At 66.2% G+C, this 57671-nt stretch carries 41 protein-coding genes and 1 tRNA gene (2 of these 42 running past the window's edge); 22 read left to right on the plus strand and 20 right to left on the minus strand.

Features of this window, described 5'->3' with window-relative positions; translation table 11 throughout:
• Positions 1–91, minus strand: partial view of a VCBS repeat-containing protein gene (locus KF745_03705; protein MBX3357513.1) — the 5' end (the start) only. 2318 nt of this gene lie to the left of the window's left edge; 91 of the gene's 2409 nt are visible here — the first part of the coding sequence; it begins with the start codon at positions 89–91; its stop codon lies off the left edge, out of view.
• Between the two features lie 114 nt (positions 92–205).
• Between KF745_03705 and KF745_03710 the strand changes: the two genes are divergently transcribed.
• The 8 genes from KF745_03710 to KF745_03745 all read left to right on the plus strand — a co-directional run bounded on the left by KF745_03710 (position 206) and on the right by KF745_03745 (position 13445).
• On the plus strand, positions 206–1255 hold the full coding sequence (locus KF745_03710; GenBank protein MBX3357514.1) for a trypsin-like peptidase domain-containing protein: 1050 nt from the start codon (positions 206–208) through the stop codon (positions 1253–1255).
• A gap of 85 nt (positions 1256–1340) precedes the next feature.
• A complete protein-coding gene (locus KF745_03715) occupies positions 1341–3233 on the plus strand; it encodes a hypothetical protein (GenBank protein MBX3357515.1) in 1893 nt (630 codons plus the stop codon).
• Positions 3234–3296: 63 nt separating this feature from the next.
• A complete protein-coding gene (locus KF745_03720; GenBank protein ID MBX3357516.1) occupies positions 3297–4316 on the plus strand; it encodes a sugar phosphate isomerase/epimerase in 1020 nt (339 codons plus the stop codon).
• Positions 4317–4347: 31 nt separating this feature from the next.
• Positions 4348–5538, plus strand: coding sequence for a Gfo/Idh/MocA family oxidoreductase (locus tag KF745_03725; GenBank protein ID MBX3357517.1), 1191 nt, complete (start codon positions 4348–4350; stop codon positions 5536–5538).
• Between the two features lie 103 nt (positions 5539–5641).
• Positions 5642–7636 (plus strand): DUF1080 domain-containing protein, encoded by a 1995-nt coding sequence (locus tag KF745_03730; GenBank protein MBX3357518.1) that lies wholly within the window; start codon positions 5642–5644, stop codon positions 7634–7636.
• Positions 7633–10488: a c-type cytochrome gene (locus tag KF745_03735; protein ID MBX3357519.1), complete on the plus strand. Its 2856-nt coding sequence runs from the start codon at positions 7633–7635 to the stop codon at positions 10486–10488. Before KF745_03730 ends, KF745_03735 begins: the two co-directional genes overlap by 4 nt.
• Positions 10485–12596 carry a hypothetical protein gene (locus tag KF745_03740; protein ID MBX3357520.1) on the plus strand — a complete coding sequence of 704 codons (2112 nt, stop codon included), beginning with the start codon at positions 10485–10487 and terminating at the stop codon, positions 12594–12596. Before KF745_03735 ends, KF745_03740 begins: the two co-directional genes overlap by 4 nt.
• A 96-nt stretch (positions 12597–12692) precedes the next feature.
• Complete coding sequence (locus KF745_03745; GenBank protein MBX3357521.1) at positions 12693–13445, plus strand: glucose 1-dehydrogenase; 753 nt, start codon at positions 12693–12695, stop codon at positions 13443–13445.
• Positions 13446–13475: 30 nt separating this feature from the next.
• On the opposite strand, the gene KF745_03750 is transcribed toward KF745_03745, so the two are convergent.
• From KF745_03750 to KF745_03760, 3 genes are all read right to left on the minus strand, one after another.
• Positions 13476–14210 (minus strand): hypothetical protein, encoded by a 735-nt coding sequence (locus KF745_03750; protein ID MBX3357522.1) that lies wholly within the window; start codon positions 14208–14210, stop codon positions 13476–13478.
• 101 nt (positions 14211–14311) lie between these two features.
• Positions 14312–14818, minus strand: coding sequence for an SRPBCC domain-containing protein (locus KF745_03755; GenBank protein ID MBX3357523.1), 507 nt, complete (start codon positions 14816–14818; stop codon positions 14312–14314).
• 43 nt (positions 14819–14861) lie between these two features.
• Entirely contained in the window at positions 14862–15230 is a 369-nt protein-coding gene (locus tag KF745_03760) for a helix-turn-helix transcriptional regulator (GenBank protein MBX3357524.1), read from the minus strand.
• Positions 15231–15501: 271 nt separating this feature from the next.
• Here KF745_03760 and KF745_03765 point away from each other — a divergent pair, with 271 nt between their 5' ends.
• Positions 15502–16044 (plus strand): DUF1801 domain-containing protein, encoded by a 543-nt coding sequence (locus KF745_03765; protein MBX3357525.1) that lies wholly within the window; start codon positions 15502–15504, stop codon positions 16042–16044.
• Positions 16045–16251: 207 nt separating this feature from the next.
• Here KF745_03765 and KF745_03770 read toward each other — a convergent pair whose 3' ends face one another.
• Positions 16252–17085 carry a formylglycine-generating enzyme family protein gene (locus KF745_03770; GenBank protein ID MBX3357526.1) on the minus strand — a complete coding sequence of 278 codons (834 nt, stop codon included), beginning with the start codon at positions 17083–17085 and terminating at the stop codon, positions 16252–16254.
• Between the two features lie 239 nt (positions 17086–17324).
• On the opposite strand from KF745_03770, the gene KF745_03775 reads away from it, so the two are divergent.
• Together KF745_03775 and KF745_03780 are read left to right on the plus strand one after the other, a co-directional pair.
• Positions 17325–17702 (plus strand): VOC family protein, encoded by a 378-nt coding sequence (locus KF745_03775; protein MBX3357527.1) that lies wholly within the window; start codon positions 17325–17327, stop codon positions 17700–17702.
• Between the two features lie 297 nt (positions 17703–17999).
• Complete coding sequence (locus KF745_03780; GenBank protein ID MBX3357528.1) at positions 18000–18566, plus strand: hypothetical protein; 567 nt, start codon at positions 18000–18002, stop codon at positions 18564–18566.
• A 76-nt stretch (positions 18567–18642) separates the two neighbouring features.
• On the opposite strand, the gene KF745_03785 is transcribed toward KF745_03780, so the two are convergent.
• From KF745_03785 to tadA (KF745_03830), 10 genes are all read right to left on the minus strand, one after another.
• Positions 18643–18716 (minus strand) — tRNA-Pro (locus KF745_03785).
• 129 nt (positions 18717–18845) lie between these two features.
• Complete coding sequence (locus tag KF745_03790) at positions 18846–23903, minus strand: hypothetical protein (protein ID MBX3357529.1); 5058 nt, start codon at positions 23901–23903, stop codon at positions 18846–18848.
• A 118-nt stretch (positions 23904–24021) separates the two neighbouring features.
• Complete coding sequence (locus tag KF745_03795; protein MBX3357530.1) at positions 24022–25779, minus strand: prepilin-type N-terminal cleavage/methylation domain-containing protein; 1758 nt, start codon at positions 25777–25779, stop codon at positions 24022–24024.
• A gap of 64 nt (positions 25780–25843) precedes the next feature.
• Complete coding sequence (locus KF745_03800) at positions 25844–26962, minus strand: prepilin-type N-terminal cleavage/methylation domain-containing protein (GenBank protein ID MBX3357531.1); 1119 nt, start codon at positions 26960–26962, stop codon at positions 25844–25846.
• The gene (locus KF745_03805) at positions 26959–28176 is read right to left on the minus strand and encodes a prepilin-type N-terminal cleavage/methylation domain-containing protein (protein ID MBX3357532.1); all 1218 of its coding nucleotides are present in this window, start codon (positions 28174–28176) and stop codon (positions 26959–26961) included. The genes KF745_03800 and KF745_03805 overlap by 4 nt, the downstream gene beginning before the upstream one ends.
• On the minus strand, positions 28173–29072 hold the full coding sequence (locus tag KF745_03810; protein MBX3357533.1) for a type II secretion system protein: 900 nt from the start codon (positions 29070–29072) through the stop codon (positions 28173–28175). Before KF745_03810 ends, KF745_03805 begins: the two co-directional genes overlap by 4 nt.
• A gap of 35 nt (positions 29073–29107) precedes the next feature.
• Positions 29108–30403, minus strand: coding sequence for a type II secretion system F family protein (locus KF745_03815; GenBank protein MBX3357534.1), 1296 nt, complete (start codon positions 30401–30403; stop codon positions 29108–29110).
• Positions 30404–30495: 92 nt separating this feature from the next.
• A complete protein-coding gene (gene tadA / locus KF745_03820) occupies positions 30496–32238 on the minus strand; it encodes a Flp pilus assembly complex ATPase component TadA (protein ID MBX3357535.1) in 1743 nt (580 codons plus the stop codon).
• Positions 32239–32407: 169 nt separating this feature from the next.
• Entirely contained in the window at positions 32408–33544 is a 1137-nt protein-coding gene (locus tag KF745_03825; GenBank protein ID MBX3357536.1) for a type IV pilus twitching motility protein PilT, read from the minus strand.
• Between the two features lie 57 nt (positions 33545–33601).
• A complete protein-coding gene (tadA, locus tag KF745_03830; GenBank protein ID MBX3357537.1) occupies positions 33602–35344 on the minus strand; it encodes a Flp pilus assembly complex ATPase component TadA in 1743 nt (580 codons plus the stop codon).
• 167 nt (positions 35345–35511) lie between these two features.
• On the opposite strand from tadA (KF745_03830), the gene KF745_03835 reads away from it, so the two are divergent.
• Positions 35512–36219 carry a phosphopantothenoylcysteine decarboxylase gene (locus KF745_03835; GenBank protein MBX3357538.1) on the plus strand — a complete coding sequence of 236 codons (708 nt, stop codon included), beginning with the start codon at positions 35512–35514 and terminating at the stop codon, positions 36217–36219.
• Between the two features lie 331 nt (positions 36220–36550).
• The gene (locus KF745_03840; protein MBX3357539.1) at positions 36551–38251 is read left to right on the plus strand and encodes a methyltransferase domain-containing protein; all 1701 of its coding nucleotides are present in this window, start codon (positions 36551–36553) and stop codon (positions 38249–38251) included.
• 65 nt (positions 38252–38316) lie between these two features.
• Here KF745_03840 and KF745_03845 read toward each other — a convergent pair whose 3' ends face one another.
• Together KF745_03845 and KF745_03850 are read right to left on the minus strand one after the other, a co-directional pair.
• Positions 38317–40269 (minus strand): hypothetical protein, encoded by a 1953-nt coding sequence (locus KF745_03845; protein MBX3357540.1) that lies wholly within the window; start codon positions 40267–40269, stop codon positions 38317–38319.
• 307 nt (positions 40270–40576) lie between these two features.
• Positions 40577–41539 (minus strand): ABC transporter substrate-binding protein, encoded by a 963-nt coding sequence (locus tag KF745_03850; protein ID MBX3357541.1) that lies wholly within the window; start codon positions 41537–41539, stop codon positions 40577–40579.
• 211 nt (positions 41540–41750) lie between these two features.
• On the opposite strand from KF745_03850, the gene KF745_03855 reads away from it, so the two are divergent.
• Complete coding sequence (locus KF745_03855; protein MBX3357542.1) at positions 41751–42806, plus strand: prepilin-type N-terminal cleavage/methylation domain-containing protein; 1056 nt, start codon at positions 41751–41753, stop codon at positions 42804–42806.
• Positions 42807–43012: 206 nt separating this feature from the next.
• Positions 43013–45979, plus strand: a complete 2967-nt coding sequence (locus KF745_03860) for a hypothetical protein (GenBank protein ID MBX3357543.1) — start codon at positions 43013–43015, stop codon at positions 45977–45979.
• Positions 45980–46080: 101 nt separating this feature from the next.
• Here the strand turns inward: KF745_03860 and purF are convergent, their stop codons facing one another.
• Positions 46081–47601: an amidophosphoribosyltransferase gene (gene purF / locus KF745_03865; protein ID MBX3357544.1), complete on the minus strand. Its 1521-nt coding sequence runs from the start codon at positions 47599–47601 to the stop codon at positions 46081–46083.
• Positions 47602–47649: 48 nt separating this feature from the next.
• Positions 47650–49143, minus strand: a complete 1494-nt coding sequence (locus KF745_03870; protein ID MBX3357545.1) for a CPBP family intramembrane metalloprotease — start codon at positions 49141–49143, stop codon at positions 47650–47652.
• A gap of 253 nt (positions 49144–49396) precedes the next feature.
• Between KF745_03870 and rplM the strand changes: the two genes are divergently transcribed.
• The 4 genes from rplM to prmC all read left to right on the plus strand — a co-directional run bounded on the left by rplM (position 49397) and on the right by prmC (position 52110).
• Positions 49397–49846, plus strand: coding sequence for a 50S ribosomal protein L13 (gene rplM, locus KF745_03875; GenBank protein MBX3357546.1), 450 nt, complete (start codon positions 49397–49399; stop codon positions 49844–49846).
• A gap of 83 nt (positions 49847–49929) precedes the next feature.
• Positions 49930–50457 carry a 30S ribosomal protein S9 gene (gene rpsI, locus KF745_03880; GenBank protein MBX3357547.1) on the plus strand — a complete coding sequence of 176 codons (528 nt, stop codon included), beginning with the start codon at positions 49930–49932 and terminating at the stop codon, positions 50455–50457.
• Positions 50458–50628: 171 nt separating this feature from the next.
• On the plus strand, positions 50629–51135 hold the full coding sequence (locus KF745_03885) for a hypothetical protein (protein ID MBX3357548.1): 507 nt from the start codon (positions 50629–50631) through the stop codon (positions 51133–51135).
• A 51-nt stretch (positions 51136–51186) separates the two neighbouring features.
• Positions 51187–52110, plus strand: a complete 924-nt coding sequence (gene prmC / locus KF745_03890) for a peptide chain release factor N(5)-glutamine methyltransferase (GenBank protein MBX3357549.1) — start codon at positions 51187–51189, stop codon at positions 52108–52110.
• 6 nt (positions 52111–52116) lie between these two features.
• Here prmC and KF745_03895 read toward each other — a convergent pair whose 3' ends face one another.
• Positions 52117–53868 carry a response regulator gene (locus tag KF745_03895; protein MBX3357550.1) on the minus strand — a complete coding sequence of 584 codons (1752 nt, stop codon included), beginning with the start codon at positions 53866–53868 and terminating at the stop codon, positions 52117–52119.
• A gap of 138 nt (positions 53869–54006) precedes the next feature.
• On the opposite strand from KF745_03895, the gene KF745_03900 reads away from it, so the two are divergent.
• The 3 genes in view from KF745_03900 to KF745_03910 are tightly spaced (each overlapping or abutting the next) and all read left to right on the plus strand, a layout consistent with a single transcriptional unit that may run on beyond the window.
• Positions 54007–55017 carry an ABC transporter ATP-binding protein gene (locus KF745_03900; GenBank protein MBX3357551.1) on the plus strand — a complete coding sequence of 337 codons (1011 nt, stop codon included), beginning with the start codon at positions 54007–54009 and terminating at the stop codon, positions 55015–55017.
• Positions 55014–55727, plus strand: coding sequence for an ABC transporter permease subunit (locus KF745_03905; GenBank protein MBX3357552.1), 714 nt, complete (start codon positions 55014–55016; stop codon positions 55725–55727). Before KF745_03900 ends, KF745_03905 begins: the two co-directional genes overlap by 4 nt.
• Positions 55724–57671, plus strand: partial view of a hypothetical protein gene (locus KF745_03910; GenBank protein ID MBX3357553.1) — the 5' portion only. It continues 230 nt past the right edge of the window; only the first 1948 of its 2178 coding nucleotides appear in the window; it begins with the start codon at positions 55724–55726; its stop codon lies off the right edge, out of view. Before KF745_03905 ends, KF745_03910 begins: the two co-directional genes overlap by 4 nt.

Below are 57671 nucleotides of genomic sequence, written 5' to 3' on the forward strand. Positions count from 1 at the left end.
CAAGGCCCTCGGCGGGCTGAGCGGCGGCCGAGCCGGCCCCGGTTGCAACAAGCACGGAGCACGCCACAACGCACATCGGACCGTTCCGCATGATCTTCGCCTCCAAATCGGCCGACCCCAAAGCCCCGGGAGTCGCGTCCCGGCTCCTGCTAGACTGTAGCGGCGAGGGCGCGGGGAACGCACCTTTGACGGACAGGAGTTCATCGTGACACGACGGTTACGGGAATGTTCCACGCGGCTGGTCGTGCTCGCCGCGTGCCTTGTTGCCGCGCCCGTCGCGGCGGGCCAGACCGAACCGGCGTCTGGCGGGGGGGCACCGTCGCCGGGTTCGGAGTCGGCGACAGCGGCCCCGCCCAAGGGCGACACGATCGTTCTGACCGACGGCTCGACCCTGGTCGCTCCCATTCTCAAGGAAACCGCGGACGCCCTCTGGATTGATCTTGGATACGAGGTCATCATGGTTCCGCGGGCACGGATCACGCTGATCGACCGGGCGGAGCCCGATCAGACCAAGGCACAGGTGGCCTCTGACGGGCTGTTCCAGACCGCGTCCGACCTTCCTGAGAAGTCGCCGCAGGAGCTGGCCCAGGAGTTCGGCGAGGCGGTGATCATGGTCCAGACTCCGTCTGGGCTGGGGTCTGGCTTCATCATCCAGCGCGATGGGTACGCGATCACCAACGCGCACGTCGTGCAGGGCGAACGCAAGATCAAGTGCACGGTGTACCAGAAGGTCGGCAAGGACTTCCGGCGCAAGCTCGTGGAGGACGTCGAGTTGATCGCGGTGAACAACCACCTCGACATGGCGCTGATCAAGATGAAAGACCCCGAGGGCAAGCCATTTCCCACGGTCTACCTGCAGGGGCGTGAGGATCTGGCGTCGGGGCAGGATGTCTTCGCCATCGGGGCCCCGCTGGGCCTGGAGCGGACGCTCTCCCGTGGGGTGATCTCGACGACGCAGCGGAACTTCGAGGGGATCACGTACATCCAGACGGATACGCAGATCAACCCGGGGAACTCCGGCGGTCCGCTGTTCAACCTCCAGGGCGAGGTCATCGGCGTGACGAACATGAAGATACCCCTCGGGGAGGGGCTGAACTTCGCGATTCCTGTCCGGTACCTGCGGGACTTTATCCGCAACCGGGAAGCGTTTGCCTACGACAAGGACAACCCGAACTCCGGCTACAACTACAACGAGCCGCCGGTCCGGACCAACTTCGATCGTCCGGCGATTCTTGATGACTCCTCGGGCGGGTGATCATCCCGCCGTCCGCGTGCCGGGCCGCTTCCCGGCCTCGACTCGTCACCCGATAGACTGATCGAACCTCCCGTTTGGAGCCGTTATGCACCGTCTCAGCCGCTTCGCCCCCGTTGTCGTTGCTCTTGCCACGGTGCTGGCCGTCGCACGCGGGTTGGTCGCCGAGCCCCCGGCGTGGACCGGCATCGCCGAGTTGGCGCCGAGGTCGACGTTTGTGGTGGTGTCGGTCGAGGACTGGAGCGCCGCGAGGGCCGCGTTCGACCGGTCGTCGCCGGGGCGCCTGTGGGCCGAGCCCGAGTTCAGGACGTTCGTCCATCTGTTCGCCAAGGACACGATCACCGGGATGGCGGACTCCCAGGGCGAGGACTGGCTGGCCGAGAGCCTGAAGGAGGTCGGTATCGACCCGGACGACCTTGCCGAGCCGACGGGCCCGGCGGGGTTCGCCGTGTTCCTGGAGCCGAGCGCCGCGCCCAACGACGGAAAGAAGTCCAAGCTCACTCACGAGGTTCACTTTCTCGGTGTGGCCGAGTTCGGCGACAAGGCCGAGTCCATGGAGCGAGTGGTTGACCAGCTCATCAAGGAATCCGTCAAGAACGGCGCGAAGGAGACTGAAGAGTTCTACGAAGGGAAGGTCATCCGGGTGATCACCCGGACCACCGTCGATAGCGACGCCGCGGCCCCGGACGGCATGAACGACGACGAGGGGTTTGATGCCGATGGCGGGAGCGGGCCGTGGAGCATGGATTCGCTGCGATCGGTCCGTTTCTGCCGTGTGGGCGGGACGCTCTGCCTTGGCACCAGCAAGGCAGCCATGGAATCGACGATCGGCCGGCTGGCGGGCGAGGCGACCCGCGAGGGCCGATCGCTGGCATCATCGCCCCTGTACACGGCGGCCATTGACCAGCACCCCGCCGGGAGCCACGCGATCGCGGCGCTGCTGGTGACCGACGAGGTCCGCACGTCGTTCACCTCGCTGGCGACGTCGGGCTTGCCGCTGCTGGGCGATGAGAACCAGATCCGGGCGGTGCTCGACTCCCTGGGGCTCGGAGCACTCGACTCGGTCAGTCTCGGTCTGCGATTCGACGCGGACCAGGCGGCGGTCGAGCAGACCGTAGGGGTCGCGATTAAGGAGAAGTCGGGCCTCTTTTCGCTGCTCGACGCGGTCGGCACGTTCACCGCTCCCCCCTTTATCGGGCGCGAAGTGGCCTCGCTCCGCAGCGTCGGCGTCAGGTTCGATCGGGTCATCCCCCTTGCTCGTTCGGTTTTCCAGTCGCTCCCCAAGTCGATCCAGCAGGATGGCGCGGGTTACCTGGCGGCGTTTGAAGCATCGGCGGCACCGTTCCTGGGCGCCCTGTCGAACGAGGTCTGCGTCGTGACCCACGTGAAGAGGCCCTACGGCCCGGACAGCGATCGCACGCTCCTCGCGATCAAGACGAAGGATGTGCTGGCGCTGGCGAATCAGCTCAACGCGCTTTCGGCAGGGTTCGGCATGGAGCCCCGGGACTTCCAGGGCGGACAGATCTTTGAAAGTGGCGACGGCGATGGGCCATCGATCGGGCTCGGTCTCGGCTATGCCTTCGTCGGCAGGAGCGAGGACATCGAGAACGCGATGCGACTCGCGTCCGATGCGGCTCTGCCGCGGCTGGCCGATTCCGATCGGTTCAAGGCCGGCGCTTCGCTCCTGCCCGATGGCGCGGTCGTGTACTCCTACGAGAACTTCGCGGAGGCGATAGGATTTGCTTATTGGTCCATCGAGAACGCGGAGACCATCTACAAGGCCCAACTGGCCGAGTGGGGCATGGACGCGGCCTCGATCGACGAGGAAGTGGCCGATTTCCGCGAGCACATGCCGGAATGGCACAAGCACCTGCCGCCGGTGAGGCTCATCCTCGAACACCTCGGTGACAACGTGTCCAGCCTCAGCCCAACGCCCGATGGCTTCCGCGGCCGCTCGCTCATGCTCAAGCCTCAGAAGTAGCGGGAGGCCGTCCGGCGGATCGGGTAGACTGCGTTCCGACGACCCCTCCCGGGAGACGGAACCGTGCCGCGCCCTGTCACCTTGTTTACCGGCCAATGGGCTGATTTACCCCTCGCAACGCTCGCGCCCAAGGCAGCCTTGTGGGGTTACGACGGCCTGGAACTGGCCTGCTGGGGCGACCACTTCGACGTTGGAGCGGCCCTGCGTGACGCGGGGTACGCCCGCCGCCAGCGGGACCTGCTCGCCGGGCATGGCCTGAAGTGCTGGGCGATCTCGAACCATCTCGCGGGGCAGGCCGTCTGCGACCGGATTGATGAGCGCCACAAGGCCATCCTCCCGCCGCATGTGTGGGGCGATGGCGACCCCGAGGGCGTTCGCCGGCGCGCGGCGGAGGAACTCAAGAACACGGCGAGGGCGGCGGCACGACTTGGAGTGGCCGTGGTCAATGGGTTCACCGGCAGCGCCGTGTGGGACAAGCTCTACTTCTTCCCCCCCACTCCACCGGACATGATCGAAGCGGGCTATCGCGACTTTGCCGAGCGATGGGGGCCGATCCTGGACGTGTTCGAACGGGAGGGCGTGCGGTTTGCGCTGGAGGTGCACCCGGGGGAGATCGCGTACGACACGCACACGGCCGTCGCCGCGCTCGCGGCGGTGGGCGGCCACGCGGCGTTCGGGTTCAACTTTGATCCGAGCCACCTCCATTGGCAGTCGGTCTGCCCGGCGAGGTTCATCGACCGGTTCCGCGATCGCATCTTCCACGTCCACATCAAAGATTGCGCTAGGACGCTCGACGGCGATTCGGGCATCCTCGGCTCGCACCTCGGTTTCGGAGACCCGCGTCGAGGGTGGGACTTCCGGTCCCCGGGGCGGGGCCAGGTGAACTTCGAGGAGATCATCCGTTCGCTCAACCGTGCCGCGTACACGGGCCCCTTGAGCGTGGAATGGGAGGACGGCGCGATGGACCGCGAGCACGGCGCGAAGGAGTCATGCGAGTTTGTGCGGAGGCTGGATTTCTCCCCTGCGGGATCGGCGTTCGATGCGGCGTTTGATCGCGGATCGCAAGCGGGTGGGCAGGCATGAGCCACTCGAGCACACCAACCGGAGCCCGCGAGTGACCCCCCCGCTCCGCATCGGCATGGTCGGCGGCGGCAAGGACTCCTTCATCGGCGGTGTCCACCGCATGGCCATGCGACTCGACGACACCGCATCCGTAGTGGCCGGCGCCCTGTCCTCTTCGCCGGAGCGATCGAGGGCCTCCGGCCTTGGAATCGGCCTCGATCCGGATCGGGCGTACGGCTCGTGGCAGGAGATGCTGGATGGTGAACTCTCGCGGGACCCCGCTGATCGCATTGAGGCGGTTTCCATTGTCACGCCCAACAACGCGCACCACGCGCCCGCCACCGCCTTTGCTCGGGCGGGCTTCCATGTCATCGTCGACAAGCCGCTGACGAGCACGCTTGATGATGCAATCGACCTTGTTCGGGTAATCGACCACTCCGGCGTAGTCTGCTGCGTCACGTACAACTACTCCGGGTATCCGATGGTTCGGTTGGCGAGAGAGATGGTCGCCGCGGGCGATCTGGGCGACATCCGCAAGGTGGTTGTCGAGTACCACCAGGGGTGGCTCGCGGCGGATCTGGAGGGCTCCGGGCAGAAGCAGGCCTCGTGGCGCACGGATCCGGCGCGCTCCGGGCGCGGCGGCGCAATCGGTGACATCGGCTCCCACGCCGAGCACCTGGCCCGGTTCATCACAGGGCTCGATATCGAGGCCGTGTCCGCCGACCTCTCCACCTTCGTCGCCAGCCGGCGTCTGGACGACGATGCGAGCGTGCTTCTGCGGTTCGCGGCCCGGGGCGGCGTCGCGGCCCGCGGGGTGCTCACGGCGTCACAGGTGTGCGTGGGCCAGGAGAACGACCTGAGCATCCGCATCTGGGGCACGAGGGCCGGGCTGATGTGGCGGCAGGAAGAGCCCAATCACCTCGTCCTCCGGCCAGACGCCGCGCCGGAACGGGTCTATCGGCGTGGCAACGAGTCCCTCGGTGCGGCGGCAGCGTGGGCATCGCGGCTCCCGGCGGGCCACCCGGAGGCGTTCATCGAAGCGTTTGCGAACCTCTACCGTGCCGCCGCGGGGGAGATCAGGAGCCGCACCACGGGCGGCCGATTGTCGGGACAGGCGAGCATCGAGCGGCAGTTCCCGACAGCTGTGGAGGGCGCCCGGGGCGTCGAGTTCATCGATCGCGTTGTTGAGAGCAGTCAGCGCGGGGGCGGGTGGACGCCGCTGCGGCCGGTGACAGGCGGATGACACGTCGAGATCCATCCATGGCGGGGCTTGTCCGCGGGGAGGCCCTCGTGGTATTCTGCCGTAAGTTCCTGATTTCGTGGGATGTTGCGACCGGAGGCGAGGCGTGGCGACCGGCCTGATTCGCGTGTGCGGCGTGCTTCTCGCCACGGCAGTTCTGGTGGCCACCGGTGGTACGACGGCCGTGGACAACGAGCCCGAGGGCGTGCTCTCGGCGGCCGAGCGTGCGGCGGGATGGGCCCCCTTGTTCAACGGCTCGGACCTCTCAGGATGGACCACGTCCGGGCATGCTGGCGTGTGGGGTGTTGAGGATGGCCAGATTGTGACGCGGCCCGGCGAAGGAGACGGGTGGTGGCTCCGCACAACGCGGCAGTACCGTGATTTCGAACTCAAGCTCGACTTCCAACTTACCCCGGGCGCCAACTCGGGAATCGGCCTGCGCGGTTCCTCCATGGGGGATCCTGCGTTCACCGGGCTTGAGGTGCAGGTTCTCGACTCGGCGGGCGAGGCGCCGAGCATCACGAACTGCGGGGCTGTCTATGACGCGATCGCGCCGACCGCTATGGCGGTCAGGCCCGCGGGAGAATGGAACACCTACCGGATCCACCTTGTCGGTGACACGCTCAACATCTGGCTGAACGGCGAGCAGATTCACAAGGACCAGCGGCTGGACGGCCGCGGCTTTGTCCACAGCCCGGATCACCCGAGCCCGCTTCAGGATCGCCTGACCACGGGATTCATCTCGCTGCAGTGCCACGGCGACGTTGTGCGTTTCCGTAATCTCAAGGTCCTTGATCTCTCTCCCGATCCAGATCCCGGCGACTTCGCGCCGATGTTCAACGGGAAGGATCTCACGGGCTGGCAGGGCAAGGGGAACGCGACGTGGACCGTCGAGGACGGCGTCGTCGTCGGGCAGAACGGGCCCGGGCACCTGTACGGTGACCCGGTCTTCACGGATCTGGAACTGCGTGCCCAGGTGCGGATCAACAGCGGCGGCAACTCGGGGCTGTACTTTCGCGCCGTCCCCCGGGGGGATGAGCCCGATGGCTGGCCGCTCGGGTTCGAGGCGCAGATCGACAACCACGATCCGAAGAACTTTACCGGATGCATCTACGCCAAAGCGTGGCCGGCCACCCGGAGCAGCCCGGTCTCGCGCGACGGCGCGTGGTTCGATCTTCGGGTACGGGCGACAGGCGGCCGAATCCAGACCTGGGTCAACGGCGAACCCATGGCCGATGCGAGCCTGCTCGACTTTGACATCGGCCGCGTCGCGCTCCAGAGCCACCATATGGGAAACAGAGTTGAATGGAAGGACCTCCAGGTGCGGGACCTCTCGGCCGGTTCCCACCCTGCCGGTCGGCAGAGTACACCCCTGCGAGTCTTCTACTGCACCCATTCCGCGGGCTATCGGCACGAGGTGCTCCCGGAGACGCGGCAGATCCTGAACGACCTTGGGCGCAGACTGGATTGGCTGAGCGTGACGGTTTCCGATGACGTTCGTGACCTGACGCCCGAGCGCCTGGCCCAAACTGACGTGGTCATGTTCTATACGACGGGCTCGCTGCCGATGGGGCGGATGCGCGCGATACTGCTCGAATGGGTGGTCGCCGGCGGGGCGCTCGTCGGCGTTCATTCAGCGACGGATACCTTCGCCGATGAGCCGGAGTATGTGCGCACGATCGGCGGCACGTTCGACGGTCACCCGTGGAACGAGCAGGTGACCATGATCGCCCTTGAGCCGGACGACCCGATCGTCAGGCCGTTCCTCCTCACGGGCGGGTCGCGCGGCGGCGTCTCCCTGAGCCGCACGTTCACCATCGCGGACGAGATCTACCAGTTCAAGTCGCTCACCAACGATCGCCGCGTGCTGATCGCGCTCGACCCCGCGACGCCCGGAGCGGAGCCGGGCCGTGAGTACCCGATCGCGTGGACGCGGGAGGTTGGTCGCGGCAGGGTCTTCTACACCGCCCTTGGGCACCGGCCCGAGGCCTGGCGTGATGATCGCTTCATGCAGCACCTGCTCGCCGGCCTCCGGTGGGCTGGCGGTCTCGATCCATCTCATGCCGGCGGAGCTCCCCCGAAGCCACAGGAACATCGATGAACAGACCGAACCCCGGCCGCCGCCAAGCCGCCGCGACCGTTCGCCGTCCGCGAGGAGCGGCGGCCCTCTCCGCCGTCCTGATCGTTGCCGCCGGCGCGGCACTTGTTGCGGTCGCGTCGCACGCCGCACGCTCGGCCGCCCTCGCTCCCGCCGCGGCCGAGTCGCTGCCGCCGGGCTGGTACGGCAGGTTCAGTGCCCTCGACGCCAAGGGAACGCCCGGAGAACCGGTCGCGGCATTCTCCCCGGTGCCCGCGTTCGCGCTGGAGGCCGGCGATTCGGTCCACCCGTTGCTCCCTGCGTCAGGGTTCGAGGCGACGTTTGATGCGCAAGTCAACGTCCCCGACTCGGGGCGGTATCGCTTCGGCGCCGAGTTGGATGGGTGCCGCGTCGAGATTCGGCTCTTTGGCAACGCGCTGAAAGACCAGGTTGTCGCGAGCACCAGCCGTCCGAGCACGGGGTCGGCGCCGTCGCTGCTCACGCCATGGCTCACGCTCAAGCCCGGGCCGCTCAATGTTCAATACACCATCACACGGTCGGGATCCGGCCAGGCCCGGTTCCGCGCCGTGTGGGAGATGCAGCGGGCGGGGCTGAAGGGATTCGGCCTCGAGCCGATCCCTGCCTTGGTGACCGCGGTCTCTCCCTATGGCGAGAAGGAGACCGCCGCCGCGTTCGTGCGGCAGCACGGCGAGGTCCTGCTCGACACGCTTGGATGCCTCAACTGCCACGGTGATGGCGGCGGGTTCAAGGGCCCCGACCTCGCCGGAGTCGGCTCTCGACTCGGCCCGTCCTGGCTCGGCGAGTGGGTGCTCTCGCCTCAGCACGTCAAGCCCGGATCTGGAATGCCGGCCGTGCTCGGCGATACGGCGAAGGACAAGGCCGATGCCGCGGCGATCACGCAGTTCCTGCTCGGACTGGGGCGTGTGGGTGAGCCTGTAGCGGAGAGCGTTGCCACCGAGCCACAGACGGTCACACAAGGACGCGATCTGTACCTGTCCATCGGGTGCGTGGCGTGCCATGGCGCCGCAAACAAGTCGGGCGCCGAGGCCCCGGCGCCCTTCGGGGCGTTGAAGGGGAAGTGGCGCCCATCGTCCTTGGCCGAGTTTCTTGTTGACCCCGCGAAGACCCGCCCGCACGGGCGCATGCCCGGGATGAACCTCACCAAGGCCGAGGCGGACCTGCTGGCAACGTACCTGATCACAGAGTGGGGCGCCCCCGCGGCGGACTCGGTTGCATTCGATCCGTCGCTCGCCGAAACGGGCAAGGCTGCGTTTGCGGCCCGCGGCTGCGCCGCCTGCCACGAGGCGCCGGACGCGGCCACGGGAAGACCGATCACGCGAGCGGACACGTCCCGCCCGCTGACGTCGCTCCGGCCTGGCAAGGGCTGCCTCGATCCCGCCGATCACGCTTCGCCGCGCTACACGCTCTCCGCTGGCGACAGGACGGCAATGGAGGCAGCGATCGACGCCCGCCAGAAGCACGCGAACGGCGCGGGGCTCGCCGGATCGCCCGCGTTTGATGCGCTGCACCGGTTAGCGGCCCTCAACTGCTCCGCCTGCCACGAGTACAACGAGACAGGCGGTGTGGCCGAGCCGTACCGTGCTTCCTTCACCACGCTGACCGAGGCGGACCTTGGCGATGAAGGCCGCATCCCGCCCCGGCTCACCGGAGTTGGCGGCAAGTTGAACACCGTGTGGATGAAGGCCGTCCTGCACGACGCGGGGAGGGCAAGACCGTACATGGCCGCCCGGATGCCGCAGTTCCCACGGGCATCGCTCGGCGATCTGGCGGAGGAGCTCTCGAGCGTGGACGGCGTCTTCGCCGATTCGGCGCCGACAGAACCGGCCTCCTCCCAGGAACTGATCCGCTCGGGCGTCCTGCTTGCGGGGGAGACCGGGCTCAACTGCATCTCGTGCCACGTCTTCGGAGACTCGCCCTCAACAGGCACGCCTGGTCCATCGATCACCGCGTTCGCCGAGCGGCTCCGCTACGACTGGTTCAGCCGCTACATGAAGGACCCCGGGCGCGTGAAGCAGGGCACCCGGATGACCAACTTCTTCCAGACTGGTCAGAGCACGATCACCGAGGTCTACGGCGGCAACACCCAGCAGCAGATCGACGCACTCTGGTCGTACTTCAACCTCTCCGATTTCATGCCCCCGCCGCAGGGGATCGAGCAGGCCCAGGGGTTCAAGCTCCGCGTCGGCGACCGCCCCAAGGTCGTCCGCACATTCCTCAAACGCGCCGGCAGCCGCGGAATAGCGGTCGGCTACCCGGTTGAGCGGGGTGGCATTCACTTCGCGTTCGATGCCGGCGCCGTGAGACTCGTCGAGGCGTGGGAGGGCGATTTCCTCGATGCCTCCGGCGCCTGGGCGGGCCGCGGCGGAACGGTGGCGGGCGGCCAGGGATCGCGTGTGTGGACCGCTCCGGCGGGTCCTCCGATTCTCATCGACGCGGGGCCGAACGGCGGTGACGAGGCCGGGACAACGGCCGGCTACCACTTCCGCGGCTATTCGTTCGACGACCGGGGAACGCCGACGTTCGAGTACGACATCGACTGGAAACCCGGCGAGCCCCCGGTACACGTTCGCGAGACCTTTGAGCCGATGGTGACCGCGGGGAAGGCCGAGAATGCGGCCACGATTCGCCGGCACTTCGAACTCTCGGGCCTCCCGACGGGTACGAACGGAACGCCCACGATCTGGTTGAACCCGGGCCCCGAGGCTGTGTGTACCGCATCCGAGCCCGGGCTGGCGAAGGTCGCCGGTCCCGACGGCGCCGCGTGGTTCTCTATCACCCCCGGTGCATCTCTGCAGGGTCGCCCTATGACGGTCACGATGGAAGTCACACCATGAATCGCACAACGCTTCAGGCTGCCACGGTGATCGGAGGAGTGCTTGTTCTCGCTGTCGCTTCCGTCGGGCAGGTGAGAATCTCCGGCATCGAGTACGAGAAGAAGGCGGACCGGGCGCAGACCGAAGCGGCGTTCATGGCGCGGGCGTCCGGGACCGGCGACATCACGTGGGGTCGCTACTGGCTGCTCACACCGTTCCCGGGAGCCGAGAAGAACACGCTCGGAAAGTCGCTGCCGCCCGAGCGGGACCTGTCGAACATGGCGGTCAATGGCACGGGACCCGACCTCAAGGCACACTACAAGGGCAAGGGCGGCGCCGAGGTCTCCTGGCGGGAACTGAGCGACGCCGAGGGCCCGGACAACGCGCCGATTGAACTCCGCGTGAACAATAGCAACTCGATCGACACCAACGCGACATGCTACCTCTACCGCCGCATCACCGCGGCCAAGCCGGCATCGATCGAAGTGACGATGGGGTCGGACGACGGCCTGCGCTGCTGGCTGAACGGGGCGCTGCTGGTCGATGCCGACGTCCCGCGCGGACTCGACCCGACCGACCACAAGGTGCGGCTCGACCTCAAAGAGGGGGTCAACCACCTGTTCGCCAAGGTTTCCCAGGGCGGGGGCTCCTGGCAGTACCAGCTCAACAACAGAGTGAGCCTTGATTCCGCCGCGGACGCCGCGCTGCAGTGGCAGCTCAACCAGGATTTCCCGACCCCGGAACAGGAGTTCTACAAGGTCACGACGGTGCCGATCCCGGACACGATGGTGCTGGAGGTCGGCGGGCTTGACGTGCTGCCGGACGGCAGGGCCGTGGTCTCCACCCGGCGCGGCGACGTGCTGATCGTCTCGAACTTCGCCGATCAGCCGCCCATCAATGCGACGTTCAAGCCCTTTGCGACCGGCCTGCACGAGGCGCTCGGGCTGGCGGTGCGGGAGGAGAAGAGTGCCGGCAAATCCGGCTTTGCCGTCTACTGCGTGCAGCGCGGCGAGCTAACTCGCCTTGTCGATCTCGACGGTGACGACCGAGCCGACCGCTACGAGACATTCTGCGACGCATGGGGCCTCTCGGGCAACTACCACGAGTTCGCGTTCGGGCCCAAGTTCGACCGCGAGGGCAACGCGTGGGTAACGCTGAACGTCGGGTTCTGCGGCTCGCTCGGCAAGGCGATCGCCCCCTACCGCGGCTGGGCCGTGAAGATCTCGCCCGAAGGCCGGATGATCCCGGTGTGTGACGGCCTCCGCTCGCCCAACGGGATCGGGATGTGGATGGACGGGAGCATGTTCTACGCCGACAACCAGGGGGACTACGTCGGCACCAACCGGATCAGCCTCCTGGCGCCGGGCATCTACGCCGGGCACCCGGCGGGGCTCGTATGGCGCGAGGGATGGAGCGAGGGGGACGCGCCGCCGGCGCGAGAGAAGGCCACGATCTGGTTCCCGTACCGGAAAATGGGCCAGTCCACCGCGGACTTCCTGGTGGACTCCACCGGCGGCCGCTTCGGCCCCTTCTCCGACCAGGTCTTCGTGGGCGACCAGACGAACGCCACGGTGATGCGGGTGGACATCGAGAAGGTCGACGGCGTCTACCAGGGAGCGTGTTTTCCCTTCTTCTCCGGGCTTGATTGCGGCGTCAACAGGCTCTGCTTCGCCAAGGACGGGGCCATGCTCATCGGTGAAACGGACCGCGGCTGGGCGTCGGTCGGCCGCCGCCGATTCGGGATCCAGCGGCTGGAGTGGACGGGCAAGGTCCCCTTCGAGCCTCTCACCATGCGGGCGGCGCCCGATGGATTTGTCCTGACCTTCACTCACGACGTCGACCCGAAGACCGCCGGCGATCCCGGCTCCTACAGCATGAGTTCGTACACGTACGAGTACCACGCCGACTACGGCTCGCCGGAGATCGATCACAAGACACCGACGATCACTCGCGCCACGGTGACCTCGCCGCGGACCGTCCGCTTGACAGTCGATGGTCTGCGGGACGGTGGCGAGGGGTACGTGCACGAGTTGAGCATGCCAGGAGTTACCAACAAGGAAGGACGTGGTCTGCTGCATACCGAGGCGTATTACACGCTGCAGCGGCTGCCCGCGGCCTCGACGCCCTAATTCATCTCCGGTCCGTGGTGCTTGCAACTCAGCACGTGGCTATAGATCAGTCCGACTGGCCGCGCCAAGCGCGGAGGTCACCACTGGAGATCGAACATGTCGAAGCGACTTGAAGGCAAGGTTGCGGTCGTGACCGGGGCATCAAAGGGCATCGGCGCCGAGATCGCGCGGCACATGGGCCGCGAGGGGGCCGCGGTCATCGTCAACTATGCATCGAGCAAGGAGGGAGCCGACCGAGTGGTCGCGGACATCGTCAAGGGCGGCGGCCGCGCCGTGGCGGTGAAGGCCAATGTCGCCGATCCGGCCGACATCGAGCGACTCTTCGCGGAGACCCGGAAGGCGTTCGGGCGGCTGGACGTGCTGGTCAACAACGCGGGCGTGTACGAGTTCCTCCCGCTTGAGGACGTGACGCCCGAGCACTTCCACCGGATGTACGACCTGAACGTCTTGGGGCTCGTCCTGACCACCCAACACGCCGTCAAGCACTTCGGCCCCGAGGGCGGGAGCATCGTGAACATCAGTTCGGTCGCCTCCACCGCGGCGCCGGCGACGGGCTCGCTGTACAGCGGGACCAAGGCCGCCGTGGACGCGATCACGAAGTCGCTGGCCAAGGAACTCGGGCCCCGGAAGATCCGCGTGAATGCCGTCAATCCGGGAATGGTCGAGACCGAGGGAACGCACACTACAGGAATCACCTCGAGCGACTTCCGCACGCAGATCGAGGCAATGACCCCGCTCGGCCGGATCGGTCAGCCCGCCGACATCTCACCCGCGGTCATCTTCTTCGCCTCATCGGACTCCGGGTGGTTGACGGGCGAGACGCTGTTCATCGCCGGCGGCTACCGATAGGCGTTGCGGCGCTCGGCGTGCACACACGGGTTATCTCGCGGACGGCACGCCGAGCGTTTCCCGATACACCTGGTCAAGGTCAAGGAGGGCCTTCTCGCAGTCGCCGGCGAATGAACTCCCGTGCATGGTCGCCAGGACACGGGGCTTGAGCGCTGCGAGGCCCTCCAGGAGCGGCCGGGTGTTACGCGTGTACGGTGTATAGTCCATCAACGGCCCCTGCTGGAAGTCGACGATCGCCTGGCGAGCGCGGCCGAGGATGTCCGACTCGGTCAGGGCCTCTACGTCGCCGTTGTGGGTGAACAGGTCGGAACAGAAGAGGATCCGCTGCGTCTCTTCGAAGAGCACGCCGGCGTCCCAGCCGTGCGGCAGGTGCGGCGTCGGGCGGTAGCGGAAGCTCAGGGCGCCGGTGCTGAACGATTCCTCGGCGTTCAGGGCTCTGGGCGGGCGGTCGGCGAAGTCGGTCAGGTTCACGAGCGAACCGACGACCCCCGAGACCGCCTGAGCGCGGGGGGCGACCCTGAGCCAGTCGTTGAGCGACCCGCACTCGTCCACCTCGAAATGGCTGAAGCCGATCCAGCGGAGCGTGGCCGGATCGATGACCCGCTTCACCGCCTCCAGCACCTCGGGGAACATGCGCCGCATGCCGGTGTGGTAGAGCAGCGGCTCATCGTCAACCACCAGGAAGTGGTTGAACTGCAGGTTGATCTCCGGCCAGAGGATGCTGATGCGATGAACGTTGGACGATATCTCGGTGATCACGGCCATGTGGACTCCTCGACTCGGCCGACATCAGGATGGTTGAGCCAGCACCCGGAACGGTAGGCCTCGCCGTGCCCAGATCGGGTGGCATATGAAGCCAACGTGTCCTACGCAGGCTGAGCGAGCACCGCATCGAGCTGCTGGTACCCGGCCTCCATCCCCTCATCCATGCCGGAAGCGAGGGCGCTGTCGCGGGCGTCCTTTGAGTCGTATGTCTGCGTGATGCGCATCATGGTGACCCCGCCCCCACTCACCTCCGCAAACTCGTGCGTCTCTACCAGCCTGCCGATTGTCTCGCCGGAGGCCAGCACCATCTCTTCGGTGTGCACGATCCGCTCGTGCGGGGCCACCTCGGTGAAGACCCCCCGGAGCGTCATGACCGGATCAGTGTCAGTGCTCTTCCACAACAGCCTCAGCGTGCCGCCCACACGGGCCTCGACCTCGCAGACCGTCAACGTCCACCCCGGGGGAGGCAGCATCCAGCGGCGCATCCGATCCGGTGTGAACATGGCCTCCCACACGAGCCGGCGCGGGGCGTTGAACGTACGGGTCAGGACAATGGTGGTGTCGGTCGGCGTGGAGACGTGCAGGCCCTGTGGAGTGCTCGGGTGCATAAGCCGGTCCTTGTCATGGCACGGAGGTGCGGGGGGGAGGGGGTCAGCGGCGGCGGGAGCGGGATTGCTCCTCAGACTTCATCTCATCCAGCAGCCCATCAAGGGCTTGAAAGCGAGCCTCCCAGTTCCGGCGGAACTGCTCGGTCCAGATCATCGCATCTCGGAGCGGCTCCGCACGCAGGCGGCACAGGTGCTGCCGCCCTGCGACGCGGCGGCGCACAAGCCGGGCCCGCTCCAGCACACGCACGTGCTTGGTCGCGGCGGGAAAGGTCATCCTCAGGGGCGAGGCGAGCTCGGTGAGGTTTCGCTCCCCGCCCCCACCACCGGCGAGCTGCCGGATGATCGCGCGCCGGGCCGGGTGGGCCAGGGCGTGGAAAACGAGGTCGAGCCTGGGAGACCGATCTGATACCATATGGATTACTATACCAAGTGGTATGACGACGTCTACCCCCCTCTTCTCCCCACAACCCACCTTCGTGCCGGATTGATCTGGCGTCGAGCTCACGCAGTGTGGAAGGGGCTGTCGCTGAACCGCGGCCGACTTTGCTCTCCAGGGATGGAGGTACCGAAGGAAGGGCTTCCTTCCTCTGGCATTAGTGCTCTCTCCCCCGCTCGATCCTCCCTCGTAATTGCTTTGTGCTTCTGTCGTTCTCACCATACACTTGTTCGTCACAACCCCTATCATGAAGAGCACAGCCACCACCGTTGCGGCATACCTGGATTCGCTCCCGCCTGATCGCCGGGAGGCGCTTCTGGCGGTGCGCCGGGTGATCCTCGACAACCTCGACGACGACCTCCAGGAGTGCGTGCGGTACGGTGTGATCGGCTATTGCGTGCCGCACCGCATCTACCCGCCCGGCCACCACACCCGCCCGGAACTCCCGCTGATGTACATGGGCCTGTCGTCGCAGAAGAACGACATGGTTGTCTACGTGCTGTTCCTGCTCCACAACACGCCTATGCGGGAGTGGTTCGACAAGGCGTGGAAGAAGGCAGGGGTGGGGAAGAAGCTCCACTTGGAGGTGAGCGGAGCCGGGTGCTGCCTGCGGTTCAAGAAAGTCAAAGACCTCTCGCTCGACGTAATCGGCGAAGCGATGCGCCACATGCCCGTGAAGAAATACCTTGAGGACCACGCCGCCATGCTGACGCGGCTGCGGCGGAAGCCGTCCGCAAAGGGCAAAAAGACGGGGGCCGGAAGGGCCGCGAAGGCGAAGAAATCAAGGTGAGAGGATTGCACTTCGAAGAGTCATCTCACCATCGCTTCGCGATGTGCCGGACCGATGACGTCCGGCGCCGCTCTGCTTTGCAATCAGGGTGGTAGTACGCCAAGAGAGTTCTTTCTGACGGACTGAGGGCATGGAAGCCTGAAATCCGCGCTTTGCTCGCCCGAGACGCCTCGAAGACTGCGTGAAAGAACACAGCATGAAGCGTGGTCACCGCTGAACGGCTACAACACGAAAACCGATATGATCATAACCTCGTTCAGGTTCGTAACGCAACCGAAGCGCCGAGCGGCAGAACATGCCGTCATCGTTCCAGGCGCCGCCGCGGCGCACACGGGAGAAGGTGCCGTCACGGTTCTTCGTGGCTGTCGCTTTCGCGTCATACAGGTCCGGGTCGGCTCCACCAGGAAGCTTGGTGTGATACCAGTCGCGGCACCACTCGAACGTGTTGCCGTGCATGTCGCAAAGCCCCCACGGATTGGCGGGGTATTGGCCGACTCTCGCAGCCTTGCCCAGCGACGGCCCACGCTCGGCGCCGTTATATGGCTTGCCCTTGAAGTTCGCCTGCTTGTTGCTCAACGAGTTGCCAAACGCGGTGGCCGTCGTCGTGCCCGCCCGGCAGGCGTATTCCCACTGCGCTTCGGTCGGCAGACGAAACTCCCACTCGCTTGGCAGATCTCCTGACTTGTGCCCAAGATCGGTGAGTTTCTGACAGAACGCCCCCGCCTCCGCAAAGTTGACATTCCCCACGGGAAGGTTGTCGTCCTCCGGCAGTTCTGCCGTGAACCTGCCCGGCAGCTTGCCGACGATGTGTTTCCACTGACCTTGCGTCGTCTCGCATTTCGCAGTCCAGAACCCTTTGCTGAGCGTGACCTCGACATGATCCTCGTCGGAGCGCCGTTCCGGTTCGCTTGCGGGACTCCCCATCATGAACTTGCCGGGAGGACACCAGCACAGTTTGATTCCCGCAATCTCGCGCTGGTCTCCTGCCGTTGCGCCGTGGAAGGACGAAGAAATCGCCTCTTTGGGCGAATCGTCAGCCACTGCCACCGTCTCCGCAGGTTGACATCCAACAGCACTACAAACAAGCGGGACAAAGAACCAACCTCGTCTTGAGAGACCCATGACGATACCTCCGAACCAAGGGTATCGGGTAACATTTCTCATGGGCAACACCCCTGACGGCTCGCGCGCCGCTCGCAACTCCAGAGCGTTTCTGGGGTGTTTGATGGATTATCTCATTGCGATTACGCGGATCTCGAGCCTGAGTGTCGGAGAAAGCAGTGACACAGACTATTTACGGGTGGTATGCGCGCCCGGTGCTCTTTGTTGCCGACTTGAACCGCTCGCTTCATTTCTACGTCGACATGCTTGGCTTCTGGAAGAAATGGCATGAAGACGACGGCGAAGGCGCTGTCTGTCAGGTCAATCGCGGGGATTGCGAGATCATACTCTGCCAGGATGGCGCACGCAGAGACAAATCGCGTTTCTTTGTCGAGCTGAATGTAGACGAACTCGCAGAACTTCGCCGACTTCTCGTTGAGCGTTCCGTTCCCAGCAAGCAGACCTGGTGGGGGTACGACTCGATCCAGATCGACGATCCCGATGGCAACGAATGGCTCTTTCCGATCGAGGGGAATAGCCCTGCAAAAAACGTCTGAGCAACCGTCGGAGGTGATCGCCAAGATCCGCGTGAGCCGCTGTGTCCTTGTTCGCGACATTCCCTATCGAGCAGCAGATGGCCGGCTCAAGCACAAACCCTGGTGTTCCTAAAAAAGAACTCGCCCGCTGATCGAAGGTCTTTCTCGAAAGTCAATCAGGGTGACAGTACGCCGGCTGAACTCTTCTTGGTGAGCGTTAGGGCCTTGGAGCCGGCGAATCACCAATAGATCGGTCAGGTGCGTGAGAACTCTACCTGAGCGATACGATCGAAGCGATCGCGAACACGGAGAAGCCCCATGCCAAACGCCTTTGGTCCGGTTCTGCTCGGTGCAGTCATGGGATGGATGCTCTACTACTTTGTCCGAATGTACCGGATCTTCAGCCCAAAGACGCTTGCCGCAACGTTGGTCGCATTTGGAGGTGGTCCTGCAATTGAAGCTTTGTCGTCGCTGCTCAAGGCCTCATCATCCTCGGAAAGCGGTTATGCGCTCTGGTATGCAGTCGGTGTGGGCGCTGGCTTTTTCTCATACGCAACTTGGGCGGGTGTGATCACCTTGCTCTATGTCTTCGGGCGCATTCCGAGTTTTCCAAAGTTCCGTATCGCGATTGCATGTGGCGCGGGCCTCGATGACGAGCTTCGCCAAGTTGAAGGAATAATGGAACTCGAAGACCTCCTCGGTCGCTGGGCCAAGGGAGAAGAAAGCGACGATTCGATCAAGCGCCAACTTCCTGCGATCACGCTGACCCAACGAGAATACTGGAAATTGCGGCGGTCAAGAGATCGTCTGGATTGCGATAAGGCAATTCTTGATCGTTTCGAAACAGAGGGCCTAGCTTCGCTGCTCCCGCTCAAGGCGACGTAGGTAACTACCCACTGGTTTCCACCAGGACAAATGAGTACGCCCCGAGTCATGGACTCGCGAACGCTCAAATCGTCAATCAGGGTGAGAGGATTTGAACCTCCGGCCTTCTGGACCCAAACCAGACGCTCTACCAAACTGAGCTACACCCTGGGATCGAGAGAGTGTACGCCCGTGCCACGAGGTCGGGGAGAGCGGGCGGGGGGAACCGGATTTGCGCCGGGGCCGGGAGCCTCGCCGCGGTGCCCCCGCGCGAGAGGAGCCGGGGGGCGCGGGGGCGGATTACATCGGGACTTCCTTGAGCAGCAGGATCCGCGGCTTGTCGGCGCGGGACCGGACGTTCGAGCGGTCGACGACCATCACGTAGCGGCGCTGGATGCTGGGCACCATCGGCTCGTTGTCGGAGAGGCCCTCGACGTCCGACGGCAGGTAGCCCTGGATCACGAACCAGCAGACAAAGACGTCGCTGCGCACCGTGAGCGTGTTGAGCACGGCGTTGGCGATGGTGAGTTTCTCTTCGTAGTCGTCCGCGATGGCGTTGGGGGCGCGGGTGGCCGGGAGGGAGGCGCCGACCGGGTAGGTCGTGCTGTCCAGGCCGTTGAGCAGGTTGGTCGTGGGCGGGGTGCCCGGGTTCGTGGGGGGATCGAACGCAGAGAAGGTCAGGAAGTCGCGGGAGAAGCGGTCGATGGAGACGTCCCTGAACTCCCGCGGCGTGTTTGGCGTGCCCGCGGCGCCGCCCTGGGGGGCGTACCGCATCGTGGCGCAGAGGATCTCGCCCGGGGTGACGAAGCCGCGGTCCTCGCGGAGGCCGGGCAGGTCGTTCTGGACCTGGCGGACGTTGCGCACGCCGCCGGGCGGGATGGTGACGCTGCCGGGGGCAGCGGTGTAGTTGGTGGCGAAGTCGATGAGCAACTCGCTGTTCGCCGCGGTTGTCGGCCGGGTCCAGACCTTGGAGAGGTCTCGGTAGGCCATCAGCGTCGCGGCAACGTCGTACACTTCGGTTGCAGGATCGTACAGCGGCTGGTTGAGGACGCCCGGCGAATAGCCCGGGACTTCCCACATCGGCTGCATCAAGTTGGTGTTGATGGTCGTCCAGGAGTCCTTGAGGGGCGCAACGAGCGGCAGGGACCGCAGGACGAAGAGCGGCGCGGTGTTGACGTTGATGGTGCCGTTGATGCGGGAACCCAGAGCACCGTAGTCGAGGCCGTTGAACTGCTCGACCACGCTCAGAGCCGCGGGGATGCCGGGGACGCGGGGGATATCCAGGTCCGGACGAGCAAGGTCGATGTCGGGCATGCCCGAGCCACCGAGCTGGACCTGACCGTCGCCGTTGTAGAACGGCACGAAGGCATTGAGGCGCAACTGACCGCGATCGGCGATGTACAGGCCGAAGCGGTCGTAGTTGGCCAGGAAGTTGGCATCAACCCCCGGCTGGCTCGGCGTGCCGGCACCCGAGGCCGCGGGCGTGTCGTAATCCAGACCAAGGGCGAGGGCCTCGCTGGTGGCGTGCCACTGGCGATTGATGGCCGCGATGTCGGTGAAGGCGGGGAACGTCGGCGTGGCGTTGGCATCGGGCTCCCACCAGGGGCCGATGATCATCGGGAGCAGCGTCTCGCCGACGCGGATCGTGGAGTACTGGACGCCGGTGTCGGTGTCGGTGAAGCCGTTGCGGAGGAAGACCTGCGGGTACATCTCGCTCCACTGCCGGCGGGGGTTGGCCTGCGGGTCGAAGGGGACACCGGGAGCGGGAAGCGGCTCGCCGCCGGAGGCACTGCGGTTGCCACTGGGGGGCATGTCGGTGTTGAGGCCGATGGAGACGGGCGCGGTCGTCACGGCCGTCTGGTTTTCCGGTCGGGTCCTGATTGAGGGCTTGATGATCTCGGTTTGATTAGCCAAGGCCTTGGCGATGGTCTCATCGCCATCTGTGCCGGTGCCAAAGTGGCGCTGATAGTCAATGGTGTTGGGATTGTCGATCGACTTGGTCGCGAGGTTCAGGCTTCCCCAGAGCGTGCCGCCGCCGGTCTGGTCGCGGGCTTCGAGGCAGTAGGCGGGGATGGCGCCCAGTGGGATCGTGGGCGTGGCGCCGGCACGGGGGTCCCGGGGCCGGCGGATGCTGCCCCACATCGTGATAGCGATGCCGGTGTTCTGATCGATATCACCCGAGCTCGCGCCGGGAAGTCGCGGATCCACACCAGCGACGGCGTTGGTGACAGTGACGAACGTCTGTGACTGATCGAACCGCTGATCCAGGGCCGGGCGCGTGACGTTAGCCGGCGAGGGATCGCGCAGCCGGTCGGCGAGCATCAGGTTCTGCATCGTCGTAGCGCCGCCGCCATCGAGTTTGCGCCAGAGGAGCACAGCCTTGTTGCGCGCCGAGCCGTTGACCGGGTCACTGCTCAGAATGTCCTGGACGTCGGTCGCGGGCACAGGCGTCTGGGTCAATGTCGTGCGGTTCGTCAGTTCGATCACCTTGTCGCCGCCGGCGGAGGTGCCCAACTGGCGGTCGCGCCAGGCGGTGAAGTCCGGTGTGGTGCCACTGACGCCAGCCATGGCGCGGCGGACTCGGGAATCGAGGACGCCGACGTCGCCGGGGTTGGTGGCGTAGAGGATGGCCGTCTTTCCCGGGCTGAGGATCGTGCCCCCCGTTGCGGCGGTGGGGACCGACCACATGCTGTCACCGAACTGCACGATGTAGTCGCTCAGGTCGACCGCGTAGCCAAAGGGGTTGTGGACCTGGAACGCGACCATCTGGAAGATGAAGTCCGGGTTCCCGGCGCTGACCTTGGTCCCGATGGTGACCTCGCCCCTGCCAATATCGTCTGCGGGGTCAACCTGACCGGGAACGGCCCCATTGTCGGTCCACGACCAGTTCTCTTCCAACTCGAAGTTGGCCACTGCCGCCGGCGCAGTGTCGCAGTAGACGATGTACGATGCGACCTGTGTCAGGAACGGCTGGGCCTCCATCCCGAAGACGCGGATCGAAGGAGGCTGCGTCGCGGGGTTCGGGTTCAGCTTGAGCCGCCCACGTTCGATGCCATCAAGATCCAGAGTCAAGCGGCTCGCTGGACCACCCGTGGCGGTGGCGCCACCGGAGTACAAGAGCAGGTCTGCCGTGGTCGGTTGCTCGGCGCTGTACAGGTCGGGGGCGGTAGGCGCGCCGGGGTCCTTGAGGTCGAACGCATCGATCAGGTTCACGGTCTGGAACCCGGCGCAGCGGAGAGCGAGTTCCGGGCCGCGCCAGCCGTAGAAGAGGCTCTGTCGCTTCACAAACTCAGGGTCGGTGCGGTTCCAGGCAAAGTTATCGTTGGAGTCACGCAGCAGGGCATCGGAATAGGCGCGGAAGAGAAGGTTGACATTCGCAGCGTTCACCGCGCGGAGGGCTTCTGGCAGGTTCACCCGCAGGTCCTGGACGCCCAGCGGCGTATCGATCGACTCATTCGCGCCGAGCAGGCGGGACCGGATCGGCGCGGCGCCGGACTCGGGGGTGATCAGCCCCCGGACATCCGCGGCGACCTGCCTCATGGCGCTGTCGCTGGGGAGACCGCGGTCGAGGTTCTGGCTCTCGGCGGCGATGTTCTCGATGCGGTTCTCGCGCTCGTACTCGGTGGGCCGGGGGCTGCGGAGCGGGTCGTAAGCCTGGAACCCATCGGCGCGGCCGGCGGTGATCTGCTCGAGGCGGGAGAGGGTGCCGGGGTCGTTGCTGCCGCGGAAGGTGAAGAGTTCGAGGGCGTCGCCAAGGTCGGCGCCGAAGCCATACTGGACGGATCCGCCCGCCGCGGGGTCGTAGCGCCCGCCCGCGGGGTTGGCGCCGAACTGGCGGTATTGCCGCCCTCGCTCGGCGGGCTTGAGCATCTTGTAGCCAACGGGCGTGTAGACCACATCCGAGAGGGGAGGCAGGCCATGTTCCAGCGACTCCCAGAGGGCGGTAAAGGCCGCGAGACCCACAGCGTCGGCCTGGGCCGGGTCGTAGCGGTTGTAGTTACCGACTGGCTGGGGAATGATCCCGGTGGGATAGTTGGGGATCAGGTCGTACGCGAAGTTGAACGCATCGGTGGCGTCGGCGAGTCGGAGCAGACGCTCGACATCGACATCGGATGGGTAAAGACCGGCCGGGTAGTGCTCATCCGGCCGCGAATCCTGGCCGGGGTTGCTGAACTGCAGGGCGGTGTTGATGTTCACCATGCTCGAGGCATCAATGATCCTCGCGGCGATGAAGAGCCTCGCGGGGCCCTGGTTCTGCAGGATCGGGAGCCCCGCCGGGAGGTTGCCCACACCGCCGTTGGTGACCAGTTCGAACCAGCGGGAATCGAAGAAGCCGTCGCCATCGGTATCGGCGTACTGGTAGGGCAGGTAGTAGAGGCTGCCGGGGCCCTTGGTCGCGAGGTCAATGCCGGCACCGGGAACTCGCGGAAGCTGGTTCGCCGGGCGGAAGAGCCATCGCTGGTAGTCCGTCCAGTGGGCGGGCACGTTGAGGTCGGCGCGGTTGCCGGCGCCGAAGACCGCCGGAAGGGGTTGGCGGTTGCTGACGAGGGTTTCCGTGATCCGTCCGGCCGCGTCGAAGAGCGTGAGGCCCCAACCGGTGCCGGCGGAGCGCATCGCCGGATCCGCCGCGCCCGGGTTCGGGGGCGTGATGCCGGACGAGGCGTGGAAGTTCCCGTTGGGGTTTTCCTCCGTCGGGCGGAGGGTGCCGATGTTGGCGAATCCGCCGTCGGGCGAGATGTTCGTGATGGTCAGGTCGTGGAAGTCGCGGTAGGCATCGGTGGCGCTGGCCGGGCCGTCGATCGAGTACGGGAGCGTGGTGGAAAGCCAGGGGTCGTAGCCTTCGCCGGCCGCGTTGAAGGGCGTGGCCCAATCGGCGTTCCCCGTTTGCGGGACCTTGCGTACGACGACCTGATGGCCTCGCTTGTCGATGGTGTCGCGCAGGGTGCTCAAGGTGGCGGGGAGGCCGGCGGAGGAGGCCACGCCAATGGCGGGGCGGGTCTGCGCGGTTCCGGGGATGTCCCATGACTCGCGCACCCGGCGCGGCGTCGCGAGGTCCGCCGGTGAGTTGCCGGAGATGAGCCGCTTCTCGACGGCCGGGACGAAGAGGTCGTCGCGGAGGACCGAGTTGATATAGGCGACGATGGCGTCGCGCTGGTCCGTGATCCGGGCGTCCCTCGCCATGGTGGCGGAGTTGCGCCGGTCGGCCTGGCCGATGGCGACGTAGGTCACCGCGACGATGGACAGCAGCGCGAGCACACCGACGACCAGGAGCAGGATGGTGCCCCGCTCATGCCTGCCGTATCGAGAGCCGCCCCAGGTGTTCCGGGCGATCCGGTTGTTGCTGCTGGTGCCTTGCATGATCCGCACTCCTGCCCCCATCCCGAGGAAACCCTGCGACGAACTCCCCACTCGCGCCCGTGCCCACCACCACACCCCCGTTGCTCCCCACTCCCCCGTCCCTTCACTCCCTGAGACGTCAATAGCTGACGCCGGTGTCCCGCTGCGGGACCTTGAAGACAAACTGGTACGTCTGCTCGTAGGTCGGATCGTTCGGATCGACGAGGCTCATTGTGATCCGCATGAGTTTGGGCCAGAGCCAGGGAACGGTGCTCTCCCGCGCGTTCTGCGCGGCGGGATTGAAGGTGGGATCGATGTACCCGAAGTAGGAGTAGAGCACCGGCGGGGGCGGGTTGGGAACGGGGGTGTTCGCGTAGCCGTGGATCAGGCCGGGGCGGACAGGGTGCTGGAAGACGTTGCCGTTCTTGAGCGGAACCGGAACGGTGACGGCACCCCCGTAGGGATCGGCGTACAGGCGCTCGCCCGACGCGCTATCCCAGATGTTGTTGCCGTTCACATCCTCGAACCGGTCGCGCCCGTGCCAGATGACCTCCGGCGCCGTCACACCCGGAGCGACGAGGACGTTGGCCGTCTCACCGAAGGACCACTCGACGATGAACTCGCTGCACCCGGGCACGAAGTTGAAGGCCGAGAGCGTGACCTGATCGGTGCGGCGGTAGTCCTCGGCGGCAGCGGGCCAGCCCGGGCCGAGGCCCAGGTAGTTCGGCGGCGTCGGCTCGCAGCGCATCCGCCCGCCGCGGTCGAGCGAGGCGCTCGGGTTGGCGTTCGCGGCTTGAGAACCGCCGATGTCCCCATCGACGGGGAGGGCCAGTCGCATCCACGCCTGCATGGCGCCGGAGATCGGGGCCGATGGGGTCCCGCCGGGCTCGACGGGGAACTGGCTGACCATCTGGGCCATGGCGCCCGAGAAGAGCGGGTAGCTGGACACCCCCGTGGGATTGCCCAGGCCAAGGACTGCGGCGCGGATCTCGGCGAGATCGGTGTTGGCGATATCAACGACGCCGGAGCCGAATCGCGGGACCTTGATATCGGTGGCGCCGTTGCGGACCAGTTGGTTGTCCGGGGTCACCGCCGAGGGGAACCTCGCGGACGAGTTCAGCCAACTGAAGATGCTCGGCGCGGCGGGCTGGAGAGAAACCTGGATCGGACAATCGGCCCAGACGGCGGTGTTGATCAGGTTGGGCGGGCGCAGGGCCGCAGGCGGGATGTCCTGCCGGCTCGGGTCGTTGGCGTGGGCCAGCAGGGTCACGTGGCGCAGCAGAATCCAGTTCGAGGCGTACTGGTTGTAGTACGGCGTGACTCCGGCGGCGGCCTTGATCCCCAGCGCCCACGGCGCGTGCTGTGTCGGGATGGTGTTGTCGTCATCGATGGCGATGGGCTCGGCCCATTCCTGCTGCGGATCCTTCGGCTCGCGAGGCAGGCCGTGGCCGTAGTAAATGCGAGCGACGTTGGACCGTGCGATCCGTGAGGGATGGACTGCATCACGAACCGTCGAAAAGTCACCCTTGGCAAAGAACGCGAGTTGATCCGCCCGGCGTGTGCGCTGCCGGGCGAGCGGCTGGCCCGGGTAGAGCTCCACCGGGTCGCCGGGGTTGTACCCGCCGCGGACTTCTTCGTGACGGATCACCATGAACCCGTCGCGGGTCATCGAGTCGATATCCTGGCGCAGCTGGCGCTCGATCGCGGCGGCGTATTGGTTGAAGTAGGAGAGCCTTCGGCCGCCTTTGAGCGTGGCGCCGGTGGCTCGGAAGACCTGCGAGATGCCGACCGCGAGCAGCGCCACGGCCGCGACCGCGACCATCACTTCGAGCAGCGTGAAGGCCGCGGAGGATTTGCGTCGCGGCGCTCGGGGTGTGCTGTGGGTGAATCGGGTCATCGGGGTGCTCCGGCTTCAGGTCGCGGCAGGCATGGGCATAAGAGCGACAAAGGTGGGGACGGGGTCAGGGGACAAGGGTCCAGGTCACGACGGCAGCGGGAACCTGCTGGGTGAAGACAATCTGGCGGATCTCGGGGCGGTTGGCGGCCCCGGGGGACGTTGCAGGGATCGCGGCAGGAACCTCGGGGGTGATGCGCACCCACTGGCGGCCGTCGGCATCGGCCCCGTTCTCGAGCACGGTGTAGATGCTGCCGAGGTTGTCGATCAGTTTCTGGTTCGGGAGCCTGGCGTAGTTCCAGAGTTCATTGATCTGCGTCTGGTTGACGCCCGTGTCAAGGTACAGCCTGTCGCGCCGGCCCAGCACGGGGTGGCCCTGTGTGTAGCGGTACTCCACGGCGAGCGTCTTGATCGGGCAATAGGTTGGTGCTCCGGTGGCGCCCAGGCCATCCTGAGTGGGGATGCCTGTCGTGGGGTCTTCACCGACGGGCACACGCTGGTTCTGCTGCGAGAGGCCGATCCGCTGCGTCAACGCGGCGAACAGCGTCAGCGGCTGACCGAACGCATCGGTAGCGGCTTCCGGGAGGCGGATGCGGGGATCGAGCCTGCGGACGAAGATCGCGAACCGGAGGGAGTCGTTGAGATACCCGTCCACGAAACTGGCCTGCCAGGGGATCTCGTCCATGTCCGGCACACGCTGGACGGCGATGTCCCAGACGAACTGCGGCTCGATTCCGTTGCCGGGGTCGCGCGGGTAGAGCCGCTCGGCCATGCTGATGTGGAACGACGGGACGTTGGCGTTCGGAGGATCGGGGACCTGGACCATGCCCGTATCGGGGACGACGGACAGCGGCTTCCACTCGCCGCGGATGTCCGAGGCGTTGAGGGGCATCACGAGCTGGTTCGTATCGTCCCTCAGGATTTGCCAAAGCGTCTTGCCGGTATTTGGACCGGTGCCCTGGATGGGCGGATTGGAGGCCAGCTGCTCAAGCTGGTCTCGGGCCGACTGCGCGGCGAGAACGCCGAAGGTCGTCTCGGTTCCGATCCGCTGCTCGCGCACGACGACGGGGAACACCGCGCCAAGGCCGAGAAGGCCAAGACCGAGGATCAGCACGGCGATAAGCACCTCGATAAGCGAGAAGCCCCTCGTGTGTCGCGACAGCATGCGGCGGTGGGCCCGGGTCATAGTTCGATCTCCACGCGCTTGATATCGCCGGTGAACCGGTCGATCACGAATACCTTGGCCTGCGGCTCGTCGACGCGGCCCTGGCCGTCGGGGTTGACGCGGTCGGCCATGGTGCCGTCGAAGTTCGTGTCGCCCTCGATCCAGTCGTTCATGTAGACGCCCAGTTGTTGGCTTGTCACGGACGAGGGCACGAACTGCGGGGACGTGACGGTGGAGCCGGGCATCTGGTAGAGGCAGCCGGACTCGCGGTCGGTCCGGACCTCGAAGCGGGCCAGGGCGCCCGCGAGTTTGGCCTCGTCGTAGAGCGCGAGCTGGCCGACGCTGCGGGCGAGGATGGTGTCCGCCGACTGGTCGCCAAGGAGCTCGCGGCGGACGATCGTCGCTGCAAAGCCGGGCTGCTCCGCGATCGGTGTGCTGGCAGGGTTGTCGTCGCGGAGCGGGCTGGCGAGCACCCGCTGCACGTAGCGACGGATGTCGGGCGTGGTATCGATGCGGAAGTTGGATTGGGGCGCATTCGACCGGCCGATGATCGTCTGCCGCGGGGCCACGATGATCGCCTCGGCTCCGCCGCCGTTGGAGAGCAACCCGGTCCCGGCTTCGAAGCGGACCATGAACGTCTGGCGTGTACGGCCCGCCGGTCCCGCATTGATGGTCGCGGGGTTTGGGTCGTAGAAGCCTGTCTCGGGGAACACCCAGTCCCCCAGCCCCTGCGCCATCCGGCCGCCGTACCGGCGGGAGGTGGCGCCGCCCGGCCCATCTTCGTACCACGCCCCCGTGGGGCGGATCGTGCCGACCGGCGCGTAGCCGCGGACCATCCAGTCGCGGGGCAAGGCGACGGGCTCGAAGAGAGAAGAGACGACGAACACATCGCGGCGGAGGCTCCGCGCGGGGTTCCCGGGGGCGACGGGGTCCTCGTCTTCGAGCACGCCGACCTTGACGAACGGAACGAGCATCATGCGGCCGCCGGGCTCGAAGAAGAACACGACGGCGGCGTCGGCGTCCCCGCTGGAGCGGATCGCGGCATCACGGGCGGTGCGGAGAGCGTTGACGAGCCTGGTGTTGGCGAGGGCGGACTCGCTCGACGCGATCATCGATGAGAACGACGGGATCGCGATGGTCGCGACCAGCACGATGATGATGATCACCACCAGCAGTTCGGTGAGCGTGAATGCCCGCCGCGGCTGGGCGTGGGGTTGGATGGATCTACGGATCATTCGCCGACCTCCACGACATCGTCCTCGGTGGTCGAGTCGAGTGGGTTAGGGTCGGTAGCGGGCGTCACCACACCGGCGGTCGGCAAGGGCTTGCGCTCGTCGGTCTTGCCGTCGGGCCCGACGCTGACAATGGCGAACCGGGCGCTGCGCAGCTTGGGGTTCTTGTCGGGGTCGCCGACGGCCCGCGGCACGAGGTACTGCGAGATCTGCCCGGCGTTGGGGCCCGCGGCGGTCTCCTGCGGCAGCCAGCGGTAGTAGCGGATCGCGTGCTCCCGCTGCGAGGCGCCGGTGTGCCACCGATCGACCATGAAGATCTCGGCTTCGGCGGCGCGATTCGCGGGGTTGCCCGGGCGGATCAGTCGGTTCTTCGTTCCCGGATCGAACAGCGGGTTGAACGTCTCGCCGCGCTGGGAGAACGAGCCGTCGGCGAGTGGCCGGGTGAACCCAGGTCCCTTGACCCCATCGACGGGCTTGGGTGATGCGGCGCTCATGTCGTCGGTGTCGAGCACGCCCATGAGGTAGAACGGGAGCGAGAAGATGCTGTACCGCGGCTTGTCGGGCTGGACCTCGTACCGCAGGAACGCGTCGTTCCAGACCACCGGGCGACGGACGCCGACGTCGGGAACGGGGAATCCGGTCCCGGCGCCGTCGTCGTCAACCAGGGGTGGGAGAAAACCAAACGTCTGCTTAAACTGCTCCACCGCAGTCGCGAGCGAACGCACCACCTCTCGCTCCGCCGTGACGCGCGAAGACCGCACGACGCGGCCGACAGCAACCGTCACCAGCGCCGCCATGATGGCGACGATGACGATGACCACCGAGAGCTCGATGAGCGTGAACCCGGCGCGAGACCGGCACGCTCCTCTCATTGCTTCAGCCCTGACGTTGCGGTGCATCGCGTTGCTCTCCAGGTAGGAGCGGGACTGGTGGATCACAGGCCGCCGTTGCCGCCCTGCAGCGACTCGATCATCGCGACCAGGGGCATGAACATGGCGACGACGATGGTGCCGACGATGCCGCCAAGGCACACGACCAGCATGGGCTCGATCAGCGAGACGAGCGCGGCGACTGCGACGTCGACCTCCTCGTCGTAGTTGTCCGCGATCTTCAGCAGCATGGCGTCCATGTCGCCGGTCTCTTCACCGACATCGATCATGTTGACGACGATCGCGTCGCAGACCTTGCTCTCCCGCAGCGGGTTGGCGAAACTCTCGCCCTCGCGGATCGAGTCGTGCACCTTTCCCAGCGCCTTCTCGAAGACGTAGTTGCCGCAGGTATCGCGGGTGATCAGGATCGCCTCGAGAATGGGGACGCCGGCGGAGATCAGGGTGCCCAGCGTCCGGGTGAAACGTGCGATCGTGGTCTTGCGGGCCAGCGTCCCGATCACCGGCGTCCATAGCAGGAGCTGGTCGAACAGCGCCCGCCCGGGGGTCGCCTTCCTCGCCAGCTTGACGAGGATGATGATCAGGAACGGGCTCAGGAAGATCCACACCGCCCCGGGGATAGTCTGCCCGATGTTGTTGCCGGCCACCCACCGGCTCGCCTCGATCAGCGACCGGGTGATGCTGGGCAGCGAGACCTGGAAGTCCTTGAAGATCTCCTCGAACTTCGGGATGATGAACCACATGATGAACGTCACGATCGCGACCGCGACGAAGACGACCACCGCGGGGTACACGAGCGCGCCGATGATCTTGCGGCGAAGCCGCTGGGCCTTCTCCATGAACTCGGCGAGGCGCTGAAGGATCACGTCGAGCACGCCGCCTACCTCGCCCGCGGCCACCATCTTGGTGTACAGCCGGTCGAACGCACGCGGGTGCTTGCTCATCGATTCCGAAAGACTCGTGCCGCCCTCGACATCCTCGCAGACATCGCCGAGGATGCCCTTGAGCTTGCCGGGCTTGAGCTGGCTCTCGAGGATCTGCAGCGAACGCAGAAGGGGAAGCCCGGCGTCCTGCAGCGTCGACAACTGACGCGTGAACGTCGTCAACTGTTTCTTCGAAACGCCGCCGATGCTGATCGTGATGCCCTGGCTGCTCTTCTTCTTCGCTTTCTTGGCATCGGCGGCATCGGGCCCGGCCTTCTTGCCCTTCTGCTCCTTCACCAGAGTCGGGAAGAACCCCTGCGCCTTGATCCGCTGGATCGCTTCCTCGCTCGAGGTGGCCTCGACCGTCCCCTTCTGGGGCTTTCCGGCGGCGTTCAGGGCTTCGTAGACAAAGGTGCTCATGGATCGCTCCGATTCGTCAGCCGCCGTCCCGGGCGGCCCTGTTCATCCCCGCCCCGCCCTGCCCCGTGCACGCTGTCCGCCCAACCGAGCGGCTACGCCTCGTCCGCGATGGTCTCGCGTACGACCTCGTCGATCGTCGTCAGGCCGTCGAAGATGGCCATCAGCCCGCACTCGCGGAGCGTGCGCATCCCGAAGCGACGGGCGGCATCGCGGATCAGGTTGGTGCTCGCTCGCCGCATCACCAGCTCGCGCAGCTCGTCGTTCATCGCCATGATCTCGAAGATGGCGCACCGGCCGCGGAAGCCGGAGCCATGGCAGTTGTCGCACCCCCGCCCTCGGAAGAGCCGCTGGCCCTCGATGTCCGCCGGAGTCAGGGCCAGCTCCATCAGCTCCTCTTCCTTGGGGATGTAGGGCTCCTTGCAGTCCTTGCAGATGGTGCGGACCAGTCGCTGGGCGACGATGCCCTCGATCGTGGCGGTCAGGAGGAACGACTCGATCCCGAGATCGAGCAGACGGATGATCGAGCTCGGCGCATCGTTGGTGTGCAGGGTGGTGAGCACCAGGTGGCCGGTCAGCGACGCCTGCACGGCGATCTGGGCGGTCTCGAGGTCGCGGATTTCGCCGACAAGGATGATGTCCGGATCCTGACGGAGGAACGACCGCAGCGCCTTGGCGAAGGTCAGTTCCATCTCCGTGTTCACCTGCACCTGGCACAGCCCGTCGATGTCGTACTCGACCGGGTCCTCCGCCGTAAGGATCTTGGTCTCGATGTCGTTGAGTTCCTGCAGCGCGGCATAGAGCGTCGTCGTCTTGCCCGAACCGGTCGGGCCGGTGACGATCACGATGCCGTTGGGGCGGTTCACGAGCTTGCGGAACGTGTCGAGGTCGTCCTCGCGGAGACCTACGCGGTCCAGGGCCAGCTCGACGTTGCTGCGGTCCAGCACACGCATCACGACGCTCTCGCCGTGCATCGTCGGCAGCACGCTCACGCGAAGGTCGATCGGCGTCCCCCCCACCGTCAGCTCGATGCGGCCGTCCTGGGGCAGCCGCCGCTCGGCGATGTCGAGGTTCGCCATGACCTTTACGCGGCTGGTGATCGCCGGGCCAAGGTGCTTGGGCGGCGGGACCATCTCGTACAGCACGCCGTCGATGCGGTACCGCATCTTGAACTCGTTCTCGAACGGCTCGAAGTGGATGTCGCTGGCCCGGTCCTTGATCGCCTGCAGAAGGACAAGGTTCAGCAGCTTGACGACCTTGTTGTCGTCCGCAGCCTCCATCACCGCGTCGAGGTCGATCGAGGCGCCGCCGCGTCCGCCCGCGAGGCTCTTGAGCCGATCGTCCGCCGCGAGGGCGCTCACAACCTCCGTCATCGACTCCTTCTTGGAGTAATGCTTCTTGAGCAGGGCGTCGATCTCGGCCGCGTCCGCGACAACCGCCTCGACGTTGAAGCCGAGCAGCATCCGCAGGTCGTCAACCGCCCGGAAGTTGTCCGGGCTCTTCATCGCGATGCGGAGGCGGCGGCTCTTGGGGTTGTAATCGACCGGGACGACCTGGTAGGCCTGGGCCGTTTCCGAGGTGATCGCGTCGCGGACCTCGTCCGAGAGCTCCTTCCCGGCGAGGCTGACGTACTCCATCCCCGCCTGGCCCGCCAGAGCCTCATTGACGTCCCGCTGGGTGCAATACCCCAGTTCGACGAGCAACTGCCCCAAGGGGACCTTGCGAGTCTTCTGAACGGCCAAGGCTTCGTGGACTCGCTCGCGGGTGACCTTGCCGAGCTTCGCCAGCACCCGGCCGATCTTGCGGCCCTTGAGTTCCGTTGGATCAATCCCAGCCATCCAGCCACCTCAGCGTTGGATCGATTCAGGTCGGCGCGGCCCTACCGCTATCGGCACGCCTCACCCAATCCTAATCGAAAGCATGACCTCACCGGTTCCCAGGGCCAACCTGAGTGCCAGCGAAATCTCAATACGACACTTGGATTTACGCACTTATTTCGGGGCGTTATCAGGCCTTTTTCTCGCCCTTTTCGCCCTCGTCGTCCGCCTCGTCCAGCTCAGCACGCCCGACTGTGCGTCCCAGTTTGTGTACCTTGTCGGTCAGGTCACCTGGATTTTTGCTCTTATCGATCATCTCTTCAGCCGAAATCATCCCCCGCATATAGAGCGACCACAGGTGGTCATCCAGCAGCTGCATGCCGAACTTGCGGCCCGTCTGAATGGAGGAATCGATCCGGAATGACTTGTTGTCGCGGATCAGGTTCGAGATAGCCGGGGTGACTACGAGGAACTCATACGCGGCGACCAGCCCAGGCTGGTCAGCCCGGCCAAGAAGGACCTGGCTTAGAATACAGATAAGCGACGTGGAGATCTGGACTCTGATCTGGTTCTGTTGGGTCACCGGAAAGGCGTCGACAACGCGGTCGATCGTCTTGGCCGCGCCCGTCGTGTGCAGAGTCCCGAACACCAAGTGGCCGGTCTCGGCGGCCCGGATGGCGGCCTCGATCGTTTCCAGGTCTCGCATTTCGCCGACAAGGATGACGTCGGGGTCCGACCGGAGCACGCGGCGGAGGGCCTCGGCGAACGACGGCACGTCGTTCCCGACCTCACGCTGGTTCACGATCGACTTCTTGTGGTAGTGGTAGTACTCGATCGGGTCTTCCATCGTGACGATGTGGCGGTCCAGCGTCTGATTGATGAAGTCGAGCATCGTGGCGAGCGACGTCGTCTTGCCCGAACCGGTCGGACCCGTGACAAGGAACAGGCCACGGGGACGGCGGACCAGGTCGCGGCACATTTCCGGCAGGCCGATCTGCTCGAAGGTCAGCAGACGATTCGGGATCTGGCGGCAGACGATCGCGATATCGCCTCGCTGCTTGAAGATGGAGACGCGGAAGCGTGCGGCATCGCCGTAGGCAAACCCGAAGTCGCACCCGCCCTCTTCCTGGAGTTCCTGCTGCGATCGCTCAGGGGTGATGGACTTCATCAGCGAAACCATGTCGTCGGAATCAAGCACCTTGGTCTGCAGGTTCCGCAGGTGGCCGTGGAGCCGCAGCGTCGGTGGACGGCCGACGGTCATGTGCAAGTCGGAAGCGCCGAGCTTTACAACGGTGTCGAGCAGGCGGTCGATTTGAATGGTGGACATCTGGGGAACCCGGGAAGGTGGGGTCGGAACTCAGGACGACTCTGGGGACGGATCGGCTCAGACCTCCTGGGCCTCGACGGTGGCCATGTCCGCATCGACCTGGGCCATCTTGGCGATCTCGTCAGGGGTCGTCACGCCGCGAAGGACCTTGAGTTTGCCGTCGTGAACGAGCGACCGCATTCCATTGTTGATCGCGGCCTTGCGGAGCTGGGAGATCGAGGCCTTGTTGAACGCCAGTTCACGGATCTCCGAGTTCATCTGCATCATCTCAAAGATCGCCTGGCGGCCGCGGAACCCGGTGTTGTTGCAGTTGGAGCACCCGACCGGCTTGAGCACCCGGCCGGCGGCCTCTTCGGGGGAGATATCGGTAAGCGCCAGGAACTTGTGATCCGGCTCCGGATCCGGGGCCTTGCACTGCTTGCAGAGCACGCGGATGAGCCGCTGGGCCATGACGGCCTGGATCGACGAAGCCACGAGGAAGGGCTTGATGCCCATATCGATGAGGCGCGTGATCGCGCTGGGCGCGTCGTTGGTGTGCAGCGTGGAGAACACGAGGTGACCGGTAAGCGCGGCCTGGATGGCGATCTCACCGACCTCGCGGTCGCGGATCTCGCCCACCAGGATGATGTTGGGCGCCTGGCGGAGCATCGTGCGCAGGATCGTCGGGAATCCCAGCCCGATCTTCTCGTTCACCTGGACCTGGTTGATCCCCTCGAAGTTGTACTCGATGGGGTCCTCGGCCGTGATGATCTTCTTGTCCGGACGATTCAGCACATCGAGCGCCGAGTACAGCGTCGTCGTCTTGCCTGAGCCGGTGGGGCCGGTCACGAGGAAGATGCCGTTGGGCCGGCGGATGATGCGGTTGAAGACGGCGAGGTTCTCTTCCTCGAAGCCGAGATTGACCAGGCCGATCCGGACCGAATCCGGCCGGAGAATACGCAGCACGACCGACTCGCCGTGGTACACCGGGCACGCCGAGACACGGAAATCGATGCTCACATCGTCGACCGGGATCTTGATGCGGCCGTCCTGCGGCACACGCTTCTCGGCGATGTTCATGCCAGACATCAGCTTGAAGCGGCTGAGCACGGAGTTCTGCATGCGCTTGGGCAGGTTGTCCCGCTCGATACACACGCCATCGATCCGGTAGCGAAGCCGAACGCGGTCGGCCATCGGCTCGATGTGCACGTCCGACGCCCGCATCTTCACCGCCTCGGTGAGGATGCGGGTGCACAGGCGGACGATCGGCGCTTCCTCTGCGGCGATATCGATCGACTTGTCAACCGACCGGTCAACCGAGCGATCGATCGTGCGATCGATGGACTCGGTCACCAGGCTCTCGTTCGCGCCGATGAGCTTGTTGTCCGCCTTGAGCTTGGTATCGATGAACTTCTTGATCTGCCCCCGCCCGGACAGCCTCGGATCGATCTCGACATTGAGCCGGAACCGAAGCATGTCCTGCAGTTCCAGGTCCATGGGGTCATGGATGACCAGTTGCAGGCGCCCGCCCGCCTTGGCCAGGGGCAGGATCAGGTGCTTCTTGATGAGGTCCTCGGGGATGAGCTTGGAGTCGATGCGGCTTGCGACCCCATCGGCCGACAGGTCGACGTACTCCATCCCGAACTGGTTGGCCAGGGCCTTGGCCACCTGGTCCTCGGTGACAAACCCGAGATCGACCAGTGATTCGCCGATGCGCTTGCGGCTGGCCTTCCCGGCCTCGAGGGCCTTGTCCACCTGAGCCTGGGTGACTGCACCCCATCCCACCAGGATCTCGCCGAGTTTCTTTCTGGATCGTGCCATGGCTTGCGATCAGGTTCCTTGCTCTGGGCGGCCCCGCCGCGGCCCCCCAAACCACGAACCGGGCATGGTAGCGGCTCCGCATGCGACCCGCGCGACGCGAAACGGTTCCACGACGCGGACATCCAACGTACGCTCAGTCACGGACGACTCGCCCGGCACGGCCACTCATGTCACCATCCACGCGTCGCACCATCCTCATCACGGCCGGGCCCACCCACGAGCCCATCGATGCTGTGCGCTTCATTGGCAACCGATCTTCGGGCCGACTCGGCATCCGATTGGCCGAGCAGGCCGCAGACCGTGGCTGGGGCGTAACGTTGCTGCTGGGACCGGTTCCCGCGACACCCTCCGATTCGCGAGTTCGAGTCCGGCGGTTCCGAACCGTTTCCGACCTTGATCTGCTGCTGCGCGAAGAGTTTCCCGGGAAGTCCGGCCAGGAAGGCCCTGGCCCGGGTGTGCTCGTGATGGCCGCGGCGGTGGCCGACTACCGGCCCGTGCGAGTCGGGGGGGCGCCGGTAGATCCCGTGAAAACAACAAAGTTCCGCCGAGCCCCGGGCCCGCTCACGATTGAACTGGAGGCCACACCGGACCTCCTCGCCGCGTGTTCGGATCGGGCCGCGCCCGGGCAGATTCTGGTCGGGTTCGCGCTGGAGCCGCGGGCGGCGCTCCAGGAATCCGCTCGCGCCAAACTGGAGAGGAAACGGGTCGACATGATCGTCGCAAATCCCCTTGAGACCATGGATGCGCCCGACATCGAGGCGACCGTTGTCCGTCGAGTCGGCCAGAATGCCGCCACGCCGGGGGTCATCTCGAAGGAGCGGTTCGCCGTCTGGCTGATGGACCAGATCGAGGCTGAGGCGGCCGCTCGGCCGTGACGAGCCGGTAAGCCTGCGGGGCTCTCCTATTGTTCGGGCAATGAGTTCATCTCAGCCCCAACAGACCGTTGACGAGTTCCTCAGGGCGTCCATGCCGGAGTCCACGGCCCGCACCCGGGTTCGCATGATCAAGTTCGGACGGGTGCTCGTGAACGGCGACGCAGCCCGCTCGCTGAGTGATCCCATCGGTTCTGGCGACACGGTCGTCATCAGTGATCCTGTCAAACCAGAGGGAGCAGGGGTGCCTCCCCCGCGCAGGTCCCCCGCCGAAGGCCGTTCCCGACCACGCAAGCCAACGGACCGAACGGGACCGCGCGAACGCTCGGCGCCCTTGCGCAGAGAAACCGGACGCCAGGCTCAGCCCACGGACCAGGATGGCGCACCAACCCCCGCCGCCGCAAGCCGGTTCCTCCGTGGCGGGCTCCGAATCGTCTTTGAGAACGATGATCTGATCGTCGTCGACAAACCGACAGGCATGATCACCGCCTCCCCCACTCCTACCCGCGAACCAACCGCGTTCGACATCCTCAAAGTGGAGATGAAGGGCCGTCGCGGGGCCCGCCGTCCCCGGCGCGCCGACGGCCCGCCGCCGCAGCCTGTGTACGTCGTGCACCGACTCGACAAGGAAGCGTCGGGGATCGTCGTATTCGCCAAGACACCCAAGGCGTTCAACTGGCTCAAGGAGGACTTCCGGGCCAAGCGCGTTCACAGGATCTACGCGGCCTTGGTTGAGGGCACGCTCGGAAAGAAGGGGGACACCGGCACCATCCAGTCCTTCCTGAAGGAAGACGCCACCGGCCGCGTCCGCAGCATTGACCCTGATGCGTTCCGCGGGTCGCCTGCGGGCGCGCCGCCGCGAGAGCGGTCGCCGCGCCCCCACGGGCGTGGGCGCGGAGAGGAGGCCGAGCCAGCTAAGCTCGCCGTAACGCACTACCGCGTGCTCGGCGCTGCGGAGGGGCTCACCCTGCTGCAGGTGCGGCTCGAGACGGGCCGGAAGAACCAGATCCGCGTCCATCTCGCGGAGCGCGGTCATCCCCTGGTGGGCGATCAGCCATTCGGAAGTCTCCGAGACCCGATTGGCCGGCTGGGCCTGCACGCGAGCGAACTCTCGTTCGCCGATCCGGCGACCGGGCGGACGCTCCGGTTCAGTTCCCCGCCGACGGCCGGGTTTTTCCGTGCGGTCGGCCTCGAGCCGCCAAAGACGGTCGAGTCCCCGGCGCCCTCGGCCTCCGAGCCGGTGCCGAGTGACCGCGGCGGCAACACGTCGTGGGAGGCCGTGGCCGGGTGGTATGACCAAATGCACGAGCGGGGCAACGACCACTACCAGCAGGTCATCCTGCCGGGAGTCCTCCGCCTGCTTCAGCCAGACCGGGGCCAGCAGATCCTTGACGTCGCCTGCGGTCAGGGAATCCTGAGCCGCCACCTCGCCGCACTCGGGGTCCATGCGACCGGCGTCGAGGCCTCGCCGTCGCTGGTCGAGCTGGCCCGTCAACGGGGATCAGGCGCAGAGGGTGTGCCGCCGCCGGCGTACCTCGTCGGCGACGCACGGGATCTGTCGTCGCTCGGTCCTGATCGCTTCGATGCCGCGGCGTGCGTCATGGCGCTGGGGAACATCGAGCCGCTCGAGCCCGTGATGAAGGGCGTCGCGGACGCCCTCAAGCCCGGCGGTCGGTTCGTCTTTGTGGTCTCGCACCCCGCGTTCCGCGCGGCGGGGCAAACCTCCTGGGGCTGGGATGACGCGGCGAAGCTGCAGTTCCGACGGGTCGATGGGTATCTCTCAGCGGGCCAGAAGGAGATCGAGATGCACCCGGGTCGGCGGGCACAGGGCGCCGGCGGAGCGACCACATGGTCGTTCCATCGGCCGATTCAGACCTATGTCCGAACGCTGATCGCCGCGGGATTCTTGATCCAGGCTCTGGAAGAGTGGCCGGGCCAGCGCACCAGCGAACCGGGTCCGCGCGCCAAGGCGGAGAACCGGGCTCGGAGAGAGATCCCGCTGTTCCTGGGCATCCGAGCGGTCAAGCCCGCCTGACTCGACTCACGGAACGAAAGCGGCCGGACCGTACGGTCCGGCCGCGGGGGTCTGCGACGGTTGTTTCAGTTGCAGTTGCCGTTCACGCCGTTGAACCACTTGTTGATGAAGCCCGCGATGTCGGACGGCGTGATGACGCCGTCAAGGTCGAAGTCGGCAAACGTCGTGGCATTGCCAAGGTCGGTGAACCATGTATTGATGAAGATGGCGATGTCCGTCGGCTCGATGACGCCGTTTCCATCCCAGTCCGCCGCGCACCGCCCGGTTACGATGGAGCCCGTGTCCATCAGCACCGGGGCGCTCTTGCCGAACTGCTCCCACATCGTGTAGGCCACCTGGCCGTCCGCGTTGGTAACGTTCGCATCCCGCAGGAACTCGATGTACTCCTTCGTCGTCGTCTGGTGGTAGACGGAGACGATGGCCGAAGCCGCGAGGGGCGGAATGGGATAAGAAGTGTCGTCCCAGTACTGCCCGTCGGCGTAGCCGTAGCCGACCGGCCGCGCCTGCACGCTGGCGAACCCGGCGTTGGTGAAGCCCATCGGCGGGATGCGGTTGTCAAAGAAAATCTTGTTGTTGACCGCGAAGTGGAAACCCTCGCCCTCGGGCAGACCGGTGGCTGCCGCCGCGGCGGCATCGAGACCCATGGTGGCCTCGTAAACCTTGGTGTCCGAGTGACTGAGAACAGCGGTCTCAGGGTTGTACGCGCCGCGCTCGGCGATCAACTGGTTGTTGGCGTTGTAGAACTTAACGTTGACCCACATTCGCCGGCCCTCGTGGTAGCCGGTCGGGAGCTTGTGCCCGGTCATGTTCACGACCCGCGCCCGCAGGCCGGTGCCGATGACCGAGAGCTCGAGGTCACTGGCTCGCTGCAGCATGTCGATGTTCCTGGCGATCGCCTCGTCGACTCGCTGCGGGGTCAGGTTGGTCTCGGACGGCGGGTACAAGTAGTTGATCGCCCGCAGCACCCAGCTGTTCGCGCCGTTGAAGTTGTGCTGCCCGATCACGGGCCGCTCGGGCGGGCCGAAGCCGGGCAGGCAGACCTGCCCGCTGGTCCGGGGCATGTGGCAATCCTGGCACGAGGAGACGGCCGGCCCGATCGAGCCGCCGAACCGGGGCTGGGCGCCGTTGGACGGGTAGACGCCGGTGTTGACCGGACCCTGTGCGAAGAGGCTCTGAGACCATTCGCTGTACGTGCGCTCCACGGGGAACATGTCGTACTTGTCCTGCGTGGCATGGGCCTGGTTCAGCGGGTTCAGCGCGTACGAACCGTCGATCTGGCGTGTGTACACGGGGTTGCTGACGTCGTGGCACGTGGCGCACAGGCTGGAGGACAGGTGGAACGGCGACCGTTCCCAATAGTGGAATGTGAAGTTGGGTCCCCAGAACTCGGAGAGGTCAAAGGGCCCGCGCCGGACGTCGAAGCGATCGATGACGTAGTTGGCGGAGGAGGGATTGATCGGAATGCCGTTCGGTGGCACGTTGAGTGCCGCCAGTTCCTCGATGTCCCGCGCCGGCGCTCCTGGGGAGTTGGCCGGGTCCACCATGCGGTGGCAGAGATGGCAGGAAACTCCCTCGAAGTCTCCGGGGAACTCGTAGACCATGTTCTCGGGGTCGTACTGCCCGCCGAGGCCGGACATATCCGGCGGTTCGCTGCGTCCCTCGATCCACGCCAAGGGGGCGTGGCAACGGAGGCAGAGCTCGCCGGCAAAGGCCGCGTCCTGATTCGAAATGGTCAGACAGGCGTGGGTAATCGGGTCCCGCGAAGCCTGAGCCATCATGCTCGCCGACCATCTCGTGTACGGCTCGACCTGCTCGTTGTACCCCGCGTGACAGATGGAGCAGTTGTCCGCCCCCTGCTGCATGCCGTCGATGAGCGAGCCCGGTTGGGACCCCTTGAGGAAGAAGTCCTGCAGGGTGGTCGGGACCGGGTTGTACGCGAGCGCGGCCCCGACGCCGCCGATCGCCACAACCGCGACCCAGGCGGCCTCGACGCCACGCCGACGAAGCTTCCATTGCATCGGGCTCTTCTCCAAAATCCGGGTGTGCCCGGCAATGATGCGCCGAACCACCGACATTGATCAGGGTCACCGGCAGCGTGCCTGCGATCCGGACACACGGGTCTGCAACTATGCCTCAGGCCCGACGGCCTGCCACGCGAGAATACGGCCCAACCCGGCGGAGCCGCCGGGGTTGGCCTGTATCTACCGGATACGCCTCATCGGACCGCCCGGATGCGGGCTTCACGCCCCCGAGTGGCCCCAGCAGGCATTTCGCTCGCCACCGCAAGCAACTGAGACTGAGTATCAGCACATCCCAATTGCCGGTTCATGCGTCAGCCGAGGGACCGATAAGGCTGATGTCGCCTGGGTCCGGGCACAAACCCGCCGCGAACCCAGCTGAGAGCAGTGTCCGGACGGCGTTGCGGCCCACGATACCGGCGTCGACGGTCAGGTCGTTGACGTACATGTCGATGTAGCGGTTGGCCTGGTCGTAGTCGATCTCGGGGGCGAATGACATCGCATAGCGGATCGACTCATCCCGATTTGCGAGGGCGTGGCGGATCGAATCCAAGAGGATCCCGGCAACGTCGTCGCAGGTGCCGGGCCCGAAACGGTCATCCAGGTCGCGCCGGACCGCGTTGCCGCCGAGCGGCAGGGGCAAGCCGGTGTGGTCGCGCCACCAGGCTCCCACATCGGCGATCTGTTCCAGGCCGAGGGTCGCGAAGGTGAGCTGCGCCTGGTGGATCAGGAGCCCGGCATCGATGGCCTCGCCGCGGGGCCCGGAGCCGGACGAGACCGCGTCCATGATTCGATCGAAGGGCATCTCGACGGACTCCACTTGGCCGCCGACCATCAGCGAGAAGACCAGATACGCCGTGGTCTTGGCGCCGGGAATGGCAAGTCGAGCGGACCGACCCGGGGCTCGCAGCCGGTCGGCAACGTTCGATGCGGTCAGACCGCTCCCCGCCCTCGCTACCAGTTTGGGTCCGTACCCGTACCCCATTGATGAGCCGCAGGCCGTCAGCGCGTAGCGGCCGCGGATGTACGGGTAGGTACTCATGGACACGGCGGTGATGTCCAGATCACCGTGCTCGACCGCGCGTCGGTTGAGGACGTCGATGTCGGCCGGGATGGCCTTGAACCGGAATCGGCCCGTATCCAGAACTGGCGCCTGGAGGGGAGCCCCCGGGTTCCGGACATCTACCTTGCCAGTGATGGGCCACCACATGAACACATCGTCTGGATCGGGCGAGTGTGCGAGCGCCAGCGTCGGTCGAGAGTCACTCATGCCGCATCGTAGAGGGCTCCGGCGGCCTCCCGGCATCGCCGATTTCGGGGTGGCGCCCGGCGCGTCTTTGCGATCTTCACAGTCCTGACAAACTTAACATTCAGATCCTTAGCGCAACCACCGCCGTTCCTTAGCACGTCGCCGGCGCGGGTGCCGCTAGTCTGCGCTCACACACGCACACACCTCACGGAACAGCACGGAGCAGCAGGCAATGCACATCGAGCACGGACGTCGCGGCTTCACCCTCATTGAACTCCTCGTCGTCATCGCGATTATTGCGCTGCTGGTCGGGCTCCTGCTCCCCGCACTGGGGAGCGCCAGGGCTGAAGCCAGGGCGCTCAAGTGCTCGGCCAACCTCAGGTCCGTCACCCAGGGTGTGAACGTGTACGCGGCCGACTACCGCGATTTCCTGCCCCCGTCGTACGTCTACGGGGCGGCGACCGAGGGGGGGGACTGGAGGATCGAGGACCAACTCACCAGCAATCCGGTTCCAGCGAACGGGTATGTCCACTGGACCTACAGCCTGTTCAGCAGCGACGGGTTCGGCGTGCCGGAGCAGGCGTTTACCTGCGAGGCCGTGCTCAACAAGGGAGCCCCGAAGACCAATCCGGGCCCGCGTGCGGAGGACTGGGAGGCCGGCCAATCCAATGACGCCGGTTCGACAGCGCCGAGCGACTACCCCAACGACCGGCAGGCTCGCCGTCTTGCCTACGGCGGCAACCACTCCATCTTCCCGCGGAACAAGTTTGTCCCCTCGACCGGCCGCAGCAACACGCTCGTGAAGATGTCGGCGATCGATTCCACCGGCCGCGGGGCCGCGGGAACGATCCTCGCGGCGGAGTTTGCCACCAACGTGGGTACGTGGTCCTCGCTGGTCGATGTCAACGACGGCGGCTCGAACCTGTACAAGAGCCACCGCCCGATCACGCCGTTCGTCGGTCAATCAGCGCCGGCGGACAACCCCTACGCCGAGCCCCAGTCTCTGGGCGGGAACAACTTCCCGCGGTTCCAGTACCAGACTGTTGCATCGCTGCACCAGGGCCCCCGCCTGACGGACGGCTCGATGTTCGGCGCGATTACGCAGGGACTCAACGCCGTCGGCCGCCAGCATCCCGGCGGCAAGGACAAGGCATTCGGCGGTTCGAGCAACTTCGGCTTTGTCGACGGTCACGTGACCCGCGACACGGTCGCGGAGTCGATCCGCCAGCGATGGTGGGGTGAGAAGTTCCACAGCATTACCGGCCGGGGCACCGGGGTCGTCCCCTAGGGCGGCGTCATCCCAACCCTCGGTCGTCCGTTCCGCGTGCGGACGGCCAGAGGAGAAGCAATCAGGTCAGCGGCGCGGAGAGAGGAGAAGCGTCACCAACAGCGACGTGCGCGATCAGTCTGTCCCCGCAACCCAGCCCCGCCAATCCGCAGCCGACCCGCTTCGAGTCGTCCCGTAAACCCGCTTGATTACGAAGGAGCATCCCAATGACCCGCAAGTCCAACCGTCCCATCAACCTGCTCGCCGCGTGTGGGCTCGTCGCAGGCCTCTCGGCTGTTACGTATGCCCAGCCGCAGACGCCCCGCCTCATCAACCTCAGCGGCGCGACGCTGCAGGAGAACTTCCTCTCCGCCCCCGCGCAGGGCAATGACTACATCGATGCCAACAACGACGGCTACTCGCGCCTGATCAATCCCCCGCCCGCAGCGGTGCAACGGCTCAATCTGAGCAACAACCTTGCGTTCACCTCGCCGTACCCGGCGATCCCCGCGCTGCCGGACCGCACGCGGCTGCACTGGATCATCCAGTACCGCGCCGTCGGATCGATCAACGGCTTCATCGAGCTCGAGCAGTTCGGCCGCACGGACCTTGCCGGGACCAATGCCGCGTCCTACATCACGACCGATGCCCTTGGCCCGCTGACTTCACGGGCCTGCGAGCGTGCGTACGCCAATGGTGACGGCAACTCGACCGCTGAGCGCTACATCAACACCGGCTCGGGAGCCGGACGGGCCAACTTCAACCCCGGCAATCCCGGTGGAGCTCCGGTGCGCTCGATGACGAACGGCACCTACCTGGCGACGGCGTACAACGTGGTTCCCTGCGGTGACAGCGTGCCGGCGGACGGCCCCGGACCCAATGAGCCCATCCCGGCCGGCGGTGTCGGCGGGGCTTGGGGTTGCCCCGGCGTCGGCGGCATCCAGATCGATATCGCGGCACTCGACGTTCCCAGCGCCTGGGCGGTGCAGGTCGCCGGCGGCTCGCCCGACCCGCTCGATAAGCCGTTCGCGGCCGGTTACGGCCGGAACCCGCGACTCGCGGTTGCCAAGTCCGGCGCCACGTTCAGCCCCGCATTCGGCGCGGTGCTGGCGCCCCTAACCACCCGCAACCTCTACGCGGGCGGCGCGGCCGATGTGAACACGATATTCGACACGAGCACGACGTTCACGCCCATCGCGCCGATCACCAGCTACGGCACGGGCTACCAGCAGATGACCTATAGCCAGTTGCGGCATCTCTTCGCGGCGGGCCGGCTCCCGAGCGGCGAGAACCTTATGGCGATCACCCGTGACACGGGCTCGGGCACGCACAACGGAATGATGAACTCCATCGGCCTCGATCCCTCGTGGGGAATCGGCGAGAACATCGCCGGCGGCAGCGGGCTCTCCAGCTCCACCCCAGAAAACAACCTCGGTTCCTCCTTCGTCCCCGGCAACAAAAGCGGCTCGGGCGGCCTTGAGTCGACCATCTACAACGTTCGTCTCGGCATCGGCTACACCGGCGCCGAGCGTGGCATCAACAGCGGCTGGCTTCCCAACCGCATCAATCTCCTGGCGGTGCAGAAGGACGGCGTGCGCTCCGACTCGCTCCCGGGCGACTTTGTTCGCCCGACCATCGACCGGGTTCTGAACAACGGCCTCCGCGGTCAGACCGATCCCTCGAGTGGTTTGATCTACACGGTCGACGGATTCCAGATCGGCGGGCCTGCCGTGTTCGCCTCTCTCGGGTTCGCCCGCAACGCCCCTGCCAACAAGGGCGGGTGGGGCTGGGACGCCGTGAACGAGGCGGGCGTCAATCCGAACGCAGCGCTCCCTGCGATGTCGAACGTCGAGGCCGCGGCCTATATCAACAACATCAGCCGCAGCCTGGACGCCATCAACGCGAATCCCGGGTCGGCGTCGAATGACTCGACCCCCGGCGAGTTCCTCGCCGCGACCTTCATCCTCCCCGCGGCGACCGACTACCGGCAGGAAGTCTCGGACCCAACGAGTTTCGTGCTGAACACCGAGCGACGCCAGACGGTTCAGGACTTCACCCTCGCGCCGGGATTCAACGCCCTCTCGAACTCGGCGTACAGCGCGTTCGACACGACCAAGGCCGGGCTCGTGCCGGTCCGCAACAGCGGAGCCGGGATCTCGTACGGCGACGGCGTGGTCGATGGGCTGAACTACATCAACCAGAACGGTGTCGCCGTGTCCTACGGCGGGACCCTGTCGCTCCGCAACAAGATCGCCGGCGACTTCAACAACGACGGCGCTCGAACCGCGGCGGATGTGAACGACATGCTTCTGGCCTACAAGGACCGCAACGTGGACGGCGCACCGGTGACCTGGCAGGCCGGCACCGACGCCGTCATCGAGATCCTGGGCGACTTCACCTGCGACGGCCGGTTCGACCAGGCCGACATCCGCTACTGGGCCGACGGGCTGCACGTGGTTTCCGGCTCGCTGAACCGCGCCGCCGGCTTCCTCGCTGTCGACTCCGCATGGAACACGATCGGCGGCTCGTCCAACTTCTTCGGGACCACCATGTCGACCGGCGCGGCCTACACGCCGGGCGCTTCGGCCGCGGACGTCTGCAACGCCACCGAGATCACCCCGCGCGGCTTCGTGCAGGTCGTCGACGGCAAGGTCGATGTCCACGACGTCAAGTTCATCTACGCCCAGTTCCGGGACAACGTCTCCGACGGCGAGGCGAACTGGGACGACATCGCCGAGGCCGTCAAGTTCGATCTCTCGGCCGACGTGAACGGCGACCTGAAGGTCAACGAGGACGACATCACCGCCATCCTCGGGCCGAGCATTCTCAAGGCCCGTCGCGGCGATATCGACCTCAACGGCCGCGTCGATCTGTGCGACTACGCGATCTCCAACTTGAGCCAAGGCCAGTCGCTCCCGGCGGCCCGCTTCACCACCGGCGATGCGAACCGTGACGGCAGCGTCAACGCCGCCGACCTGGCCATTATCCTGTGCCAGGCGGCCGACCGCGACGGCAACGGCTCCATCGAACCCACCGACATCGCCGTGTTTGTTGGCGACTGGTCGACCTCGCTGACCGCCGGGACCCTGGTCGGCGACTACGACTGCAACGGCGCCATCGAGCCGTCCGACATTGCCGGATTCGTGAACAACTGGGTCACGCAGTTGAACGTCACCGGCGGCGTCTGCAACTGATCGGTTTCCGTGCAGGCTTCCGTGGCCTGAATGTGTGATGAGTTCGCGGCGCGTCGCCTAACGGCGGCGCGCCGCTTTTCCTGGCCTGATCCGCGAAGAGGCTACTCGACGAAGATCCGCATCTGGCTGGTGACCAGTTCGCCTGACACCGGGTGCTCGGGGTCCAGCCGGTAGTCGCCGCTGTAGCACGCCGTGCAGTAGTGCTCCGCCGGCCTGTCAACGCACGCGAGCATGCCTTCGAGCGAGAGGTAGTGCAGCGAGTCCACCCTGAGGTACTCGGCGATCTCCTCCACGCTGCGGTTGTGCGCGATCAGTTGATCGCGCGTCGCGAAGTCGACGCCGAAGTAGCAGGGGTGGCGGATCGGCGGACACGAAATCCTCAGGTGGATCTCGCTCGCTCCCGCCTGCCGGATCTGCTCGATCTTGGCGCGGGTCGTCGTGCCCCGGACGATCGAATCATCGACGACGACGAGCTTCTTGCCCTCGACGATCTCGCGGATCACGTTGAGTTTTAGCCGGACCGCGGCGTGGCGTTGCTCCTGTGTCGGCTTAATGAACGTGCGGCCGACGTAGCGGTTCGGGACGATCGCTTCCCGCACCGGGATCCCCGACTGTTGCGAGTAGCCCATCGCCGCGGAACGGCCAGAATCGGGCATCGGCACGATGTAGTCGGCGTCGACCGGGGCCTCGTCGGCGAGCCGCTGCCCCATGCGCTCACGGGTGATCTGGACGTTCTGCCCAAAGACCGTGCTCGCGGGGTTCGCGAAATACACGTGCTCGAAGACGCAGTACGCGGGACGCGGGGCGACGTCGGAGAAACGGCGGGAGGCAACCCCAGCGTCGCTCAGCGTCACGATCTCTCCCGGCTCGACTTCTCGGATCACCCTTGCGCCAATCACGTCGAGCGCGATCGTCTCACTCGCGACCACGTGCCCGCCGTCGGGCATCTGTCCGAGCACCAGCGGGCGCCAGCCCCACGGGTCCCGGGCGGCCTCGATCCGGTCGGGGAACAGCAGCACCATGGAGAACGCGCCCTGCAGGTGCCGGAGTGTCGCGGCCAGCGGGTCGACGGCCTGCTGCTGCTGGGGCGACGCGAGCAGGTGCACGACCACCTCGGTGTCCGAGGTCGTGTGGAACAGGTGCCCCGCCTCCTCGAACCTCAGCCGGAGCAACTCGGCGTTGATCAGGTTGCCGTTGTGCGCGACGGCAACCTGGCCGGCGATGTACGACTCGATCAGCGGCTGGGCGTTGCACTCCAGCGAGCCGCCCGCGGTCGAGTAGCGGTTGTGGCCGATCGCGCCGCGTCCGCCCCGCTCGCCCCCTTCCTGCTCCAGACCCGCGAGCACGGCTCGCGAAAATACCTCGGGGACAAGCCCCATCCCCATCACGCCGGAGATCCGGCGGCCGTCGGTCACCGCGATCCCGGCGGACTCCTGCCCCCGGTGCTGCTGGGCATAAAGCCCGAGGTACACGGACCCGACGGGCCGATCGGAGCCCCAGATCCCCAGCACGCCGCACTTTTCCTTCTTCTCCGGGGCAGAGCCGTCCGCGCCGGGGGCGCGTGTCGGTGGCCGCGCGTCACGAGGCGCGCGCAGAACGCTCAGATGCACGTCGTTGGCCATGCGCGCAGAGTGTAGGAGGCACGCGCCGCGCCTTCATCCTCTCGCGGGCTACCCGCGCATCGCGTACAGCGCGGCGAGCATCAGCGCCATGACCAGCGAGTTGTGCAGGAAGTGGGCGGTCATTGACGCGATGAGCGAAGACCGCCATTCCCGCATCATCCCGAAGACAAACCCCAGCGTCCCCACCATCAGCAGCCCGGCGAATACGTACGAGTGCATCGCCGCGAACATCGCCGCGGTGAGTAGCGCCGCACCCGCCGCGGGCATCTTGGCCCGCATGTTGCGGTACAGGCACCCGCGGAAAATCCCTTCCTCGACGATCGGGGCCCAGATCACGGCCAGCCCGAGGATGCAGACGATCATCCACGGCCCGCCCTGCCCGAGCATTTCAACGACCTTGTTCGCCGGGGGCTGGGGCGCGGGCCCGTCGCTGAAGATACTCCGCAGCATCATGGCCAACGCCACGATGACGGCCATGCCGAAGTAGATCGGCAGTGCCGCCGCGTACGCGAGGATGCCGGCGCCGACTTCCCGGAAGACACCGCGGCCGCGGTGCCAACCGATCTCACCCGAGAACTGCGACCACGACACGCCCCTTGCCAGCGGCCAGAGCAGGAGCAGCGCCAGAGACACTTGCCCGCCCAGGCGCAGCCACACCGGCCACGCCGCGTCGGGGCCCGCCGCGTGCATTGCAATGGACCCGAGCACGTGGAGCGCGGCAAATCCGCCGGCGAACACGATGAACGTCTCCACCCACACGCGCCCGCCGATCCGCGGCGGGACCATCGCCATGCGCAGCTGCCCGGAACCCGCCAGAATGATCGTGATCAGCAGAACAGCCAGCCCGACGAGGAACCCCAGCAGGAACGCGCCGAGGACCACCATCGCCACAACGAGGAAGACCGTCGCCTCGTGCGCCGCCTGGTCGATGAACGCGTTGCCGGGGGCGGCTCCGTATGCCTCCGCAAGCCGCCCGAACCAGCCATGACGCTCGACCAGGACTTTCGATTGGTCGGGGCTCAGCGGCGTCCCGGAGGAGTACATCGAAATGAGGGATTCGACATCCTCGTTGAGAGCCGAATCGCTGGCCAGATCGGGCTTGAGCGTTTCGAGGCGCTTGACAGCCTCGGCCCCCCCCATCGCCTCGCCGATCACAATCGCAGCCCTCAGCCGTTCGGCCGCAACCCCCTCAGGCTGATCCGACGGGACAGGCGGGGGCCCTAACAGGAAGCCACGGGTGGGCGTCGTGACCTGATCGAGGAGCGTTGCAAACTCGGCGTTGGCGGACCCGCTCGATCCGAGCCGGTGGAGGAAGACGGCAATCTTGCCAAAGAGCACGAACGGACTGCCCTCGGGCGACGGAACGTCCGCTCCCGTCGCGAGGGCCTTCAGGTGCTCGGGAGTCGGGGGAGGCTCCGCCGCCGGCGTCTGCAGCAATGCGACGACCCCCAGAGCGAGCACAGCGACCAGCCAGAGCCACACCGGTGTCCGACGCTGGGCGGCGTTGGGCTCGGCAGGGGAGAGTCGTTCGGGTTCAGTCATGTGAGTCATCGCTCTCTATCATCGGTTGCCGGGTGCTGGTCCGGACCATCAGCCCGATTATCCGTCCACGCAATGCCGGTTGACCGGCCCGCCGGCCCCGCTAACCTTACTCCGTTCGCGGCCGGGCCCACCCGGCGCGTTCGTTCCACAACCTTCGCCGACGCCCTGTCGGCCCGCCCCGCCCGGTAGGCGGCGAGCCAATCACGCTTCCCGCGGCGAGCCCCGCTCGGCCACGGAACACTGGAGCCGCACCATGCCTGCCGTGACCTCCCGACGCCAGACGTACTTCGCCAAGCCCGGCGAGATCCGCAACAACTGGCGGATTGTCGATGCGACGGGCGTCTCACTCGGACGCTTGGCGGTCGAAGTCGCCAATGTCCTGATGGGCAAGCACCGGCCCGAGTACACCCCCCACGCCGATTGCGGCGACTACGTGGTGGTGACCAACGGCAAGCAGGTCGGCCTCACCGGCAAGAAGGCCGACCAGCGGCTCAAGCTCCGCTACTCCGGCTATCCCGGCGGATTGAAGGCCGAAACGTACGGGCAGGTCCGCGAGCGCAAGCCCGAGAAGCTGATCTCCGATGCCGTCCGTCGCATGCTCCCCAAGAGCCGCCTCGGGAGGGTCATGATCGCCCGGCTCAAGGTCGTTCCGGGAGCAGAGCACCCCTTCGCCCAGCACCAGCCGACCGAACTCAAGGTCTAAGTCGATCCCTTTCCCAGATTGCACGGCAACCCCGATGACCGACAGCCGGACCCGAGCCGGTGACCCGACAAGAGAGCAACACGATGTCGCAACTCAACGTCCCCGATTTCTCCATCGACGATCCGATCACGAACGACCCCGAGGCTCCGGCGAAGCCGCGGAAGATTGAGCGGGTTGTCCGCGAGCCCGCCGCCGCCAAGCACGGCTGGTGGTGGGGCACCGGGCGTCGCAAGACCTCCGTCGCCCGGGTCCGCCTGCGGCCAGCCCAGTCCGGCGAGGGCAAGATCCTGCTGATGTCCCAGGGTGACACGACCAAGACAGTCGAGCAGTTCTTCGCCGAGGAGCGGGACCGCAGCGACTGCATCGCCCCGCTCAAGGTGACGAACACCCTGGGCAAAATGGACGTCATCATCCGCTGCACGGGTGGTGGCTTCATGGGCCAGGCCGGCGCAGCCAAGCTCGGGTTGGCCCGGGCACTGCGGGGTTATGACCCGAACCTGGAAGGCGCCCTGCGTGACCATGGCATGCTCACCCGCGATGCACGCGACGTCGAGCGGAAAAAGTACGGTCAGGCCGGTGCCCGCCGGCGGTTCCAGTTCTCCAAGCGATAGGCCCCCACTCCTGGGCGGATACGTATTTCAGACAGCCCGGCCGGTGCCGGGCTGTTTTTCTTGAGCTGATCGGCGCGCTTATTGTGAGAGACAATTCAGTCGAACTGCAATGACGGGGAACCCCTGAACGTTTCCCTTGGAAAGGTGTGTGGTCCACGCGTGGGCCGGCGCATGCAGGTAACAGTTACACGACAGTGGTACATCGTTCTGGCGGCGTACGGAGCCGTCGGGCTGTTGCTGCGCCTGGCGATCTTCCCGGTTGAGTCGTACCTGCATGCCCACGCGATGCGCACGGGTATCCCGGTCATGCTGGCCGTGAACCTTGCCCTGCCCATCCTGATCATCATGCTCGCGGTCTACTGCCCTCGGTTCCCGGTCATCAGCGCCGGTGCGGTGCTGGCCACCCTTGGCTGGATCATCGGGGGGATGCTCTTGCGTGACTGGCACATCTCGCATTGGACAACGTCCCTCTTGCGGGATTCGACCCATCCGATCCTCATCCCGGCAACCCTCGAGTACATCCTGGTCGGCGCCACCGCGGCGGCCGTAGCGACCGAGGTTCGGGCAGGACGCGTCACCGCGAACGGCGGACCGACGTGCCCTGCATGCGGGTTTCCGCTCGAGCGAGCCAACGCGATTCGGTGTCCGGACTGCTACGCCCCGATCCCGCCGAACTGAATCCCGCCGGGGTCGGGTCCGCGTGCAACGGATCACTTACACTTCGGCCCGATGGGATCATCCCAGGCCATCCAGGGCCCATGGACGACTCGCCGGCTCATCCAGTGGATCGGCGATGCGTTTGCACGCGCCGATCTCGATTCTCCGCGGCTGAGCGCCGAGCTATTGCTCTCCCACGTGATCGGGTGCGACCGGATCCGCCTCTACACCGACCCCGATCGGCCGGCCTCCCCGCTGGAGCGAGACTCGCTCCGCGAACTGGTCTCCCGGGCGCTCAAGCACGAGCCCATCCAGTACCTGACCGGCGAAGCGTGGTTCCACTCACTGCCGTTCCACGTTGACAAGCGGGTGCTCGTCCCCCGACCGGCGACGGAGACGATCATTGAGCAACTCCTGGCGCATGCCCGATCACAGCCGGGGTTCGGCGGGCGGATGAACTCCGGAGAGGGCCTCACCATCGCCGACATCTGCACGGGCTCCGGGTGTGTCGCCGTGGCGCTGCTGAAGACCCTGCCTCACGCCCGCGCGGTCGCCGTTGACATCTCCGCCGATGCGCTGGAAGTCGCCCGGCAGAATGCCTCTCGCCACGGTGTCTCCGACCGCCTTGACCTGCTTCGCGGCGATCTGCTCGCCCCGCTCGATGGGCACCCGATGGGCCTGCACCTGCACTACATCACCGCCAACCCACCCTACATCTCCGATGCGGAATGGGACGATGTCCCCCCGAACGTCAAGCTCCACGAGCCGACGATTGCTCTGCGTGGCGGGGCCGACGGGCTCGAGCTTGTCCGCCGGTTGATCAATGACGCGCCATCGCGGCTGCGCCCCGGCGGGATGCTGCTCATCGAGTTGGGGAGCGCGGGAGCGGACCATGCCCTCCGGGCTGCGAACGAGTCGCCGTCGCTCCGAGATGCCCGGATCTGCCCGGACTTTGAGGGACTCCCTCGCGTCCTGGTCGCGCGGCGAACCGAGTAAGTGCGACTAGTTCCCCGCCGCCGCCTTTGGGGCGACCGCCTTGCGGACCTCCTCGATGAGCCGCTCGGCTTGGAATGGCTTGAAGAGCACGCACTGCAGGCCCTCCTGGGAGGCCCGCACGATCGAGTGGTGTGGGTCGTATCCGAATCCCGTCATCAGGATCACCGGAACGTCGGCATCGGCCCGCCGAGCCGCGGCGAAAACCTCGTAGCCGTTGTGATCCGGCATCTTGATGTCGCTGATCACCAGGTCAAATCGAGCCGAGGCGCCCCGCTCGGCAATCTCGGCCGCCATGTCGTCGAGCCGATCGATCGCCTGCTTGCCGTTCTCGCACACCACGACGCGGCAGCCGCGGCCCTCGAGCAGTTCCCTCAGGGTCTGGCGGATGCGTGCCTCGTCGTCGGCCACGAGCACCCGACGCCCGATGAGTTGCGGGTCGATCGCAAGGTCCACGAGAGCCTTCTCGGCGCCCAGGATCCGCTGGGGACCCGAGGCGGCCTCCTGCACACGGCGGCGGATCGCGTCGACGTCCGACAGGATCCGCTCGATGTGCCGCCGCAGCTCGGGGTCTCGCCCGGCGGCCTGGCGCAACACATCGGCCTCCCGGGTGATGTCGTCCAGCGGCTCGACCAGTTCCCCCTGCACCGTGCCGGTGATGGCCTGACCGGTGGCGGCTCGCTCGATTACCAGCAGGTCGAGGATGTGCAGGGCAAGGGCCACGTGGTTCGCGAACATCTCGGCGAACTGGCGGTCCTCCTCGGTGAACGCGTTGGGCTTCTCCGATTCGACGTTGAAGATCCCGATGACCTTGTCGTGCATCAGGAGCGGAACCGTCAGGGACGACCGGGCCCCCGACAGCCCGGTGAGGTAGCGAGGATCCCGCTCGACGTCCGGGCACAGGTACGAGCGTGCCGTCGCGGCCACGAACCCCGAGATGCCGCTGCCCTCCCTCGCGGCGAAGAGTTCCAGCCCCAGCGCTTCGGGCGGGAGCCCGGAGGCAATGACCAGTTCCAGCCGTCCGGACCGATCGTCCAGCACCCGCACCGTAAAGTGATCGAAGTGCATCAGCTCGTGGGCATAGCGGATGATCTTCTCTTCGAGGAGCTTCAGCCGCTCGCTCACGTGCAGTTTTCGGATGGCCTCGCCGTCCAGGCGGACCAACTCCCGCCCGGCCCGGTCGATGGCCTCGACCTTCTGGCGGGCCCGGCGAGAGGCCGTGGCATCGATCACCACCCCCACCGCGACCGCCCGCCTGGCGCCCGGCGCGAACTCGGGCATCCCGGAGGGCATGGGGTGCCGCTCAACCGGGGAGACGACGACCTCGAAGAACCGAGATCCGTCGGGGGAAGCCACCTCGAACTTCGTGCTCTCCGGCCATCCTTCGGAGCCGCCAGCCGCCCTCTTCTCGACGAACACGATGGCGGCCCGGCGACAGACGGCCTCGATCCGGGCGCGGGTCTGCTCGTCGTAGCCCCGGAATCGCTCGTTCGCCCAGACCAGCAGCCCCTGCGCATCGGCAAGGCAAAGGCCCTCGCCGATTGCTTCAAGGAGCGCACTGGCCTGGTGGACAATGATCGGCGGAACCGCCTTTTCAGGGGATTGCAAAACCGCATCGAACCCGGCGCCGCCCGACCGGGCGAGGTCGGAATCCTGGGGGGTATGGACCACCTCGTATCGTTCTGCAAGGAGCGCAGCCATCGCGGCCGCGTCTTGAGGCGTTCCGCCGACAATCAGCATGCGAGGTCGAGTCGTGGACATACGCCCGGCGAGCGAGGATCCCCCCGGCACCAAGAACAGTGTAGTTTCGGTCCGAGGCCCTGTGCAATCGTTCGAAAAAGACGGGGAGATCCCGCTAGCGGGATATTCGCGGATCTATCACCTACTGTTCCCCTGCACGTGATCGAGGCGCTCAGGGTCAGCAAGTGGTACGGGCACGTCCCAGCGCTTCGGGACGTCTCCTTCAACGTGCCCCAGGGCCAGATCGTCGGTCTTCTCGGACCCAACGGGGCCGGGAAGACGACGACCATCCGCATTGCGACGGGCTTCTTGCCGCCCTCGGCGGGCTCGGTGTCGGTGTGCGGGCACGACACCGTTGACGATTCGCTCGCCGCACGCAGGTGCATTGGATACCTGCCCGACTCCGCACCCTTGTATTCGGAAATGAGCGTCCAGGGTTACCTGGACTACCGGGGGCGGCTCTACGGACTGCAGCGCCGGGCCAGACGGGATGCCGCCGCGAGAGTTGTTGATCGATGCCGGCTTGGAGAGGTGCGGGCACGACGCATCGGTCAACTCTCCAAGGGCTTCCGCCAGCGCGTCGGGCTCGCTTCGGCGCTCCTGCACGATCCACCGGTGCTGATTCTCGACGAGCCGATGACCGGCCTCGATCCCTCACAGATCCGCGAAGCGAGATCGCTGGTACGTGAGCTGGCGGAGAACCGGACGGTGCTCATCAGCTCTCACATCCTCCCAGAGGTGGAGCAGACGTGCCACCGTGTGATCATCATCGCCAATGGCATGGTCCGGGCTGACGGCGCTCCATCCGAACTGGTGTCGGGTTTGAGCGGCTCGGCGCCCTATGTGGCCGAGGTGCTGCTGGGGCCCACGGGTGATACCGCCACAGTGGTGAGTGTCCTGAGCGCCGTCGCGGGCGTGGCTTCGGTCCGGGCCGAACCCATGGCGCCCGACAATGGCCAGACACAGTGGTGGGCCAGGCTCACGCTGACCCCCTCGCCGGGTACGCCCGACCTTCGGGAAGCGATCGCCCGGGCCGCGGCTTCGCGATCGCTGACCCTGCGGGAACTCCGGCGGGATCGGGCAACGCTGGAGCACCTGTTCATGCGTGTGATCGAGGACGGCTCGGCAGGCCTCCCCGCCGCGCCGGTGAGGGAACAGGTGACACCATGACCAGCGCCTGGGCCATCGCGGCGCGCGAATACTCGTCGATGTTCCGGATCCCGCTGGGCTGGATCGTGACCGCCCTGTTCCTGGCGCTCTCGGGCGTCCTGTTCTCTCGCGTCATCCAGCCGGGCGAGGTGGCATCGATGCGGCCGTTCTTCACCATCTGGTGGAGCCTGCTCGTCGTCGTCGCCCCGGCGATCTCCATGCGGCTGCTCAGCGATGAGCTTAGGAGCGGAACGATCGAGCCCCTGCTGACGGCGCCGATCTCGGAGGCCTCCGTCGTCGCGGGCAAGTACGCTGCGTCGGTGCTGTTCCTCTGCACGATGCTCGCTCCCAGCCTGCTCTACGTGCTGGTGATTGCATCGCTCTCGAGCCCGGACCTGGGACCGATCGCTTCGGGGTACATCGGGATCGTGCTGCTGGGCATGGTGTATCTCGCCGTCGGGCTGCTGGCCTCGGCGATGACGTCGAGCCAGACCCTGGCCTTCCTCGGAACGCTCTTTGTGCTGCTGCTCGCCGACGTGGCGGCACGGGTCGGCTCTGGCTTCGCGCCGGACTGGGCGGTCCCGGCGCTCTACGCCCTGTCGCCGACACTGCGAATCGACGACTTTGCCAAGGGCGTCATCGATACCGGCAACGTGGCGTACTTCATCGTGGTCTCGCTGTGGTTCCTTGCCGTGACCACAATCGTCCTGCAATCACGGAGGTGGCGATGAGCGACTCCGCCGCCGGATCAGACGCAGGTACCCCGCCGGTCTCGGCCGCGGCTCGCAGGGCGAGGTACGCGGTCCGCGCTGTCGTCCTTCTGTTCGCGATCACGGCGTGCTGCTTGTTTGTCGGCCTGATCGCCGCCCGCCTCAACGCCAGGCTTGATGTGACGGTAACGCGCGAGCACCGCCTGTCACAGCGCTCGCTCGATGTACTCTCCGGGCTCGACAAGCCGTACGAAGTGGTCGTCGCGGCGGATGTCCGATCGCTTGACCCGGCGAGCTGGCAGCGCACCGTGGATGTGCTCGACAACTTCGGGCGGGCCTCCAAGAACCTGACCATCACCCGTATTGATACCGGCTCTGCCGATGGCCTGGCGAGGTTCGACGGGCTGATGAAGCGCCTGGCCGAACGATTCCGTGAGAAGTCCGCCGCCGCGGTGGCCGCCGTGCAGCAGGGCGACGTGTCGTGCGAGCAGGTGGCCGAGCAGCTCGACTCGCTTTCCGCGGCGATCCTGAGGCTGCGCGAGGCTATCCCGGCTCCGCCGACAGGCCCACCCAATGCGCAGCAGTACCGCGGCTACCTGGAGGCGACGGCCGCAAGTTGCCGCGTGAGCGCCGGCGACCTCCGCAAGGCGGTGCAGACCTCCCGAGAAACCCTCCTCAAGACCGCCGGTCCCCTGCCGATCCCCCCTACCGACGAAGCCGTCTACACCGTGCGAGCGACAGTCGGCGACGCACAGACCCTTGCCGCTCAGGTCGGCGACAACGTCGCCCGGCTGGAGCTGGACACATCGCTCTCCGCCGAGGCCCGGGACCAGATCAAGCCGCTGGTCAGCGAGGCCGCCTCGCTTCGCGACAAGGCCGGGCGCGCGGGCGCGATGCTCGAGGGGGTGCCGCACCCATCGGTCCTGCGGGTGGTCCGTGCGTTGGAGCAGACCGCCGCGGCGCTGGTGATCGGACCACCCGATGCCTCGGGCGCCGGTATCACGGCGATCGACCTGGCGCAGCTCGTGCCGCCACGCCCAGCGCCGGGCGAGCCATCACTGCCCGATACCCGGTTCCGCGCGGAGGAACTGATCGATGCGGCGATCACCGGATTGATCGATCAGCTCAACCCGATCGTGGTCTTCGTCCACGCTCTGCCGACGAACTTTGCGCCCTCGTATCGTGAGTTTTCGCTTCTTGTTGATCGCCTGCGGCTGCGCGGCATCGACGTTGCCGAGTGGAACGTGAGCATCTCGCCCGAAAGTCCCGCTCTCACGCGCCTTGACGCAACGGGCAAGCGTCCGGTTGTCTACGCGATCGTGAGCGTCCCCGCTGTCGCCGCGGACAGCGCTCGCCGGATGGGCCGGCTCGCCGATGCCACCGTGCGGCTGATCAACGCGGGCAAGCCGGTGCTGCTCTCGGCGACGCCCTCGACCCTCCCAGGCATCGGGTCACCGGACCCGATGGTCTCCTTCCTTTCGCAGTTGATGGTGACCATGGACTCGGGGCGTCCGCTCCTTCGCCAGACGCAGACCCCCACCGGCAGGTCCGTGGGAGCGGACCACATCGCCGAGTCGGCCGGCGCGGATCATCCGATTGCACGATCGCTCGTTGGGATCCGGACGCCGCTGTTGTGGCCGTTGCCGATTACACGCAACAACCCCGCCGACGGCGTCGGCGACTCCGGAATCACCTTTACACCGCTGCTCAAGGTTCCGGCTTCAAAGGATGTGTGGGCGGAATCGGATTGGATGGACTACGCGACAGTGTGGCCGAGCCAACCGGCAACAGGCTCGCCGGCTCCGGACAGTTCAAGAGATGCCACCAGCACCGAAGACTGGGTGGTCGCCGCCGCGGTGGAACGGCTGCTCCCGAACTCCAAGTCCCCGCAGCGGCTGGTGCTGGTCGGCTCGTACCGTTGGTACTCCGATCAACTGGCAGTTCTGATCGGTGACAAGCGGGCGG

Source organism: Phycisphaeraceae bacterium, from assembly GCA_019636655.1.
Lineage (GTDB): Bacteria > Planctomycetota > Phycisphaerae > Phycisphaerales > UBA1924 > JAHBXB01.

What these genes read in the sequence shown, in the direction of transcription:
- KF745_03735 (MBX3357519.1), top strand. Translation starts at nt 7,633, where the DNA reads ATGAACAGACCGAACCCCGGCCGCCGCCAAGCCGCCGCGACCGTTCGC.
- KF745_03855 (MBX3357542.1), top strand. Translation starts at nt 41,751, where the DNA reads ATGCACATCGAGCACGGACGTCGCGGCTTCACCCTCATTGAACTCCTC.
- rplM (MBX3357546.1), top strand. Translation starts at nt 49,397, where the DNA reads ATGCCTGCCGTGACCTCCCGACGCCAGACGTACTTCGCCAAGCCCGGC.
- rpsI (MBX3357547.1), top strand. Translation starts at nt 49,930, where the DNA reads ATGTCGCAACTCAACGTCCCCGATTTCTCCATCGACGATCCGATCACG.
- KF745_03800 (MBX3357531.1), bottom strand. Translation starts at nt 26,962, where the DNA reads ATGACCCGGGCCCACCGCCGCATGCTGTCGCGACACACGAGGGGCTTC.
- KF745_03715 (MBX3357515.1), top strand. Translation starts at nt 1,341, where the DNA reads ATGCACCGTCTCAGCCGCTTCGCCCCCGTTGTCGTTGCTCTTGCCACG.
- KF745_03750 (MBX3357522.1), bottom strand. Translation starts at nt 14,210, where the DNA reads ATGGCCGTGATCACCGAGATATCGTCCAACGTTCATCGCATCAGCATC.
- KF745_03860 (MBX3357543.1), top strand. Translation starts at nt 43,013, where the DNA reads ATGACCCGCAAGTCCAACCGTCCCATCAACCTGCTCGCCGCGTGTGGG.
- KF745_03835 (MBX3357538.1), top strand. Translation starts at nt 35,512, where the DNA reads ATGTCACCATCCACGCGTCGCACCATCCTCATCACGGCCGGGCCCACC.
- KF745_03760 (MBX3357524.1), bottom strand. Translation starts at nt 15,230, where the DNA reads ATGGTATCAGATCGGTCTCCCAGGCTCGACCTCGTTTTCCACGCCCTG.
- KF745_03825 (MBX3357536.1), bottom strand. Translation starts at nt 33,544, where the DNA reads ATGTCCACCATTCAAATCGACCGCCTGCTCGACACCGTTGTAAAGCTC.
- prmC (MBX3357549.1), top strand. Translation starts at nt 51,187, where the DNA reads ATGGGATCATCCCAGGCCATCCAGGGCCCATGGACGACTCGCCGGCTC.
- purF (MBX3357544.1), bottom strand. Translation starts at nt 47,601, where the DNA reads ATGGCCAACGACGTGCATCTGAGCGTTCTGCGCGCGCCTCGTGACGCG.
- tadA (MBX3357535.1), bottom strand. Translation starts at nt 32,238, where the DNA reads ATGGCTGGGATTGATCCAACGGAACTCAAGGGCCGCAAGATCGGCCGG.
- KF745_03905 (MBX3357552.1), top strand. Translation starts at nt 55,014, where the DNA reads ATGACCAGCGCCTGGGCCATCGCGGCGCGCGAATACTCGTCGATGTTC.
- KF745_03795 (MBX3357530.1), bottom strand. Translation starts at nt 25,779, where the DNA reads ATGACCCGATTCACCCACAGCACACCCCGAGCGCCGCGACGCAAATCC.
- KF745_03790 (MBX3357529.1), bottom strand. Translation starts at nt 23,903, where the DNA reads ATGCAAGGCACCAGCAGCAACAACCGGATCGCCCGGAACACCTGGGGC.
- KF745_03895 (MBX3357550.1), bottom strand. Translation starts at nt 53,868, where the DNA reads ATGTCCACGACTCGACCTCGCATGCTGATTGTCGGCGGAACGCCTCAA.
- KF745_03805 (MBX3357532.1), bottom strand. Translation starts at nt 28,176, where the DNA reads ATGATCCGTAGATCCATCCAACCCCACGCCCAGCCGCGGCGGGCATTC.
- KF745_03815 (MBX3357534.1), bottom strand. Translation starts at nt 30,403, where the DNA reads ATGAGCACCTTTGTCTACGAAGCCCTGAACGCCGCCGGAAAGCCCCAG.
- KF745_03740 (MBX3357520.1), top strand. Translation starts at nt 10,485, where the DNA reads ATGAATCGCACAACGCTTCAGGCTGCCACGGTGATCGGAGGAGTGCTT.
- KF745_03780 (MBX3357528.1), top strand. Translation starts at nt 18,000, where the DNA reads ATGCCAAACGCCTTTGGTCCGGTTCTGCTCGGTGCAGTCATGGGATGG.
- tadA (MBX3357537.1), bottom strand. Translation starts at nt 35,344, where the DNA reads ATGGCACGATCCAGAAAGAAACTCGGCGAGATCCTGGTGGGATGGGGT.
- KF745_03850 (MBX3357541.1), bottom strand. Translation starts at nt 41,539, where the DNA reads ATGAGTGACTCTCGACCGACGCTGGCGCTCGCACACTCGCCCGATCCA.
- KF745_03765 (MBX3357525.1), top strand. Translation starts at nt 15,502, where the DNA reads ATGAAGAGCACAGCCACCACCGTTGCGGCATACCTGGATTCGCTCCCG.
- KF745_03870 (MBX3357545.1), bottom strand. Translation starts at nt 49,143, where the DNA reads ATGACTGAACCCGAACGACTCTCCCCTGCCGAGCCCAACGCCGCCCAG.
- KF745_03745 (MBX3357521.1), top strand. Translation starts at nt 12,693, where the DNA reads ATGTCGAAGCGACTTGAAGGCAAGGTTGCGGTCGTGACCGGGGCATCA.
- KF745_03845 (MBX3357540.1), bottom strand. Translation starts at nt 40,269, where the DNA reads ATGCAATGGAAGCTTCGTCGGCGTGGCGTCGAGGCCGCCTGGGTCGCG.
- KF745_03885 (MBX3357548.1), top strand. Translation starts at nt 50,629, where the DNA reads ATGCAGGTAACAGTTACACGACAGTGGTACATCGTTCTGGCGGCGTAC.
- KF745_03810 (MBX3357533.1), bottom strand. Translation starts at nt 29,072, where the DNA reads ATGCACCGCAACGTCAGGGCTGAAGCAATGAGAGGAGCGTGCCGGTCT.
- KF745_03755 (MBX3357523.1), bottom strand. Translation starts at nt 14,818, where the DNA reads ATGCACCCGAGCACTCCACAGGGCCTGCACGTCTCCACGCCGACCGAC.